General features: G+C 52.0%; 45 protein-coding genes and 1 tRNA gene. 33 read left to right on the forward strand and 13 right to left on the reverse strand.

Going from position 1 to position 47,624, the window contains the following annotated elements:
• The first annotated feature begins 160 nt into the window (after positions 1-160).
• A complete protein-coding gene (locus ACFR81_RS00005) occupies positions 161-1,285 on the forward strand; it encodes a CAP domain-containing protein (RefSeq protein ID WP_068172299.1) in 1,125 nt (374 codons plus the stop codon).
• Between the two features lie 176 nt (positions 1,286-1,461).
• Here the strand turns inward: ACFR81_RS00005 and dacB are convergent, their stop codons facing one another.
• A complete protein-coding gene (dacB, locus tag ACFR81_RS00010) occupies positions 1,462-2,880 on the reverse strand; it encodes a D-alanyl-D-alanine carboxypeptidase/D-alanyl-D-alanine endopeptidase (protein WP_343876487.1) in 1,419 nt (472 codons plus the stop codon).
• A gap of 137 nt (positions 2,881-3,017) precedes the next feature.
• Between dacB and ppa the strand changes: the two genes are divergently transcribed.
• From ppa to ACFR81_RS00110, 20 genes are all read left to right on the forward strand, one after another.
• Complete coding sequence (gene ppa, locus ACFR81_RS00015; protein ID WP_068172293.1) at positions 3,018-3,539, forward strand: inorganic diphosphatase; 522 nt, start codon at positions 3,018-3,020, stop codon at positions 3,537-3,539.
• A gap of 212 nt (positions 3,540-3,751) precedes the next feature.
• Complete coding sequence (locus tag ACFR81_RS00020) at positions 3,752-4,897, forward strand: zinc-dependent metalloprotease (RefSeq protein ID WP_343876488.1); 1,146 nt, start codon at positions 3,752-3,754, stop codon at positions 4,895-4,897.
• On the forward strand, positions 4,897-6,069 hold the full coding sequence (tilS, locus tag ACFR81_RS00025) for a tRNA lysidine(34) synthetase TilS (protein WP_343876489.1): 1,173 nt from the start codon (positions 4,897-4,899) through the stop codon (positions 6,067-6,069). Before ACFR81_RS00020 ends, tilS begins: the two co-directional genes overlap by 1 nt.
• Before the next feature lie 279 nt (positions 6,070-6,348).
• Complete coding sequence (gene hpt, locus ACFR81_RS00030; RefSeq protein WP_068172283.1) at positions 6,349-6,900, forward strand: hypoxanthine phosphoribosyltransferase; 552 nt, start codon at positions 6,349-6,351, stop codon at positions 6,898-6,900.
• Positions 6,901-7,228: 328 nt separating this feature from the next.
• Entirely contained in the window at positions 7,229-9,280 is a 2,052-nt protein-coding gene (gene ftsH, locus ACFR81_RS00035) for an ATP-dependent zinc metalloprotease FtsH (RefSeq protein WP_238398062.1), read from the forward strand.
• The gene (folE, locus tag ACFR81_RS00040; protein ID WP_343876490.1) at positions 9,280-9,849 is read left to right on the forward strand and encodes a GTP cyclohydrolase I FolE; all 570 of its coding nucleotides are present in this window, start codon (positions 9,280-9,282) and stop codon (positions 9,847-9,849) included. Before ftsH ends, folE begins: the two co-directional genes overlap by 1 nt.
• Before the next feature lie 104 nt (positions 9,850-9,953).
• On the forward strand, positions 9,954-10,841 hold the full coding sequence (folP, locus tag ACFR81_RS00045) for a dihydropteroate synthase (protein WP_343876491.1): 888 nt from the start codon (positions 9,954-9,956) through the stop codon (positions 10,839-10,841).
• A gap of 349 nt (positions 10,842-11,190) precedes the next feature.
• Entirely contained in the window at positions 11,191-11,556 is a 366-nt protein-coding gene (gene folB / locus ACFR81_RS00050; protein WP_068172502.1) for a dihydroneopterin aldolase, read from the forward strand.
• Positions 11,547-12,053 carry a 2-amino-4-hydroxy-6-hydroxymethyldihydropteridine diphosphokinase gene (folK, locus tag ACFR81_RS00055; RefSeq protein ID WP_343876492.1) on the forward strand — a complete coding sequence of 169 codons (507 nt, stop codon included), beginning with the start codon at positions 11,547-11,549 and terminating at the stop codon, positions 12,051-12,053. The genes folB and folK overlap by 10 nt, the downstream gene beginning before the upstream one ends.
• Entirely contained in the window at positions 12,050-12,580 is a 531-nt protein-coding gene (locus ACFR81_RS00060; protein ID WP_343876493.1) for a DUF3180 domain-containing protein, read from the forward strand. Before folK ends, ACFR81_RS00060 begins: the two co-directional genes overlap by 4 nt.
• A gap of 137 nt (positions 12,581-12,717) precedes the next feature.
• Entirely contained in the window at positions 12,718-13,272 is a 555-nt protein-coding gene (locus ACFR81_RS00065; protein ID WP_343876494.1) for a PH domain-containing protein, read from the forward strand.
• Positions 13,272-14,741, forward strand: coding sequence for a PH domain-containing protein (locus ACFR81_RS00070; protein ID WP_343876495.1), 1,470 nt, complete (start codon positions 13,272-13,274; stop codon positions 14,739-14,741). The genes ACFR81_RS00065 and ACFR81_RS00070 overlap by 1 nt, the downstream gene beginning before the upstream one ends.
• A gap of 51 nt (positions 14,742-14,792) precedes the next feature.
• Positions 14,793-15,713: a Rossmann-like and DUF2520 domain-containing protein gene (locus tag ACFR81_RS00075; RefSeq protein ID WP_343876496.1), complete on the forward strand. Its 921-nt coding sequence runs from the start codon at positions 14,793-14,795 to the stop codon at positions 15,711-15,713.
• 40 nt (positions 15,714-15,753) lie between these two features.
• Positions 15,754-16,674: a pantoate--beta-alanine ligase gene (gene panC, locus ACFR81_RS00080; RefSeq protein ID WP_233126048.1), complete on the forward strand. Its 921-nt coding sequence runs from the start codon at positions 15,754-15,756 to the stop codon at positions 16,672-16,674.
• 100 nt (positions 16,675-16,774) lie between these two features.
• Positions 16,775-18,232: a lysine--tRNA ligase gene (lysS, locus tag ACFR81_RS00085; RefSeq protein WP_145174246.1), complete on the forward strand. Its 1,458-nt coding sequence runs from the start codon at positions 16,775-16,777 to the stop codon at positions 18,230-18,232.
• 113 nt (positions 18,233-18,345) lie between these two features.
• Positions 18,346-18,576: a hypothetical protein gene (locus tag ACFR81_RS00090; RefSeq protein ID WP_068172236.1), complete on the forward strand. Its 231-nt coding sequence runs from the start codon at positions 18,346-18,348 to the stop codon at positions 18,574-18,576.
• A 175-nt stretch (positions 18,577-18,751) separates the two neighbouring features.
• Entirely contained in the window at positions 18,752-19,102 is a 351-nt protein-coding gene (locus tag ACFR81_RS00095; RefSeq protein WP_068172233.1) for a histone-like nucleoid-structuring protein Lsr2, read from the forward strand.
• Positions 19,103-19,520: 418 nt separating this feature from the next.
• Entirely contained in the window at positions 19,521-22,178 is a 2,658-nt protein-coding gene (locus ACFR81_RS00100; protein ID WP_343876497.1) for an ATP-dependent Clp protease ATP-binding subunit, read from the forward strand.
• A gap of 92 nt (positions 22,179-22,270) precedes the next feature.
• Positions 22,271-23,260 (forward strand): type IV toxin-antitoxin system AbiEi family antitoxin, encoded by a 990-nt coding sequence (locus ACFR81_RS00105; RefSeq protein ID WP_068172230.1) that lies wholly within the window; start codon positions 22,271-22,273, stop codon positions 23,258-23,260.
• Complete coding sequence (locus ACFR81_RS00110) at positions 23,247-24,209, forward strand: hypothetical protein (RefSeq protein ID WP_068172227.1); 963 nt, start codon at positions 23,247-23,249, stop codon at positions 24,207-24,209. The genes ACFR81_RS00105 and ACFR81_RS00110 overlap by 14 nt, the downstream gene beginning before the upstream one ends.
• A gap of 33 nt (positions 24,210-24,242) precedes the next feature.
• On the opposite strand, the gene ACFR81_RS00115 is transcribed toward ACFR81_RS00110, so the two are convergent.
• Positions 24,243-25,205, reverse strand: a complete 963-nt coding sequence (locus ACFR81_RS00115) for an HhH-GPD family protein (protein ID WP_145174011.1) — start codon at positions 25,203-25,205, stop codon at positions 24,243-24,245.
• A 78-nt stretch (positions 25,206-25,283) separates the two neighbouring features.
• Here ACFR81_RS00115 and ACFR81_RS00120 point away from each other — a divergent pair, with 78 nt between their 5' ends.
• Positions 25,284-26,096 (forward strand): hypothetical protein, encoded by an 813-nt coding sequence (locus ACFR81_RS00120; RefSeq protein WP_343876498.1) that lies wholly within the window; start codon positions 25,284-25,286, stop codon positions 26,094-26,096.
• Positions 26,097-26,185: 89 nt separating this feature from the next.
• Here ACFR81_RS00120 and disA read toward each other — a convergent pair whose 3' ends face one another.
• From disA to ACFR81_RS00135, 3 genes are all read right to left on the reverse strand, one after another.
• Positions 26,186-27,232 carry a DNA integrity scanning diadenylate cyclase DisA gene (gene disA / locus ACFR81_RS00125; RefSeq protein WP_343876499.1) on the reverse strand — a complete coding sequence of 349 codons (1,047 nt, stop codon included), beginning with the start codon at positions 27,230-27,232 and terminating at the stop codon, positions 26,186-26,188.
• Between the two features lie 91 nt (positions 27,233-27,323).
• Positions 27,324-28,724 (reverse strand): DNA repair protein RadA, encoded by a 1,401-nt coding sequence (gene radA, locus ACFR81_RS00130; RefSeq protein ID WP_343876500.1) that lies wholly within the window; start codon positions 28,722-28,724, stop codon positions 27,324-27,326.
• Positions 28,725-28,790: 66 nt separating this feature from the next.
• Positions 28,791-30,098 carry an FUSC family protein gene (locus ACFR81_RS00135; protein WP_343876501.1) on the reverse strand — a complete coding sequence of 436 codons (1,308 nt, stop codon included), beginning with the start codon at positions 30,096-30,098 and terminating at the stop codon, positions 28,791-28,793.
• A 221-nt stretch (positions 30,099-30,319) separates the two neighbouring features.
• Between ACFR81_RS00135 and pstS the strand changes: the two genes are divergently transcribed.
• From pstS to pstB, 4 genes are all read left to right on the forward strand, one after another.
• Positions 30,320-31,426, forward strand: a complete 1,107-nt coding sequence (gene pstS / locus ACFR81_RS00140) for a phosphate ABC transporter substrate-binding protein PstS (protein WP_369796775.1) — start codon at positions 30,320-30,322, stop codon at positions 31,424-31,426.
• A gap of 190 nt (positions 31,427-31,616) precedes the next feature.
• Positions 31,617-32,585, forward strand: a complete 969-nt coding sequence (pstC, locus tag ACFR81_RS00145) for a phosphate ABC transporter permease subunit PstC (protein ID WP_145173996.1) — start codon at positions 31,617-31,619, stop codon at positions 32,583-32,585.
• Between the two features lie 2 nt (positions 32,586-32,587).
• Positions 32,588-33,688 carry a phosphate ABC transporter permease PstA gene (gene pstA, locus ACFR81_RS00150; protein ID WP_343876502.1) on the forward strand — a complete coding sequence of 367 codons (1,101 nt, stop codon included), beginning with the start codon at positions 32,588-32,590 and terminating at the stop codon, positions 33,686-33,688.
• Between the two features lie 72 nt (positions 33,689-33,760).
• Complete coding sequence (gene pstB / locus ACFR81_RS00155) at positions 33,761-34,540, forward strand: phosphate ABC transporter ATP-binding protein PstB (RefSeq protein WP_343876503.1); 780 nt, start codon at positions 33,761-33,763, stop codon at positions 34,538-34,540.
• Positions 34,541-34,669: 129 nt separating this feature from the next.
• Here the strand turns inward: pstB and ACFR81_RS00160 are convergent, their stop codons facing one another.
• Positions 34,670-35,245, reverse strand: coding sequence for a YceI family protein (locus tag ACFR81_RS00160; RefSeq protein WP_233126047.1), 576 nt, complete (start codon positions 35,243-35,245; stop codon positions 34,670-34,672).
• 297 nt (positions 35,246-35,542) lie between these two features.
• Here ACFR81_RS00160 and ACFR81_RS00165 point away from each other — a divergent pair, with 297 nt between their 5' ends.
• Both ACFR81_RS00165 and ACFR81_RS00170 read left to right on the forward strand, forming a co-directional pair.
• A complete protein-coding gene (locus ACFR81_RS00165) occupies positions 35,543-35,803 on the forward strand; it encodes a hypothetical protein (protein WP_343876504.1) in 261 nt (86 codons plus the stop codon).
• Positions 35,779-36,267, forward strand: a complete 489-nt coding sequence (locus ACFR81_RS00170) for a response regulator transcription factor (protein WP_343876505.1) — start codon at positions 35,779-35,781, stop codon at positions 36,265-36,267. The genes ACFR81_RS00165 and ACFR81_RS00170 overlap by 25 nt, the downstream gene beginning before the upstream one ends.
• Positions 36,268-36,294: 27 nt before the next feature.
• Here the strand turns inward: ACFR81_RS00170 and ACFR81_RS00175 are convergent, their stop codons facing one another.
• The 3 genes from ACFR81_RS00175 to ACFR81_RS00185 all read right to left on the reverse strand — a co-directional run bounded on the left by ACFR81_RS00175 (position 36,295) and on the right by ACFR81_RS00185 (position 39,071).
• On the reverse strand, positions 36,295-37,311 hold the full coding sequence (locus tag ACFR81_RS00175; RefSeq protein ID WP_083147319.1) for an inorganic phosphate transporter: 1,017 nt from the start codon (positions 37,309-37,311) through the stop codon (positions 36,295-36,297).
• A gap of 3 nt (positions 37,312-37,314) precedes the next feature.
• A complete protein-coding gene (locus ACFR81_RS00180; RefSeq protein WP_343876506.1) occupies positions 37,315-37,935 on the reverse strand; it encodes a phosphate transport regulator in 621 nt (206 codons plus the stop codon).
• Positions 37,936-38,336: 401 nt separating this feature from the next.
• The gene (locus tag ACFR81_RS00185) at positions 38,337-39,071 is read right to left on the reverse strand and encodes a hypothetical protein (RefSeq protein WP_343876507.1); all 735 of its coding nucleotides are present in this window, start codon (positions 39,069-39,071) and stop codon (positions 38,337-38,339) included.
• A 162-nt stretch (positions 39,072-39,233) separates the two neighbouring features.
• Here ACFR81_RS00185 and ACFR81_RS00190 point away from each other — a divergent pair.
• Positions 39,234-39,306: transfer RNA gene (locus ACFR81_RS00190), tRNA-Lys, on the forward strand.
• Positions 39,307-39,393: 87 nt separating this feature from the next.
• On the opposite strand, the gene ACFR81_RS00195 is transcribed toward ACFR81_RS00190, so the two are convergent.
• Entirely contained in the window at positions 39,394-39,879 is a 486-nt protein-coding gene (locus tag ACFR81_RS00195) for a hypothetical protein (protein WP_343876508.1), read from the reverse strand.
• Between the two features lie 132 nt (positions 39,880-40,011).
• Here ACFR81_RS00195 and ACFR81_RS00200 point away from each other — a divergent pair, with 132 nt between their 5' ends.
• Positions 40,012-40,776 carry an MOSC domain-containing protein gene (locus ACFR81_RS00200; RefSeq protein ID WP_083147318.1) on the forward strand — a complete coding sequence of 255 codons (765 nt, stop codon included), beginning with the start codon at positions 40,012-40,014 and terminating at the stop codon, positions 40,774-40,776.
• A 3-nt stretch (positions 40,777-40,779) separates the two neighbouring features.
• Here ACFR81_RS00200 and ACFR81_RS00205 read toward each other — a convergent pair whose 3' ends face one another.
• Positions 40,780-40,932: a hypothetical protein gene (locus ACFR81_RS00205; protein ID WP_343876509.1), complete on the reverse strand. Its 153-nt coding sequence runs from the start codon at positions 40,930-40,932 to the stop codon at positions 40,780-40,782.
• 9 nt (positions 40,933-40,941) lie between these two features.
• Positions 40,942-41,592 (reverse strand): SDR family NAD(P)-dependent oxidoreductase, encoded by a 651-nt coding sequence (locus tag ACFR81_RS00210; RefSeq protein ID WP_343876510.1) that lies wholly within the window; start codon positions 41,590-41,592, stop codon positions 40,942-40,944.
• A 236-nt stretch (positions 41,593-41,828) separates the two neighbouring features.
• Here ACFR81_RS00210 and ACFR81_RS00215 point away from each other — a divergent pair, with 236 nt between their 5' ends.
• From ACFR81_RS00215 to ACFR81_RS00225, 3 genes are read left to right on the forward strand one after another with little or no spacing between them, the layout of a single operon-like run.
• Positions 41,829-42,569, forward strand: a complete 741-nt coding sequence (locus tag ACFR81_RS00215; protein WP_343876511.1) for a succinate dehydrogenase cytochrome b subunit — start codon at positions 41,829-41,831, stop codon at positions 42,567-42,569.
• Between the two features lie 21 nt (positions 42,570-42,590).
• Positions 42,591-44,531, forward strand: a complete 1,941-nt coding sequence (locus tag ACFR81_RS00220; protein WP_343876512.1) for a fumarate reductase/succinate dehydrogenase flavoprotein subunit — start codon at positions 42,591-42,593, stop codon at positions 44,529-44,531.
• Complete coding sequence (locus ACFR81_RS00225) at positions 44,528-45,280, forward strand: succinate dehydrogenase/fumarate reductase iron-sulfur subunit (RefSeq protein WP_343876513.1); 753 nt, start codon at positions 44,528-44,530, stop codon at positions 45,278-45,280. Before ACFR81_RS00220 ends, ACFR81_RS00225 begins: the two co-directional genes overlap by 4 nt.
• A 304-nt stretch (positions 45,281-45,584) precedes the next feature.
• On the opposite strand, the gene ACFR81_RS00230 is transcribed toward ACFR81_RS00225, so the two are convergent.
• A complete protein-coding gene (locus tag ACFR81_RS00230) occupies positions 45,585-47,252 on the reverse strand; it encodes an ABC-F family ATP-binding cassette domain-containing protein (RefSeq protein WP_343876514.1) in 1,668 nt (555 codons plus the stop codon).
• Between the last annotated feature and the right edge of the window lie 372 nt (positions 47,253-47,624).

Below are 47,624 nucleotides of genomic sequence, written 5' to 3' on the forward strand. Positions count from 1 at the left end.
ATTTGCGGGTGTTTGCGGTGGTTCGGGGGTTGGTGTTTTATGCGGCTGGGAGGACTTTTGAATAAGCCTCGTTGATTGGGATTTAGATAACGATTCTATAAAGTTGTGTCTGCACAGCTTCATTTCTCCCCCTACCAGAAAAGCTCGGAGACGCGATTTTATGTCAAAAAATACTATGAACCAGATAGGTTCCTTCTCTCTATCCCGCCGCCACGCAGGGCTTGCCGCCCTCGTCGGACTGGGAACCCTCGCCGTGAGCTCGGCAGCGCAGGCATCATCCAGCGATATTCGAACCGTCAGCGCGCAGTACCGTGCCTCCGACGCGCAACGACTACTCGACCTCGTTAATGAATACCGTGCCGAACATGGGCTGGGCGCTCTTCGCCACTCGGCTACTGTTGCCTCGGTGATGGATAATGAAGCGAAACGACAGTTTGACCAGGGCTTTTTCTCCCACGGCACTGAATTTCTCAACAACCCTCAGGTTCAGGGCTACTCTTTCGTACGCGAAGTCATCGCACTTTCCTATAACGACGACATCAGCCAGCTTCTAGCTTTCTGGAAGAGCTCACCGGCTCATAACGCCGCTATCCTCGCTCCGTCTGCTAACACCTGCGGCATCGGCCTGTGCTACGGCTACGGCAACAACCTGCCCTGGCGCGTCTTGGGCAACATGGGCATTTACCGCTACGACACCGACGGTCCCTCGGATATTCAGAACACCGTCTCTGGCGCCAGCACAGCGGTGCAACCTAGCGGCTTTAAGGTTCGCGATGGCATTGCTGCCGGTTACTACCGCGACGGTGGAGCGGCCCGATTCGGTGAGCCCACCATGAACGAACGTGGCGGACTGGTCGACGACGGCGCCTGGCAGAACTTTAACAAAGATGGCAACACTACCACCTTCATGTGGTCTAACTACACCGGTGCGCACCCAGTATTTCGCCAGGGCGCTATCGGTCGATTCTGGATTAACAATGGCTGCGAAAACACACTGGGTTATCCCACGATGGCAGAGCAGGGTGGACTGGTCGACGGCGGTTACTACCAGGTCTTCAACAAAAGTGGAGCACGTTCGAAGGTTCTGTGGAGCCCCGCAACCGGTGCGCATGCGGTCTTTGAAAACGGCGCAATTGGTGCTGAATTCGCGCGCCGCGGATTTGAAAACGGCGTAGGGTACCCCACCACTGAGGAATACTGGGACGGCATTTTCGTCCGCCAGAACTTCAGCGGCGGCCAGGTTATTTCTTGGAACTCATTCACCGGCGCAGTTTCTGTAGCCTAAGTTCTCATAAGGGTACTCATTGGTGAGAGCTCAGCCAGCACAGCAGTAAGGTGAACTGGCTGGGTCTGGCATGAATCGTTTCTGCGAGCTCTTGCGAGCCAGACGAGAAGGTTAGTTCACCGTTGCTGTGCTGGCTGAGCTAACTAGAACCAATTGATTACCTTTACTCCTGAGTCTTAATGGTTGGTGACTACCGCTACTGACCTGTCGATTGCGTTTTTTGCCTGGGCGGTATCTGTGACATTGTTCGTGATGAACGAGTAAATGAGAACTTGCCCGTTGTCTCGCTCGGTGTAACCGGTGAGGGCAATAACTTTGTTGAGCGTTCCCGTTTTGCCTCGGGCGTACCCTCGGGCGGCGGCTTCGGCGGAATCATCAAACCGTGATTCGAGGGTTCCGCTTCCGCCGGCAACGGGGAATCCGCTGAGCGCAGCACTCAGGCCGTTCTCACCGTTGACCATTGCGCGGACGATTTGAGTGAGGGTTTCATGGGTGACTTTATTGTCCATGGAAAGCCCGCACAAATCGGTTTGAGCAAGACCTGCGGTAGAAATCCCGTCGGCTTCTAAAGTAGATCGTACTAAATCTTTGGCGGCCTGTTCGGAGCCTTCTTTGCCGGCGGCTACCGCAGCATTTCTGCCCAAGGCCTCGGCGAGCATGTTGTCTGATTCTTGCATCATATAGGCAGCCTGCTCGCTGACGGTCGCAGACTCTACAGCGGCAACAGTGGCGGCGCCGTCGTCCGCCTTTTTCTCCTTGCCCAAGGTGAAAGTGATGCCTTGTTGAGCGCCTAGTTCGTTGAGGGTATCGAGCAGGTGCTGCTGTACTTCTTGGGCTGGCTGAATAGGGCGGTTGGTGGTAGAACGTCCGTCTGCGCCCGGTGAATAATGCGAGTAAAAAGCAACAGGAGCCAGGTTGTTCACAAACCCTGCGTCTATATCTTCCTGCGCCCACGCGCTATTGATAGCTGGGCCAGAATAAAGCGACGTATCCAGGTTGAGAACAAAGTTTTTCTGGTCTTGCTGTGCCAGGGCATCGATAGTTTTCTGCGCTAAGGTTTGCAACCCTGCATGTCCTACTACTAAATCTTCGTTGGACTTACCGGTCCCCAGCAGGGTGTCTCCACCGGCAACGAGGGTCAGGGTATTCTCCGCTTGCTTGACGGCGGTGGTGTAGCGAGCTGCAGGATCCGCGTGACGCATTAGCGTATAGTCGGTGAGAATTTTGAAGTTAGAGGCAGGAATCCTCGCCGCATCTGCACGGTGGGAGTAGAGCAATTCGCCGGTGGCGGCGTCGGTCACAGTGCCCGATATGTTGCCCGCATTAAAAGATTCTGCGATGGGTTTCAGCTGAGTATCTAGAGCACCTGCGGTTAAGGTTTGAGTTGCCGTAGGAGTCGCTGCGCCGCTGGGAGCAGGAGCGGAGAACGACGGGTCTGCGCCGTCTTGAATTTCTTGAGCCTGCTGAATGTGCGGAAAAGCCCACGCCCCGGTAGCTATGGCGCCAGCGGTAAGGAGAGCGGCAATTCCCCATCCCGATCTGGACGAACGCGCGGAGGAAGAACGAGAAGATGAAGCCGGGGTATCAGCTGACAAGGGGGATTTACCTCCGAAAGCGTCAATTCAGTTGAAAAACTGCGAGGAACAAAGGGTACTGAGATAGACTGTACACCGAATGGTCGGGAGCAATTCAAACAATTGCTCTCATTTCATACGCACCTGAAAGGACTCTTATGGAACTCGATGTCACTATTGAAATTAACCGTGGCTCACGCGTTAAGTACGAAATCGACCACGAAACCGGCCGCCTGCGCCTGGACCGTGTGCTCTTTACTTCTATGCAGTACCCCACCGCTTACGGCTACTTTGAAGATACCCTGGGCGAAGATGGCGATCCACTGGACGCCATGGTTCTGATTAACGATGAGCTCGTACCCGGCGTTCTCGTTGAGTCACGCCCCGTCGGCGTTTTCAACATGACCGATGAGGCTGGTGGCGACGCTAAGGTTCTGTGCGTTCCTTCTGACAAGCGCTACGACGAAATCAAGGAAATCGAAGATATCCAGGAGCACGTCAAGGCTGAAATCGCTCACTTCTTTGAGCGCTACAAGGATCTTGAGCCCGGCAAGTGGGTTAAGGCTGAAGGCTGGGAAGGCCGCGAAACCGCTGAGCGCCTCGTTCGTGAAGCTCAGGAGCGTTTCAAGGAATCTCACTATGAGACAGCTGCTGAAGCTGAAGCTGACGACAAAAACTAAGATGTAGCTGATATGTAAAGCCGGTGAAGCAGAGAAATTTGCCTCACCGGCTTTTCGTTTGTCTGAGAGCTGCATCTTCGAAACGGGGTAAAAAAGTACACAGTTTCAGCTTAAATACACTCTCTAGCTTGTATTTATGCCGAAACTTTGTACTTTTTGCGAAAATCCAGAGACGCTCATCTTTTGGAACAAGCACCAGTAGACTGGGATAGATGACTTCTGCGAATATAACTCCTCAGTCCCAGGGCACTTCTTCCATTATCCGATGGGAAACTGCCGCGAAAGTAGCTAAGAACTTGGCTCCGGCTGGCCCTAAGGTAAAACCGGCGGACATGCGTGCCGCCGTCGAGAGCATGCGCTACGCTACCGTGGCTTCAGTAGATTACGTCTACGAGATTACCGGGCTTGAAGCTGCTCATAACCTGCGAGATTCCGAAGTGCTTATCGTAGACCGCGCGACGTGGGCGAAGGCTAATACGCAGTCTTTCGCCGTTATGCTTGACCCGGTGGGGGATTCCCTCATGGGGCAAAAATTTGCAGAGATGACTGACTCGCAAAAGAACCTGGCATCTGTTGCTGGCTCAACTGAGCTCGGCGGGGTGCTCGCTTATCTTTCCACTCGCGTGCTGGGTCAATATGATCCCTACGCCGCTTTAGCAGGACACGGTGCCGAAGGCGGGCGACTCATGATTGTAGCTCCCAACCTCATCCAACTTGAGCAAGAGCTCAATGTTGATCCCGAAGATTTCCGCCTCTGGGTCTGCCTCCACGAACAGACGCACCGCGTTCAGTTTGCTGCCGCTCCTTGGATGCGCGAGCATATTCTGCACCTCATGCAGGCTATGGCCGAAGAACTGGGCGCCACCAGCGAGAATCTGATGGAGCGCGCGCTGTCTGCGGCGTCATCGCTCAAGAACTCCAAAGAGAGTGATTCATCGCAGAAAACTAGCGGCGTTGAAACCGTTATGTCCGCTGAAGCCCGTGAATTACTGAGCCAGATTACCGCGGTGATGAGTCTGTTAGAAGGTCATGCCAATGTAGTGATGGATGCCGTCGATTCTTCGATTGTGCCGACCGTTCGAACCATTCGCCGCCGCTTCAACCGCCGTAGCGAAACCCAGAAAATACTCACTAAATTTATGAGCAAGCTCTTGGGCATGGACCGCAAGCTCCGCCAGTATAAAGACGGCCAAAAATTTGTTCAGTTCATCGTGGACGCGCGGGGTATGCAGCAGTTCAACCGCATCTGGGACGGCGCGCAGAACCTTCCCACCGAAACCGAAATTCATAATCCTCAGGCATGGATTGACCGCGTCTTAGGTGCAGAGATCGAATCCGCTCGCGGTGGGCAGAAATAATGCAGGACGGGCGTAAGGGTCGCCTTCACCCGGCAGTAGGTTTTGCGCGAAACGAGGTGGCAGAAGCACTTAACTCTGTGCTGGGAGACAACACCGTTGCTGCCTCCGGTAAAAAAGCACCCCGACCTGATTCTGAGCAGGAGAAAAAGCTAGTTCTCGTGGGTTGCTCGGGCGGTCCTGATTCGCTGGCGCTGGCGGCAATTAGCGCGCACTTTGCCCGCCGCGGATCGATTGCCGTAGGAGCAGTGATAGTAGATCATCAAATGCAGGAAAACTCTGCAGAAGTTGCGCGCCAAGCAGCGCAACAGTGTGCAGATCTGGGGCTTTCCCCTATTCTGATAAAAACAGTAGAGGTAGAGCATGCTTCGGAGGGGCCTGAAATGGCGGCGCGTACAGCCCGCTACGGTGCTTTTCGAGAAGCCGTGGATCAGACCAGTGCTGCCGTACTTCTGCTAGCACACACCCTCGATGACCAGGCAGAAACAGTCTTGCTCGGTCTTGCGCGAGGGTCGGGAACCAAATCCCTCAGCGGCATGCCACGGGTTCGAAACATAGATAGTCTGACCCTGGTTCGCCCTCTTTTGAACGTGCGGCGCTCACAGATTCAGCAGATTTGTGAGGCTGAGGGGTTAGAACCGTGGAACGATCCCACGAACTTTGATCAGAGTCTGATGCGTGCGAAAGTCCGCCACTCGATACTTCCCTATCTTGAAGACAACTTAGGCGGCGACGTCGCGGTATCGCTGGCACGCACCGCAGCCATTATTGGCCCTGACGCTGATTATATCGACGAGCAGGCACACCAAAAATTGCAGGACATTTCCCTGAACCTGGAACAGGTAGGGGGAGTGGAAAATCTGCGCCTCCAACAGCCGTTGCAAGACCACCAAAGAGTGCGCGTTCTTAACCGCGCGGCGCTCTCCTCCTTGCATCCGGCGCTCTTGCAACGAGTACTTTCACTAGCCGTAAAAGCTGTAGGCGGGCAGAACCCCAGCTTTGAAAGGCTCACCGCCTTGACCGCTTTCGCCGCTGAACACAGTATTGGCGGCCCCGTGCAACTTGCCGGGCATGTGAGCGTGTATCGGCGTCGTCCAGGAATAAGGATTTCTACCCCCACCGGAGAATTCGACTTGAAACAAACCGGAATTCTTGTTTTTATCGAAAATAAATAGATTTCTTTTATCCATAAGGTAGATGCACCTGACGCCCGGCACAGCGTCGGCAAGCGATCCCTCTCGCCTGAGTTCGCTGGCGCTCGCTGAGGCGATTCACGCCAGACCCAGCCAGCTTGCCTCCCGCTGCGCCGGACTGTCGGTGCAATCTTAGGGATAAACCCCGGAAGTCTCAAATGTTTAGAAAAGTACTGGCTTCCTGCTACTTTCTAGGCACAGAGAATCAACAACCGGTACACTGATTTTAGGTTCACATCTCGAGAAAGAAGACCCCAACTCGTGCAGGAAAAAGACGTACAGAACGATATCAAGCACGTTCTCTTCACCAAAGAAGAAATCGATGCAAAGATTAAAGAACTTGCAGGGCAGGTTGACCGCGATTACGCAGGCAAAGACGTCCTGCTGGTCGGTGTGCTCAAGGGCGCCATCATGGTCATGGCAGATCTTTCCCGCGCTCTGACCGCTCACTACACTATGGACTGGATGGCTGTTTCTTCTTACGGCTCCGGCACTAAGTCTTCGGGCGTTGTCCGCATTCTCAAAGACCTTGATACTGACCTCACCGGTCGTGATGTTCTGATTGTTGAAGACATCGTTGACTCAGGTCTGACTTTGCAGTGGTTGCAGCAGAACCTGCAGCACCGCGGCGCTAACTCTGTTGAAATTTGCGCTTTGTTGCGTAAGCCTAAGTCGGTTAAGACTGATGTTCAGTGCAAGTATGTTGGCTGGGATATCGAGCCTGAGTTCGTGGTCGGTTACGGGTTGGATTTCGCTGAGCGTTACCGCAACCTTGATTGCATTGCCACTTTGGCACCTCACGTATATTCCTAATTTTTAGGGTGAAAATCCCGGTGCGATTCCCCCTTGCTGCGGTGGGGTCGCACCGTAATTTTTTAGCCCGAAGTGGAACAAACGCTAACTTATAGGAAGTTTTCAGCGTTGCCTTGTACATTGGGCAAGTACATTTCGATGTGCAACTTATTCTTTCTGCCCGCATATGCAGAATGGTTAGGGCGGCGCCCGCCGTCTTTATGGAGGACTATTAGCCTTGGCGCAAAAAACTAACGACAAGAATCCCGGTGAGAAGAAGGGGTTCTTCAATAAGCTCATTTCAGGACCTTGGTTCTGGGTTATTCTTGCGGTCATTATTTTTTTCTCTATGTCGCTGAGTAGCCTATTTGGCGGTGCTAGCCGCGTAGACACCAATGTTGGTCTTCAGTTGTTGAATGACGACAAAGCGGTCAGCGCCAAGATGTATGACGGCGATCAGCGCGTCGATCTGGAGCTTAAAGACGAGTACACCAACTCTGAGGGGCGTAATCTCGGTAAGAACGTGACGTTCTACTATGTAGAGCCCCGTGCAACCGACGTCGTTAAAGCAATTGATGATGGACACCTGGATAGCTATACCGATCAACCGGTAGAGAATAACTGGTTCCTTTCAATGCTGAACCTGATTATTCCTTTCTTGCTGATTGGCGTGGTTTTCTGGTTCCTCATGTCCCGTATGGGCGGTGGCGGTTCGCAAATTATGAACTTCTCCAAGTCCAAGGCGAAGAAGTTCAATAAGGACAACCCCACGGTTCGTTTTGCGGATGTTGCAGGTGTTGACGAGGCATTGGCTGAGCTTGAAGAAGTTCGTGAGTTCCTCGCAGAGCCTGAAAAGTTCACCCGTTTGGGCGCAAAGATTCCTAAGGGCGTACTGCTCTACGGCCCTCCCGGTACCGGTAAGACCTTGTTGGCTAAGGCTGTTGCGGGTGAGGCTGGCGTACCGTTCTACTCCATTTCGGGTTCGGACTTCGTAGAGATGTTCGTGGGTGTGGGCGCTTCGCGTGTGCGTGATTTGTTCAAGGAAGCAAAATCCAACCCCTCTGCCATTGTTTTCGTGGACGAAATCGACGCCGTCGGCCGCCAGCGCGGTGTTGGCATGGGCGGCGGTAACGACGAGCGCGAACAGACCTTGAACCAGCTGCTGGTTGAGATGGACGGCTTTGATGGAACCTCCAACGTCATCGTTATTGCCGCTACGAACCGACCAGATGTTTTGGACCCCGCGCTTCTTCGCCCCGGTCGTTTTGACCGCCAGGTGGGTGTGGATGCTCCTGATCTCAAGGGCCGTCAACGCATTCTTGAAGTTCACGCTGCAGGTAAGCCTATTGACCGCCGCGTTGAGTTGTCATCGGTGGCTAAGCGTACCCCCGGTTTCACCGGTGCGGATCTTGCGAACGTCATGAACGAAGCTGCTTTGCTGACTGCTCGTGACGGCGGAAACGTGATTGACGAGCGCGCGATTGATGAGGCTATCGATCGTGTGATGGCTGGTCCGCAGCGTTCCTCACGCATTATGAACGAACACGAACGTAAGATTACCGCCTACCATGAGGGCGGTCACGCTCTGGTTGCAGCCGCCCTGCGTAATTCTGCGCCCGTTACTAAGATTACGATTCTTCCTCGTGGCCGTGCTCTGGGTTACACCATGGTGATGCCGGAGGACGACAAGTATTCCACCACCCGCCACGAACTGCTTGACCAGATGGCGTATGCGATGGGTGGACGCGCGGCTGAAGAATTGATTTTCCATGATCCTTCAACCGGTGCTTCGAACGATATTCAGAAGGCAACCGATACTGCACGCAAGATGGTCACCGAGTACGGTATGAGCTCGAAGATTGGTTCTGTGCGTTTGACTGCGCAGGAATCCGACCCATTCCTCGGCGGCGGTGGCGGAAATTCCAACAACTACTCAGACGCTTTGGCGTTGACGGTTGATCAGGAAGTTGCTGCTTTGCTTTCGGATGCCCACGATGAGGCATACGAGATTTTGCGGGATAACCGCGACGTCCTCGATCGTCTTTCCTTCGCTCTTTTGGAGAAAGAAACCCTACTGGAGAACGAACTGCGTGAGATTTTCGCTGATGTTCGCAAGCGCCCAGAGCGTAGCTACTGGTACTCCAAGGAGAATCGCGAACCTTCTGATATCCCTCCGGTAAAGGCACCTTCTGAGCTGGAAGAGGAGAAGAAGGGTAGCGTCCCTCAGGATGAGACTGAAGAAGACAGCATCGTTCAGCAGCCGGTGATTGAACCGGAAACTGGAACGGTAGAAAAGCCTGCCACCGATGTAAATCCTTCACCTGGGTTGGGCGGTAACGGCCCTTCCAACGGGGGTATCAATGGTGGGGATATTCATAATCCCTGGGGAGGAAATCTCTAATGAGCATTGATCAGCCCCGTATCGAAGCCGCTGTTCGGGAAATCCTTGAGGCAATCGGGGAGGATCCGAACCGGGACGGCTTGCAGGACACCCCTGCACGTGTAGCTCGTGCTTATGCGGAAATGTTCAGTGGTCTGCATGAGGATCCGAAGGAGCTTCTGAGCAAGACCTTCGATATCGAACATTCTGAGATGGTGCTGGTAAAGGATATTCCGTTTTACTCCACCTGCGAGCATCATCTGGTTCCTTTCTACGGAACTGCTCATATTGGGTATATCCCGGGGGAGAACGGGAAAGTTACCGGGTTGTCTAAACTGGCTCGTGTGGTTGATCTGTTTGCTAAGCGCCCTCAGGTGCAGGAGCGTATGACTACTCAGATTGTGGAGGCTCTTGAAGACAGCCTCCAGCCTGCAGGCGCAATCGTGGTAGTGGAGGGGGAGCACATGTGCATGAGTATGCGCGGCGTGCGTAAACCCGGTGTTAAGACGGTGACGAGCGCGGTGCGTGGTCAATTACGTAATGAGGCAACTCGTGCCGAAGCAATGAGCCTTATCATGAGTAAGAATTAGAGTTTCAAGTAAGTTTTACTGAGAACCCCAAAAGAGGTGGGGGCGGGCGACGCCCCGCCCCCACCTCTTTTGGTTTTAGATTCGCTAACGTCAAAGGAGAAGTTATGGCTGAAGAAATTCAAGGTTGGGGATCGTACGAGAACCTCCCCGCTGATAGAACTTTGGTGATGGGAATTTTGAACGTCACCCCTGACTCTTTCTCAGACGGCGGTCAGCACTACGGCGTTGAAGATGCCGTAGCGCACGCCCGGCAGATGATTACAGACGGCGCAGATATCATCGACGTCGGAGGCGAATCGACCCGTCCTGGATCGGTGCGTATTACTCCTGAGGAGGAGCAGCGCCGTATTCTGCCGGTCATTCGAGAACTGGCAAAAATGGGTGCGGTGATGAGTGTGGATACCCTTAACCCCGAAACGGCTCGCGCAAGTATTGAAGCCGGGGCGCACATCATTAATGATGTTTCGGGAATGAGCCTTCGCGACGACATGATTGCCGTAGCTGCTGATTTGCAGGTTCCTTACATTTTGATGCATGCTCGGGGGGACTCCAACACCATGGATTCAAAGGCCGTGTATGAAGACACTGTTTCTGAAATTTGTGATGAACTAACGGCCCTTCGTCAGCGGTTGTTGGACGGCGGTGTGAAGCCAGAAAACATCATTATTGATCCGGGCCTGGGGTTCGCGAAGTCTGGAGACCAGGACTGGGAGCTGTTAGCAGGCATCGACCGCTTGAAAGAGTTGGGTCATCCTGTGCTGATTGCCGGGTCCCGCAAACGTTTTGTTGCCGCCTTGCTAGATGCGGAGGACGATCGTCGAGCGCAGTCGCCCGGGCATCATCGCTCGCCTGCTAATCGAGATGGGGCGACCACTACCATAAGCACTATTTCTGCTCAGCAGGGAGCTTGGGCAGTACGGGTGCATAATGTGCAGCCCACTGCCGATGCCATTGCGGTGGTGGAAACCCTACGGCGGGTAGCAGAAAAATAAGTTGGCGTCATATCGGCTCTCTTTTATTTCAGCTACTGAAGTGGCTGGCGTAATTTTTTGAAATAGGAGGGAAGAAGAGAGGGGAGTTCTTGTGATATTGACCTCGCCTTTCTTCGGTGGTTCTATCTGTCCGCAAAGAATCCCCCTGATTATTGCGGGTAGAATGTGCGATTAATGAATGAGACTGCATATATTCATTCTTCAGGAATATGCCCTTGGAGTGATTAATGAGGATAATAGCGTTTAAGGATGAGCCTTTTACCCTCAAGATGGAAACAGTATAAGGAAACCAGTGACTCTCACCGAAAAATCTGCAATGTCTAGCACTTCTGTTAATCAGTATGCGCGCATGGATCGTATCACTCTGACTGGAGTGGGGGTAGTGGGTTATCACGGTGTTTTAGATTCTGAGAAGCAGTCCGGCCAGCCTTTCTTTGTAGACATTACGATGTTTACTGATTTTCAACGCGCCTCTGAAAGTGATGATGTTGAAAACACCGTGAATTATGCCGAGGTTGCAGAGTTAATTCGGGATGTCATTACCGGAGATTCCTTGGATTTGATTGAGACTCTTGCGGAAAATATTGCGCAGGCTGTTTTGGCTCGTTTTCCCTTGGAAGCTGTGGAACTTACCGTCCATAAGCCAAAGGCACCCATCGAGGTTACCTTCTCTGATGTTTCTGTCACCGTATTCAGGGAGAGAAAATGTCTGTAAAAGCTATTCTCGCGTTGGGGTCTAACCTGGGCGAAAAAGAAGAAACATTAGTGCGTGCTATCGGTGATATCTGTAGCCATGACAAAATTATGTTGCGAAAAATCTCTCCCATGGCAATTACAGAAGCAGTAGGCGGTCCGCAGGATCAGCCTGATTTCTTGAATCTTGTGGTGGAAATTGAAACGACTTTACGCCCCTTTGAACTGCTGCGTTTTTGCCAGAGCGTAGAGCAAAAGCATCACCGTGTCCGCGAGGTACGATGGGGGCCGCGCACGCTGGATATTGACATCATTGAATACGGCAGTTTAGAGATGGACGAACCTGATCTCACCCTGCCTCACCCCCTAGCGGCAGAGCGGGCTTTTGTGCTGGAGCCCTGGGCACGTATGGATCCTGATGCCCAGCTTGAGGGGCAACTGGTCAGCAAGTTAGCTGAGCAGGCTGATGATTTTGACGGCATCATTGAGTTCCGAGACGCCCCGGTGGTCTGCGCATGAGCTCGCTAAAAATGCGAATTCTTCTTCTTGTGTTTGTTGTTGCTTTGGCTGCAGGGGCGTTGCTCAACGGACTGAGCGTGGGCACCGGTGGTCCTGAGCTTCAACTGCCTGCCACTGTTCTTGTGGTCAGCGTGATTTATTGCGGTATTTTGCTCTGGTTTGGCGTGCAGGTCTCTAAGTATCGGGATCGCGAAAGAAGGCAGGACGCTCGCGCTATGAATCCGCTCACCGCTGCTCGCACAGTGGTATGGGCTCAAACCGCAGCGTATGTAGGGGCGATGTTTTCTGGCTGGCATGTTGCTCTAATTTTCTATCACCTGGGGCTACTGTCCGTTCGTGCTACCTGGAACCCGGTATGGGGCGCAATCATCGGCGTTATCTCAGGTGTGCTCATGCTCGTGGTGGGAATTATCGTGGAGAACATGTGCAAAATTCCGCCGGGAGATTCTGACGACGACGGGTCGGGCTCCCTTGCCCCCAATACCGAACAAGCTAACCGAGGTCTGGCGCGGCGTCGTCCTGAATAAGCGATAGGCAAGGGCAAACGCTTCGGCTACGGCGGACAGGTTCGAGTTTTTCGTTCCTGGGGAGGATTCGCTACGCAGACGAGATTGAGACAATAGGGGCAGATAGCCTCATTCTGTCGGAACCACCGAGGAGAACAATGTCAGCATCTCTCGAAAACCCGCCTACCCGCCTGGAGAGTCCGCAACCCTCTTTGGATACGGATATCGATAGCGTTGCGTGGAAAAGGGTATCTCCTCGTTACTTGAAACTTCGTCTGGTTCAGCGCAGTATCTGGACTATCCTCTGCGTGGCTCTCAGCGCTATTCCGTTACTGGGGCACTATATTTTTCATTGGAACGTTCCCCTCTGGCTGGGGTGGGGTTTAGTTGCTCTGATGCTGCTTTGGCAAGGGGGTCTTTTTGTTCTTGTACCTCGTCAGGTGCGCTCCTGGGGATACTCTGAATATCCCGAGCACCTATTGCTGACCAAGGGTGTGCTCACTCGTTCTACTACCGCTGTACCCTACGGCCGTATGCAACTGGTGGATGTCAGTTCTGGACCTTTAGAAAACATGCTGGGGCTGGCTACGGTGGATTTAAAAACCGCTTCGGCAGGTACTAACGCGGTAATTCACGGCTTGGAACGGGATGAAGCGCACCGGCTGCGCCAGGTGTTAACCCTGCGCGGTGAAGAACGCATGGTGGCAATGTAATGAGCGAAGTCCCAGCGGAAGAAAAACAACCAAGCCTGAATTGGTGGCGCGCGCATCCGCTCTCGCCGCTGACTCAAATGTGGGTTATCTTTGCGGTTATCGTGTGGAATGTGGGAATCTCCGTGTACCAGGAATGGAATAACGCCGAGGGAGATTTTATTGTGCGAGTAGGGGAGTCTCTCTGGCAGATTATTGCAGAAAGCTCCTTTTTCTTTAAGCTCGCCATCCCGTTATTTCTGCTGGCTTTGGTTCTTATCTATTGGAGCTGGTTTGTTACTTTTTTCGCGGTGGGTTCAGACGCCGTGTATAGACGCTCGGGGCTTTTGACCAAGAAGTACCGCACGGTGAATCTTGAACGTATTCAATCTATTGATATTGTGCGGCCGTTTTTACCCCGCCTCTTGGGGCTTTCCCAAGTGACGGTGGACGTAGCTGACGGTACCGATTCAGCTTTCAAGATTGAGTACCTCAAGCACTCCGTTGCGAATGAGTTTCGCAGTAGTCTCTTGCGCAAGGTTCGAGAAGCAAAATCCGGCGGGGTGTTGGAGGTAGGTGCACAGACGGATACGGTGTCAGATCCTGCCACCACAAGAGCGGCGGATTCATCGGCTGAAGAAACGGAGTCAGCGACAACAACGGAGGAGCGCCAGCTTACCCGCCTACCGGTGGGGCGTCTGGTGCTGTCGATTCTACTGAACCTCAAGATTTGGTTCATTCTGTTGTTCACAGCGGTTTCCGTTGGCACACTCGTGTGGGCGAGCGATAATATCTGGGGCGCCATTGTCGGAAATCTAGCGATCGTCTTGATGGCGGTAACTACCGCATGGAATGAATTTAATCAGGGATTTAATTTCAGAATTTCCCACAGCTCTGAAGGGCTGAAAATTCGTAAGGGGCTCACCAACTCCACTACTCAGTCTGTCCCTACCGGCCGTATCCAAGCCTTAGAAATCAAACAGTCTCTGCTGTGGAAACGCCTGGGATGGTTCACGGTTACGATGAACGTGGCAGGATACGGGCTAGAGCTCAAAGAAGAAAGTGTTCACCGTTCAAACCTAATGCTGGTTGCCACCGAAGAGGAAATAAAAAAGGTACTGCCCCTGGTAGTTGCTCAGCGCTGGAACGCGCAGAGTGAGGTGGAGACATTCCCGCGTGTATTTTCTGGCACTATAGCTGACGACGGATTCACGCCCGCTCCGGCGTCCTCCCGCTGGTTTGACCCGCTAACTTATCGCCGCAACGGTTATCTGCTCACCCCAACTTTCTTACTCATCCGCAGAGGTCTACTGACTCGACGTCTGACTGTGGTTCCCCACGACTGCATTCAATCGGTTGAGCTCTCTTGCGGGCCACTGCAGCGCAAGACAGGGCTGGCAACGCTGAAGTTTCATTCGGTCGAAGGACAGATTACTCCGCAGGCAAAGAATATCGATCGAGACAATGCCAAGAAGCTCCTAGCTCGTTACTAAGCCACTAACACGAGTGAAGAAAATTAACCCAGAGCACGTACAATTTGCAGGATGAAGGAGGCGAGTAAAGTAGAGACCGTGAATTCTTCAAAACCAGCACGCCTGGGAATCGGAATTATTTCCGCGGGCAAAGTAGGTGCGGTACTCGGTGCTGCACTCCGAGAAGCCGGGCACGCCATCGTGGGTGTTCACGCGGTTTCAGAAGCATCACAAACACGGGCAGAAGCCCTTCTTCCAGGCGTACCCGTGTTGAGTATCCCTGAAATCGTTGAGCGCTCAGAAGTTGTCCTCCTAGCAGTTCCAGACGATGCCCTACCTGCACTCGTTAACGGATTGGCAGAAACTAACGCCTGGCAGGCTGGGCAGATTATTATTCACACCAGCGGACGCCACGGCACGAACGTCCTGGATCCAGCGCGCGAAAAAGGTGCGGTTGGGCTGGCAATTCACCCGGCAATGACATTAACCGGTCTCTCCCTCGACCTCACCCGCCTGAAGAACTGCAGCTTTGCCGTCACCGGTCCCGCAGCTTTCCTTCCCATTGCCCAAGCTCTCACCGTAGAAATGGGAGCGGAGCCAGTTATCGTTGCCGAAGGCGATAGACCGCTCTATCATGCGGCTCTAGCCCATGCCTCAAACCACCTGGTCACTATCACCGGTCAATCCCTTCAAATTCTTGAATCCATCGGCATACCCAACCCAGCCCACTACATCGAGCCCCTCTTACGAGCAGCCCTCGATAACGCCCTGGCATCAGGAGAAAATGCTCTCACAGGACCCGTCGCCCGCGGCGATTTCAACACCGTCAGAACCCACCGCGAAGAACTTCAGGGATACTCCCAAGAAGAAAAAGCAGACGACATCACCACCGCCTACCTTGCCCTAGCAAAAGCCACCGCAATCCGAGCATACGAGCGCAAAGTTCTCTCGAACGAACAATTCGAGCAAATTATCAACGCGCTCAACGGCTAAAATACTTTCTGGTACACACAACGAAAGGACCGCTCACACCGTGACTGATAGTCCCTACATCGTCCGAACAATTGACGAGCTCCAAAAACGAGTGCGTAAAGCACTGAAAAAAACCCAGCAGGAACTCAACGCTCAAGCAACCGAGGAATCACCTGCCGGGCAATCCTCTTTAGGGTTTGTACCCACCATGGGCGCTTTGCACGACGGGCACGCAACTCTTATTCGGCGCGCACGCGAGCAGAACGAGGTCGTTTTAGTCTCCGTATTTGTGAACCCCTTGCAGTTTGGTCCCAACGAAGATTTTGACCGCTACCCCCGTCAGTTGGAAAACGACGTCGCGCTCGCTACCGAAGCTGGCGCAGATATAGTTTTTGCACCTGCTGTTGAAGAGATGTATCCCGCGGGCGCTCCCCTGATTACTGTTTCCTCAGGCAAGCTTGGCACCATGTTCGAGGGCAAAACCCGCCCCGGACATTTTGACGGCGCGCTCACTGTGGTCAATAAGTTCTTCAACATTCTTACCGCAGTTCGGGGAAAGCATTCTATCTATGCGTACTTTGGACAGAAAGATGCTCAGCAGCTTTCTCTGGTTCAGCGTATGGTTCATGATTTCAACCATTCGGTGATTATTAAACCTGTTTCGATTGTGCGTGAGGATAATGGTTTGGCGCTGTCTTCTCGCAACCAATATTTGAGTTCCGAGGAGCGAGAAAACGCGCTCGTGCTATCCCGCACCCTTGCACTGCTACGTGAAAAAGAAATTACCGGTCGAATCAGCGAGAGCGATTTGGATATGGCTCGCGAAAAAATTAATTCGACTCCGGGGATCCGCCTGGACTACCTCGAAGTAGTTGACCCCATGACGTTTGAGACGCCTACGGAGAACTCGCAGCAGGTTCTTGCACTCGTTGCCGCCTATGTGGGTGAAACTCGCCTCATTGACAACATGGAACTGCACTAAAATTATTCTCTTAATCAACTTTCGATAGGCTTTATACGTGACTAAGAACGACAAGGGCGCTACGCCCGAAACCCCGACCATTTCAGACCTGTCCGAGCAGATGCAGATTCGCTTGGAAAAGCGTGCGAAACTGCTCGAATCAGGTCGTGAAGCATACCCCGTAGGTGTGCCCGTAACCCGCACGATCGCGTCAATCCGTGAGCAATATGACGGCAAGCTGGAAGCTGATGACACCACCGGTGACATCGTGGGCATTTCAGGTCGCGTGGTTTTCGTTCGTAATACCGGTAAGCTCTGCTTTGCCTCGCTCCAGCAGGGCGATGGAACCCGAATTCAGGCGATGATTTCCCTCGCTGGTGTGGGTGAAGAAGCTCTGACCGACTGGAAATCTCTCGTTGACCTGGGCGATCACGTTTTCGTACACGGTGAAGTAATTTCATCGCGCCGTGGCGAACTTTCTGTGATGGCAGATAGCTGGCAGATGGCGTCTAAGGCGTTACGTCCTATGCCTAATCTCCACAGCGATCTGAGCGATGAAACTCGGATTCGCCAGCGTTACCTCGATTTGATGGTGCGCCAGGAAGCCCGCGACATCGTCGTCAAGCGTGCAAAGATTACTCAAATGGTTCGCGACGTTCTCAACAACCACGGTTATATCGAGTTGGAGACACCCATTCTTCAGCTGGTGCACGGTGGCGCCTCGGCACGTCCGTTTGAGACCCATCTGAATGCTTTTGATCAGAACATGACCTTGCGCATTGCAACCGAGCTGTTCCTCAAGCGTGCAGCTGTGGGCGGGCTGGAACGTGTATACGAAATCGGTCGTGTGTTCCGTAACGAAGGCATTGATTCGACCCATAGCCCCGAGTTCACCACCTTGGAATGCTACGAAGCGTATGCAGACCAGTTTGTGATGGCAGAGCGTATGCAGGAAATTATTATGACCTGCGCAGATGCTTTGGGTATCTATGAAATTGAGACCGATAAGGGAACCATCGATTTGCGAGGCGAATGGAAATGGCTCTCGGTTTACCCCGGTCTTTCAGAGGCGGTAGGTCAGGAAATTACTCCTGAGACTCCCGCTGACACTCTGCGAGAAATCGCGCAGAAGCATGAGATTCAGATTGACCCGAAGTGGGACGCCGAGAAGCTGGTAGTTGAGTTGTTTGGTGAGATTGTGGAGCCTACTCTGCTGAACCCCACCTTCGTCTACGATTACCCACCGTCGGCACAGCCGTTGGCTCGCCCTCACCGCGATAAGCCGGGCGTTATCGAGGCCTGGGACCTCATTATCGGCGGTATGGAGCGCGGTACTGCATTCTCCGAGCTCATTGACCCCGTGGTGCAACGCGAGCGTTTGACCGAGCAGTCCCGCCTGGCAGCAGCTGGCGATGACGAAGCAATGCAACTTGATGAAGATTTCTTGCGTGCGTTAGAGCATGGTGCTCCTCCGATGGGCGGTATCGGTTTGGGCATTGACCGCCTGATTATGCTGTTCACCGGCGTAGGCATCCGTGAGACTATTCTCTTCCCGCTCATGAAGCCTGAGGCTGAGTAGCTAAAAGTCTGAGAGAGAAAACCTCAAAAACGTTGCAGTTCATTTCTGAAGCCGCGTTTTTGAGGTTTTCGCATTATGGTTGAACAGTACCCGTCTAAGGTAAGTGAGTTGGTATGGACTACATCATCGCAATTATTCCCTCGGTGTGCGCCGGCATCCTGTTGTATTTGATTTTGCGTTGGATTACGCGTGCCGATCGTACTGAACGCACGGTTCAGCGAGAAATGCAGGACGACGCTGCGCAGTGGTATGAAAATGTGAAGCGCTCAGAAGGAACTAAGAATCCATTTGGCAAAGAGAGCGGAGAAAAATCTTCTAAGGATTCAAATATGAATAAGTTTTAAAGTTATATCCTGATTTCTCCGAATAATAGATTATTGATATATTATAGAAATCAAGAAGCTAATTTAGCTTAAATTTGTCGATGTTACTCATGCTAGTGACCAAGAGTCGTATTTTGAAAAATATCCTCTCTCAATTCGGCAGTTATAGCTTTGTCTTAAACTCAGGAGAAATAAAATGGCTCAGAAGGTAAAGATTATCCTTGAAGATGATCTTGATGGTGGCCCCGCAGAAGAGACGGTTCGGTTTGGTCTAGACGGCGGCCAGTACGAGATCGATCTCTCTAGCGCAAACGCTGCACGTCTGCGTGATGCTATTCGCCCCTTTGCGACGAAAGCTCGTCGTGTTCAGGGCGCACGCACCCCTGGTCGTCCTGCCGGTTCACGTAACACTGGCGCGACTAAGCGTAACCCTGAAACTGCATTGATTCGTCAGTGGGCTAAGGATAATGGTTACGACGTTTCCGAGCGCGGTCGTATTCACCAGGATATTCAGGATAAGTACTATGCAGCTCAGAAGCAGAACTAATCTTTAAATCTGAAAAGGAGGGGGCGAGCAAAAGCTTGCCCCCTCCTTTTGCGTAGGAAAGATGGGGGGCGGTTTAGTCGAGTGGACCGGTAGGTTTATATGCGGAATTTACTTAAATTTATTGGCTCATTTTTTCAACTCTGACTATTGCTAAATTAAATTTTCTCAAATTCGTCCCCATTTATGGCGGCAAATTGAATTGTCATTATTCTATACATTTACTTGGAGTCTCCACCTCAATAGCTGTGTTAATTTAACAAATACTCTGCGGTGTTATCTCAGCGGCATTTCTGAACCATGCTGAAAGCTGAGGGCAGAATACGCCAGCAGAGAGCTTTCACCCCGTGCGAACAGTAGAGTTTTCCCCCTCAAACCCAAGTAATCTTTTTCCTAACGTTAGATTTGTTAGGAGTGTTCAATGTTTGAACGATTTACCGACCGTGCGCGGCGCGTGGTGGTTCTTGCGCAGGAAGAAGCGCGCATGCTCAATCACAACTATATCGGCACGGAACACCTCCTGCTGGGCTTAATCCATGAGGGCGAAGGCATCGCCGCTCGTGCGCTTGAATCCATGGGAATTACCTTGACCGCCGTGCGAGAGCAGGTTCAGGACATTATTGGTTCTGGTCCTCAGGCTCCCAGCGGTCATATTCCTTTTACTCCGCGCGCAAAGAAGGTTCTCGAACTTTCAATGCGGGAAGCTATTCAGCTGAACCACGGATACATCGGAACTGAACACATCCTTCTCGGTATGGTTCGCGCCAATGAAGGTGTAGCTAATCAAGTTCTTTCCAAACTGGGTGCAGAACCAGCAAAGGTTCGCCAGACTGTCACTGATATGATTTCTGGTTACCCCGGTAACGGTGAAGGCAAAGAGACTGCAGGCGTCGGCGCTGGCCAGTCTAAAGAAGGAACCCCTGCTGGCTCCGCCATCCTCGATCAGTTCGGCACCAACCTCACCGCAGCAGCGCGTGAAGGCAAGCTAGATCCGGTTATTGGTCGCGGCAATGAACAAGAGCGCGTTATGCAGGTGCTCTCCCGCCGTACCAAGAACAATCCTGTACTCATCGGTGAGCCTGGTGTAGGTAAGACCGCTGTAGTTGAAGGTTTGGCACAGTCCATCGTTCATGGTGACGTTCCAGAGACCCTCAAAGACAAGCACCTTTACACCTTGGACTTGGGCTCATTGGTGGCAGGTTCCCGCTACCGCGGTGATTTCGAAGAGCGCTTGAAGAAGGTTCTTAAAGAAATCCGCACTCGCGGTGACATCATTCTTTTCATCGACGAAATCCACACCCTGGTGGGCGCAGGTGCCGCTGAAGGCGCCATCGACGCCGCATCAATCCTCAAGCCTATGCTGGCTCGTGGTGAGCTTCAGACCATTGGTGCAACCACTTTGGACGAGTACCGTAAGCACATTGAGAAGGACGCCGCACTTGAGCGTCGTTTCCAGCCCATTCAGGTTGATGAGCCTTCGCAGGCTCTCGCCGTCGAGATTCTCAAGGGTGTCCGCGATAAGTACGAGGCACACCACCGTGTTTCCATCTCTGACGAAGCGTTGGAATCTGCAGTCAACCTTTCGGCTCGCTACATCTCCGATCGTTTCTTGCCCGATAAGGCAGTAGACCTCATTGATGAGGCAGGCGCACGTCTGCGTATTCAGCGCATGACCGCTCCTCCTGAAATCAAGGTTCTCGAAGAACGCATTTCTAAGCTGAAGTCCCAGAAGGAAGCTGCAATCGCGGCTAACGAATTCGAGAAGGCCGCTGACCTTCGCGATAAGGAACAGAAGCTTATCCAGGAAAAGGATGAACAAGAAAAGGCATGGCGCGCTAACGGCGATGCTTTCGGTGAGGTAACTCCCGAGGTCATTTCTGAAGTTCTTGCTGCTTCTACCGGTGTCCCTGTTTACAAGATCACCGAAGAAGAATCCGGTCGCCTGCTCAAGATGGAAGACGAGCTGCACAAGCGCGTCATCGGTCAGGAAAACGCTATCAAGGCGCTTTCACGTGCCATCCGCCGTACCCGTGCAGGTCTGAAAGATCCGAACCGCCCCGGCGGCTCATTCATCTTCGCTGGTCCCACCGGTGTAGGTAAGACTGAGCTTGCGAAGTCGCTGGCAGAGTTCCTCTTTGGCGACGAATCAGCGCTCATTACCTTGGATATGTCCGAGTACCAGGAAAAGCACACCGTTTCACGTCTGTTCGGTGCGCCTCCCGGATACGTCGGCTTCGAAGAAGGAGGCCAGCTGACCGAAAAGGTTCGTCGCAAGCCCTTCTCCGTCGTCCTGTTCGATGAGGTTGAAAAGGCACACGCTGATCTCTTCAACTCCCTTCTCCAGATTCTCGAAGACGGTCGTTTGACCGACTCCCAGGGGCGCGTAGTGGACTTCAAGAACACCGTTATCATCATGACCACCAACCTGGGTTCACGCGACATGGCTCGCAAGGTTCCCGTTGGTTTCCAGGGTGGCGGCGATCCCAGCGGTGACTATGAGCGTATGCAGGCTCGTGTGATGGAGGACCTCAAGGAGCACTTCCGCCCCGAGTTCCTCAACCGCGTTGACGACATCATTGTGTTCCCGCAGCTTTCCGAAAAGGAAATCTTGCAGATTGTCGATCTCTTCGTAGGACGCTTGGCTAAGCGTCTTGCAGAGCAGGACATGAGCATCGAGCTCACCGACTCTGCCAAGATTCTGATGGCCACCAAGGGCTATGATCCCTCGATGGGCGCCCGTCCGCTTCGCCGCGAAATGCAGCGCAATATCGAAGATGTTCTCTCTGAAAAGATTCTGTTCGGTGAAATCAAGGCGGGAGACAAGATCACCGTTGACGCCGAAGGTGAGGGTGATTCGGCGAAGTTCACTTTCTCATCCCAGCCGATGAGTGAGATGGATGAATCTGCAATGGATTTCTCGGCTTATGAAAATAAGGACGACGAAATTATCCCCGCAGAACCTCAAGCTCAGGTAGCTAACGAAGCTGCCGAGCACAAGGCGGAAGAAGAGCAGGCAGATTCTTCTGAAGAGAAGAGCGCTCATATTGATCTTCCCAAGACTGGCGAAGATACTGAATAGGTAGTTCTCTGCGTGTAGAGGGGGGCTCCGCAATAATGCGGGGTTCCCCCTTTTTTGTTCACAAAAATAATTTGTTCACATATTATGAACATATGAAAAATGTGAACGAACCTGGATGGGCAGAGCAGATCGAGGAGCGTCTTAAAGATTTGGGATTGAGCACCTTAGAATCTGAACAAGGTGATGGAACACTTCTTCCTTTGCTTAGGGAGTATCGAGACAGCACAAAAAACAGCGTAAACGCGTTCCTGTTTTTATTAGAGGTTGGAGGGCTCTCTCATAAAGATAATTCCATTGAAGAAAGTGATTACCTTCTGTGTTTACCTTATGTCTCTCGTTCGATGCATGAATGGTTACGGGATCAAAAGCTAAATTTTATCGATGCTTCGGGCAATGCTTGGATTGATGTACCAGGAACGAGAATTTGGGTGGAAGGCCGCCCCAAGTCCGTTCCTTCCTATGGCACAATTGGTAAGTCTCGAGCCTTTAAAGCTACAGGTTTGAAGATTATCTTTGTCTTGCTTGTCTGGGAGGAACTTCTCAACTCAACGGTGAGAGAAATAGCGGACGCTGCAGGTGTCTCCATTGGAGCTGTCTCGAATACACTCAAAGATTTGGTGCAAGAAGGTTACCTAAGTGTCGAAGGACGACACCGGCGATTTAGAAACATGCGTCAGTTGCAGCAGCGCTGGATTGAACATTATATAACTGAGCTCATTCCCAAACTTAAGACGCGTCGAGTCCAAGGGCCTACTCCAAAAGAGTGGCGCGAAGTAATCGAAGACGAAAATTTGAGCCGCTATTCGATGAGTGGTGAAAATGCTCTGGCTTTACACGGACTCGGAATCGCACCTGAAAATACATTGCTGTATGGGCACTACCCCTGGCGCGAAGTCATAATGAAATTCCGTCTAATTCCAGACGCACATGGAAACACTCTGTTGCGAGAACAATTCTGGAACAATCCACTGGGCGACAATAAAACGCCGAAACTTTTGATATATGCAGATGTTTTAGCCACTCAGGATAGTCGACAAATCGAAATTGCAGAAAAACTAAGAGTGGAATTTGAAGAGTTTTAAAGAGTCACCTATACAAGATGTATTTGCCTACCTTTCTCTCCTGGTTCGGGAACTAGATGCAGTTTTTGGAACCCATCAATATATGATGATTGGTTCTTACGTCAGGGATATTTATATTTGTGTGAAAGCCGGTTTTGAAGCGCCAAGGAGTACCCAGGATGTAGACTTCAGCGCACTTGTGGTAGCTGAAGAAACTTTTCTCGAACATTTAGAAGCGGTAGGTAGAAAATCTGGACCAAAAGAAGGAAACCGAATTACTTGCCGTGTTCTCAATGGTACTGATGTGGATATCTTGCCCTTCGGCACATCTTCTGTTGGAACTCTCTTCAGACACAGGGAAGCAGAATGGGACGTTACAGGGCATGAAGAAGCATATCGATTCTCAGAAATAGTAGAGCTTTCTGCTGACCCTCAAATTTCAGTTCGCATACCTACGATAGATTGCATGTTGGGTTTGAAAATTATTGCTTGGGATATGCGCCAGCAGGAAGGCAATTATAAAGATGCTCAAGACTTTTTCTATCTTCTTAATGCGGGCGTTGTTATTGAGGTAAAGGGCAATGAGCTTTGGGAACAATACCAAAATTTGTTGGAACAGGCAGAATATGATGCTGAAAAGGCAGCGGCTTTACTTATAGGCATAAAGTTGAGAGAGCATTTTACAGGAATGGCGCTTGACCGTGTTTTGAATATTCTGAAAGATACTGAGCAGAGGAGATACTTCTTTACTGTGGCAGATGGGCGGGGTGTGTCAAAGCCCCTCGTCGAGAATGCTTTTTCCCAGTTCGAGTTTTTTATGAGGGTCTTATCTATGACAGGAAGGAATAAGCCAACTAAGGTTTACCCCCGCCCTTGTTTACGATGTTCCTTCGACTGGCCAATCAGCTCGTTACCCTCTTGCAGAGTCAGGCGTGCTACTTGCCACAGAGGGAGTGACTTATTGCCCTAATACGTTGGGCAATACCCGCATGATTTTAGAGCTCTAGAGCGAAACCTTGCCATCGCGTTCTTGAGCTAGCCCATCTGAAATTAGTCCGTTGTAGCAGCGGATAACCTGGTCAGTTGGAGAATTTAGCTTTTTGAGGTTTTCTAGTGCTGGAACATTTTCGTCAGGGTATTTCAAATCTGCGGTAGCGGGGGAGAGTAAGAAGTCCCGAGGTAGAGGACCTGTGGCTTCGCGCAGTACCGCCATCATGGCTCCGCGGAGTTGGCGATCGGTGCCCGCCCATGCTTGTCCGCGAGGTACATAGTCGGGTTCAGGCTTGCCGGCCAGTATCCAGGCGCATTCTGCCTGAACAGGGCAGGCTTCGCATTGAGGAGACTTCGCGGTGCAGATAAGGGCTCCTAGCTCCATGGTGGCGGCGTTCCAGAGCACTGATTCCTCTAGACCATCTGGCATGAGTGCTTCAGCTAAACGTGTTTCAGCGGCAGTGAGCGATTTTGAGGGGAGCGCTTTACCCAATACTGCGCGTGCATGGACGCGGCGAATATTAGTATCAATTACTGTGGCTCGACCCCCGAAAGCGAAAACGGTAATGGCGGCAGCGGTGTAGGAGCCTACTCCGGGTAAAGCCAGTAAATCTTCGTAGGAAGCAGGCACCTGTCCGTCGTGTTTCTCAACAATGGCCTGGGCGGCGGCGTGAAGCCGCAGAGCGCGTCTGGGGTATCCCAGTCGCCCCCATGCTCGGACGACTTCCGACGAGTCGGCTGCAGCTAAATCGGCAGGGGTGGGCCAGCGTTCCATCCATGTCTTCCAGATGGGCAAAACACGGACTACTGGAGTCTGTTGCAACATGAATTCGCTGACCATCACAGCCCATGCTGTGCGGTCTTCTGCGCGCCATGGAAGGTCACGGGCAAAGCGTTCAAACCACTCAATTATATTCTGATGAAGGTATATAACTTTTTGCTGGTTGAGTTGGGATTTTGTCGAAGAAGAAGCCACTTCAATACCTTAGATGATTTCAAGTAAAGATAGCGAATAGTTGTCTCGAACGCCTGAAAAAACAGGTACTCTATACACATGTCTGAAAACGATTATGAAGAAGTCTCTAGCGTCGCTACCGAACCTTCCCCTGATGTGTATCGCCGTCGTCGCCTCCTCGCACTTGCTGCGCTTTTGCTCGTTTTGCTCCTCCTTATTTGGGGCATCGTCGCCATGGTGAGAGCCATGAGTGGAAATAATAACGAAAACGACGCGGCAACCGTAGCTACCGCGTCAAGCTCGGCTGAGCCCTTTAGCGACTTTAGTGAACGCCCCTCAGAATCGGCTTCTTCTTCTGCTAGCGCTTCAGCATCTGCTTCAGAAAACTCTTCCGCATCTGCAAGTGAGTCTTCTGATCCTTCAGCCTCGGCAACAGACATCGCGGCAGCGAGTGAATCAGCGACCCCTTCTGCTGAGCCTTCCGAAACTGCTACCCCTGCCCCCGAGGAAACTACCCCCGCAGTAGCTACTGCTTGCACCGCGCAGAACTTGAATGTAACTCTGAGTGCTGACCAGAAAACTTACGCGGCAGGTCAGAACCCTGCACTGGCAGTTACTTACACCAACACTGCTGGCGATCCCTGCTTGGTAGGCGGTGAAGCGCCCCAGGTAGACATCAACATCACCTCCGGTCCCGCCCAGGTCTTCAACCTAGCCCAGTGCCAGAAAGAATCCACTCCTGAAGCAGAGCTCGCTGCTGGAGCGACCGAGACCAAGGTAATCACTTGGGATCGTAAACTCAACGCTTTGGGTTGCGGTACTAATCAGACTATTAAGCCGGGATATTACTGGGCAACTGCCACCGTCAACGGTGTTGCATCGGAGCCTACTCGCATCGTAGTCACCGGTTAGAGCTGACTACCTTTCTTCTTGGGAGGAAAGAATGAAAAGGGGGAGGTGCTCATCTGAGCACCTCCCCCTTTTCTATAACCTCTTCAGAATTACATAAAGCGTTCGAATAGAGAAGACTCCGCCATCCGTGAGAGAGATTCCCGGATGGTTCGGGCACGATGTTCACCGATGCCGTCTACAGCCTTGAGTTCATCCAAATTAGCGGCCATCAGACCTTGCAGTCCGTCGAACTGCTCTACCAGGCGCTCGACGACGGCACCCGGCATTGTTTTTACGTCAGCAAGGAGACGGAAGCCGCGGGGAGAGAGGGCCGAATCAAGGTCGGTCCCAGCAAGTCCAACGGTTTGAGCGATGATGGAAAGATCTACGATGTCTTTATCGTCAAGTTTTTGAAGTTTCTCTACTGCGCTCTGTACGGCGCCTTCGTCGAGTTCTTCGCAGGTGAGGTAATCGCGCAAGATGATTTCTGTGTCGGGCATTTCAGGGCGGGTAAGTTCTTCATGCTGAAGAGCAATGAGGCGTCCGCTGGTACCCAGTTCCAGAATGTAGAACCCCACTTCGATTGAGATTCGGCGTACCATCTCCATGCGTTGCAGGGTGGTGGCGACATCTTTCATCGTTACGTTAGCTTCGATTTCTAAAGATGAGAGCGACTGCAAAACCTGTTCTAACCGATTGGTATAAGACTCAAGAGTCTGAATAGCCTGGTTAGCGCGGCTCATTAACGATTGGGTGTCTTCAACCGTGTATCGGAGACCATTGACGTAGACAGAAATCAGGGACATCGAGGAACTAACGGAAATAACGGGGAACCCGGTTTGTCGTGCCACTCGCTCTGCAGTTCGATGTCGGGTGCCCGACTCATGGGTTTCGATACTGGGATCGGGCAGAAGCTGCACACCAGCGTTCAATAACATGGTGGCTTCTTTATCACAGATAATCGCGCCGTCCATTTTGGCGAGTTCCCTCACACGGGTTGCTGAGAACTCGGTATTAATGGCAAAACCACCAGAAGAAATGGACTGAACTGTTTTGTCATTGCCCAGAACAATGAGCGCACCGGTATGACCACGCAGGATCCTTTCTAGACCTTCACGCAGTTCAGTACCCGGAGCGATTCGGGCAATAGTTTTCATCAGAGAATCACTATAAACAGTCAGCACCTTCTTAGTTTAAGGCAGGGAATGCAATGTTCAGACAAAAATTCTTGTGATGCTGAGCTGGCGGTTAGTTTTTACCTTGCGGAAAGAGAAGCGCTAGAGCTTCGGGGAGAGACGCTACTTCTCTGACCGATACATTAGCGGGGACTTCTCCCACACCGTTAGGAGACGCTGGAACGATAACGTGAGTGAATCCCAACCTGCCGACCTCTGCAATGCGTTGGCGGATGCCTGGAACCGCACGTACCTCTCCTGCTAGTCCAACCTCACCAAAGACTGCAAGCTTGCGGGGGAGCGGCTTGTCCTGTGCCGCCGAGGCAAGCGCCATGACAGCGGCAAGGTCGGCTGCTGGCTCGGAAATTTTGGCGCCACCCACGGTAGAAATGTAGCAATCGAGTTTGCCCACATTGAACCCCGCGCGTTTTTGCAGAACCGCTAGGAGCATGGAGATGCGTGCGTTATCAAGACCAGAGGTGGCTCGGCGAGGTTGCGGAGTTGCCGATTGGTCAAGAAGAGCTTGAATCTCGGCAAGGAGAGGGCGCCGTCCTTCCATCGTGACCGTCACGCACGTCCCAGCTACCGGGTGCGGAGTGCGGGAGACGAACAGCCCGGACGGGTCGGTGACGGGCGCGATGCCGTCTTCGTGCATATCGAAGCAGCCGACTTCATCGGTAGGGCCAAAACGGTTCTTGATAGCTCGCAACATACGAATTGCGGAGTGCTTATCGCCCTCAAACTGGCAGACGACGTCCACCAGATGCTCCAAGAGACGGGGGCCAGCAATGGTTCCTTCTTTGGTGACGTGTCCGACCAAAAGAGTGCACATGTTGCGTGCTTTTGCCACGAAGATAATAGAAGCTGCGACTTCCCGCACCTGAGTTACACCGCCAGCTGAACCTTCAACTTCACCGGACGCAAGGGTCTGGACAGAGTCCACGATGAGGAGCGCGGGATTGACCTGCTCAATATGCGCCAGCGCCGTAGCCAAATCAGTTTCTGAGGTTAAGTAAAGAGTCTCTGCTACTGCTCCAATGCGATCGGCACGCAATTTCACTTGCGCTGCAGATTCTTCACCGGTGATGTACAGGACGTCTCGGGATTTTTGTTGCCCCGGATTGCGCGCAAAAGTAGCTGCGACGTCGAGCAACAGAGTTGATTTACCAACGCCGGGCTCACCTGCCATCAAGATAACCGCACCGGGGACTAAGCCTCCACCGAGCACACGGTCAAATTCTGAGTTTCCCGTGCCCATGTATTGGGCGATGGTGGAATCCACCTGAGCAATGGGTTGAGCAGGGGATTGCACAGATGACGCCGCAGTTGTTTTAGCGACTATTGAGCCGCCTTTTTCTTCAACGGTTCCCCACTGCTGGCATTGACCACACCTACCTACCCATTTGGCGGTGGTCCAGCCACATTCGGTGCACCGGTAGGTGTTGGCGGTTTTAGAAGTTTTGCGAGGACTCATAGGTTTATCGTAGGTGAGAAAAATATCTAGATAAGGCTCTTTTTCGGAAGGCAGAAAAGAAGTCTCTTATTCATCATCAAGAGGTTTCTCTTGCTGTTTTCTAAGAACGATGTTGAGCGCTCGTGTGTCATCTGGCTTGAGATTTTCAGTGTTGTCTTCTTCGTTAAAAGTATTTACAACGCGTGATGTTTGCTCAACGCGCTTTATCTTGTTGGTGCGAGGAGCATGTTCGGTCATGGATTCGCCCAGCGGAATCAGCAACTTAGAGGCATCCTTGTGGTTCAAGCCCGTGGCTTCCAAAAGATCAGTAACTAGTGGTCGTAGCATCAGCACCAGCGATTCAGCTTCTAACGTTTTCACACCCATGAGACTAGGCTCTAGGGTGCTACTAACGCCACTTAATGTTCGTCTCACCCGAAGGCGAAGTGCTGCTCTATCTTTCTGATCTGAGAGGTAGAAAACTTCCCCTAAATCTGCGACAGCTACTGAAATCTGTCGTAAGACATCGGAAATAGATTCAATAGCATCTTGAGATATCCGTACATGATTAATCGTCGATGCCATCCGCCTGTTCAACACGCGTGTGTTGCGAATTGCCAAATCTAATCCAGTGAGAATGTTTGAGTATTCATCTAGCTCTTCGCGGTATCTTCTACCTAGCATCGAAAGCTTAGCCATACCTTTAGCGGTAATGACATCGCCCTTGGCCGCTTCATAAAGTGGTTCCAAGCTACGCGCTTGCTCTAGCGCCGACTGAGCTTTATCCCAGTCGTAGCGATCAATAGATTCTGCAGAGTTTCGTAATACATCTGCAAATGATTCGGAGAGCTTTTGTAGGTTCGTGCGTGGTTCTGCCCTGGGATCTTTGGGGAAGAAAAACATTAGCAAGAAAGCGAAGAGACCACCCACAATAGCATCGACACTTCGGGCAAAGACACCATCTGATGTGGGAACCATTAGCACCACAAGACAGGATTGAAGCCCCATCTGAATCGTAAAGATGATGCCGTTATCTAAAAAGCGGGCTATTTGAATGGAAAGAAATAGAACCACAGCCGCTTGCCAGATCCCTCGACCGAGTAACAGCATCAGCAAATCGCCGATAAAAATTCCGAGTGTCACTCCGATTGTTACTTCAAGCATTCGTCGAGAATGAGTGGCGCCTCGCACGTAGCCCAGAGAAACGATTGCTGCTGTTGCCGCGAAGATTGGTTCATGATGTCCCAGCACGGAATGGGCGAAAGCATATGCACCAATTCCTGAAACAACAATTTGCAAGGACTGAAAAAACCCCTGCCGAACGCGCGTCATGCCTTCATGAAAACGAGTGGCGATTTGTTGTCCAAAGTCAGATTTGGTTTCATCGAGGCTCATAGCTTTAAGTCTAGGCAGAGGTTCCTGAATAAGGACTATTGAACGTTGTTAAACGTCTCTCAGAGTTAACTTTCTATTTACCTCTCCCTCTAAAACAGGCTACCTTTCACTCATAGAGTCAAACGTTGTAGGGTCCGAAAGAATTCATTATTCGGGCATTTCACACATGAGGGGAGCCGACGGCGTGCTTCCTCACTCGGCTCGTTGTAAAGGAAATTTTCTTGAAGACTAAGGCATTCGCAGGCGCTGGTTCTCTTGCACTCATTGGCATGCTCGCTCTTTCAGCATGCGGTTCAGATAACGCAACCGGCACTTCTACCGGTGATAAAGCATCTGACTCAAACATCTCCGGTTCTTTGAAGGGCATCGGTGCTTCTTCTCAGAAGGCTGCAATTGATGCGTGGGAAGCTGGCTTCACCTCCTCCAACTCCAAGGCAACCGTAAACTACTCACCCGATGGATCGGGTGCAGGTCGTAAGGCTCTTCTTGCTGGCGGTGCTCAGTTCGCTGGTTCGGATGCTCACCTTTCCTCTGATGAATACGAGCAGTCCAAAGAGAAGTGCGGCCCTGAAGGCGCAATCGATATTCCTGTTTACATTTCGCCTATCGCTATCGCTTACAACCTTCCCGGTGTTGATTCCTTGAACCTGGATGGCGAGACCATCGCAAAGATTTTCAAGGGTGACATTAAGAAGTGGAACGACGATGCTATCAAGAAGCAGAACGACGGCGTTGACCTTCCTGATACCAACATCACCGTAGTCCACCGCTCTGACGATTCTGGTACCACCGAGAACTTCACCGAGTACTTGGCTAAGGCATCCAACGGTGCTTGGGATAAGGAAGCAGACGGCAACTGGCCTTCAGATTACGCAGGTGAATCCAACAAGGGTACCTCCGGCGTCGTTTCTACCACCACATCTACCGAGGGTGCAATCACCTACGCTGATGCTTCAGCAGTGGGCGACTTGGGTAAGGTCAAGGTGAAGTCAGGTGAGGAATACGTGGAGCTTTCACCTGAAGCTGCAGCAAAGACTGTTGAGGTTTCAGAAAAGGTTGGCGGCATGCACGCTAACGATATGTCCCTGGACATCAACCGCACCCCTGAAGAAGCTGGCGCTTACCCTGTAGTGCTCGTTTCCTACCACATCGTTTGCTCACAGTACGACAACCAGGAAACTGTTGACCTCGTCAAGGCATACGAAAACTACGTCATCTCCGAAGATGGTCAGAAGACTGCAGCTGATTCAGCTCACTCAGCTCCTCTAACTGACACCTTGCGTGAAGATGCGAAGAAGGCAATTGACGCAGTAAAGGTTGCTGGCTAGTAATCTCCAAACAGTACGGTGTGGCCGAGTTCTTAGAACCAGGCTGCACCGTACACGGCGTTGAGGGGACACCGCGGATTACGCCGCGAAGCATACAGAGAGAAACCACATCAACGAATAAACTCATGGGCTCACTAGCTGAAGTCAGGATTGAGACATTCGTTCTAAGGACAAAAGGCATCAACCAGATATGTCAATTACTTCTGATTCACCGAACGGGCCGAGCACCCGTCGTAATAGCTCTAAAGAACTTCCCGACGTAGGCAACCCGGCAGCAGATAAAATTTTCTCGGGTATCTCCCTGAGCGCAGGCATTCTCATCCTCGTTGTTCTCGCTGCAGTTGCAATCTTCCTTGTAGCGCAGGCGCTACCGGTATTTTCTGCAAATGCCGAAGAACTTACTGCAGGTAGCTTCCTGAAATATATTTGGCCTCTGACCATTGGTACTCTCATTGCATCGGCCATTGCTTTGTTGATTGCTACTCCGGTGGGCATTGGCGTGGCGCTCTACATTTCCCACTATGCACCCCGCCGATTCGCTAAGACCATCGGTTACATTATTGACCTTTTGGCAGCGATTCCTTCGGTTATCTTCGGTGCATGGGGCGCGGCAGTGCTGGCACCCAAGATTGTGCCTTTCTACGACTGGCTCGCTGCTTACTTCGGCTGGCTACCCATTTTTGCCGGCCCTGCTTCGCAAACCGGTAAAACTATCTTGACCGCCGGCATCGTTCTGGGCATCATGATTCTGCCCATCATCACTTCAATGTGCCGTGAAATTTTTATTCAGACTCCCAAACTTCAGGAAGAAGCGGCGTTGGGTCTGGGCGCTACTCGCTGGGAAATGGTGAAGATGACTGTTTTCCCCTTCGCCCGTACCGGTATCGTTTCATCCGTCATGTTGGCTCTTGGTCGTGCTTTGGGCGAGACGATGGCAGTTACCCTGGTGCTTGCATCCGGCCCGCTCAACGCTTCCCTTATCCAATCCGGCAACCAGACTTTCGCTTCGGAAATCGCCTTGAACTTCCCTGAAGCATACGGATTGCGCATGTCCGAGCTTATCGCCGCCGGTCTGGTGCTGTTTGTCATCACCTTGATCGTCAACGTGATTGCTCGTATGATCACCAGCCGCTACAAAGAATTCTCAGGAGCTAACTAAACATGAGCTCAGCAGCAGTAACTTCTTCCCGCTTTACCAGCGGACAGGCTCCCAAATGGTTGACCCCCGTGGTGGGGTTGGCAGCTATTATCTTGGGCGCGGCTCTTTCCGCACTCATCGGATTCTCGGTGGCAACCTGGGCGCTTTTCGCCGGACTCATCTTTGTGATCGCCGGGCCAATTCTCATTGGCATAATTGAAGGACGCCGAAAGGGCAGCGATGCTTTCGCCCGCTTCCTGGTGTACGGTACCTTCCTCATCGCTCTGATTCCTTTGGTTTCAGTTCTCTGGACTGTTCTCTCCAAGGGAATCCCCGGTCTTTCTGGCAATCTGCTGACTACCTCCATGAACGGTGTTACCGGCGTCGTCGATAACAAGACCGCTGCCGGCGATCAGCCCATACTCGGTGGTATCTACCACGCGATTATCGGCACCTTGGAAATCACTGCGCTAGCCACCATCATTTCGGTTCCCATCGGATTGCTCACCGCTATCTACTTGGTGGAATATGCAACCGGTGGACCGCTCAGTCGGGCTATCACCTTCTTCGTTGACGTGATGACGGGTATCCCTTCAATCGTGGCTGGTTTGTTCGCGGCGTCGTTCTTTGCCTTCGCAACCGGCAGCCCTTCAACTCGTACCGGTTTTGTAGCTGCAGTAGCGCTATCGGTTCTGATGGTTCCTACCGTGGTACGCAACGCTGAAGAAATGCTACGTATTGTGCCGAACGAATTGCGCGAAGCATCCTACGCGCTGGGCGTACGTAAATGGCGCACCATTATGAAGGTAGTTATCCCCACCGCAATCTCAGGTATCGCATCTGGCGTTACTCTGGCAATCGCACGTGTGATTGGTGAAACTGCTCCCATTCTGGTGACTGCTGGATTCGTCAACTCCATCAACTTCAACGCTTTCAGCGGATGGATGGCAACCCTGCCCACCTACATCTACTATCAGATCATGACTCCGACCAGCCCCACCTCGCCTCAGGTTTCTGAAACCCGAGCATGGGCAGCTGCGTTGATTCTAATTTTGATTGTGATGCTTCTGAACCTGACTGCACGAGCCATCGCTAAGGCATTCGCACCTAAAACCGGCCGCTAGAATCACCGGTAAAACCCCAATAGATTTCGATAGCTCAGCTATTCCACAAATTCTTGAGTAAAGGATAAAACATTGTCTAAGCGCATTGATGTTGAGGATCTCAACGTATATTACGGCGACTTCCTGGCGGTTGAAGATGTCAACATGACTATTGAGCCCCGCTCCGTCACCGCGTTCATTGGTCCCTCTGGTTGCGGTAAGTCAACTTTCCTCCGCACCCTCAACCGTATGCACGAGGTTATTGCCGGTGCACGCGTTGAAGGCAAGGTCATGCTCGATGGCGATGACCTCTACGCTAAAGGTGTAGACCCCGTTTTGGTGCGTTCACAGGTGGGCATGGTTTTCCAGCGCCCTAACCCATTCCCTACTATGTCTATTCGTGAAAACGTGTTGGCTGGTGTTCGGTTGAACAACTGCAAGATTGCCCGCTCCGATGCTGATGATCTGGTAGAGAGCTCTTTGCGCGGTGCTAACTTGTGGAACGAAGTGAAAGACCGTCTTGATAAGCCGGGTTCTGGTCTCTCCGGCGGTCAGCAGCAGCGTTTGTGCATTGCCCGTTCAATTGCTGTTCGACCCAACGTGATTTTGATGGATGAGCCCTGCTCGGCTCTTGACCCTATCTCAACCCTGGCTGTTGAAGACCTCATCAACGAGCTGAAAGAAGAGTACACGGTGGTTATTGTGACTCACAATATGCAGCAGGCTGCTCGTGTTTCGGATAAGACCGCGTTCTTCAACATTGCAGGTACTGGCAAACCCGGCAAGCTGGTTGAATACGCTCCTACCCAGGAAATCTTCAACAACCCCAAGCAGAAGGCAACCGAAGACTACGTTTCCGGTCGCTTCGGTTAAGCCCAGTCTTTGCGGTTGAATAGGTTATTTATCAGGTTTTGATTTTCTCAACCTAGTACAGCACAGCGGAGCCCTTCCAGGAGGAAGGGCTCCGCTGTGTGTTTGAAAAGTTAGATGGTCGCATGCAACCTAGGCTGCAGTGTCGGCAGAAGAATCCTCGGTTTCTTTCACCAGGGAAAGCTCAAACTCTAGACTAATCTTTTCTGAAACCATGACTCCGCCAGCATCGAGGGCAGCGTTCCACGTAATTCCCCAGTCTTTGCGATCGATGCGACGTCCACCTTCGAGCCCAGCGCGAATGTTGCCGAAAGAATCTTGGTTGATTCCGGTCAAATCTAGAGGAATAGAAACAGGTTTAGTGACACCGTGCATGGATAGCTCACCCATGGCGATGAACTGGTTCTCGTCCACCTCATCAATAGAGGTTGAGACAAATTCAATAGTGGGGTAGTGGGCGACATCAAAGAAGTCATTATTGCGGAGATGCTCATCGCGTTGCGCATTACGGGTATCGATGCTGTCTACGCGGATGGACACGTTCGCGTAAGACTTTTTCCAGTTTTCTGGGTCAATGAAAGCGGTCCCTTGAACATCGTTAAAAGCCCCTCGGACTTTAGTTACCATTGCATGGCGCGCCGAAAAACCGATGCGAGAGTGGTCAGGATCGATGGTCCATTTACCTGCAAACTGAGAATCAAGTGCCAAAATATACCTCATTAAAAGATGAGCAAAACGTGGTTTTTAGAAAATCCAGCAACGCATTTTATGTAAAAAATAAAATGGTATGAAGATAGATTTGTGGTAAATCCAGTATATTTGATTTTGTTTTTTATTGTTAGGGTCAGTTGTACACTATATCGCCCATAAAATCTGGGGTATGACTAGAGTGGATGTTCGAGGCGGTCGGATCAGGCTCTTGGGCTCTATAGTTTCCTCTATGCAGGGTATAGGTAGATATACCCTCATAAAGTACATTCTGCTCCACTGTAAAAAATGAGGCAGTTGGGAAAAATAATAGATATGAAAAATACATCAACTGCTTTAGGCATAGCACCAAGAAAAAATCTTTGGCGCTCTCTCGCTTCTCCCGCTTATCTTTTCTCAAAAGCGCCCTTTATTGCGCTTTTCAATTTACTTCTTCTGGCAGCTCTCGCCAGCGTCGTTGGGTCGCTCTCTGCCACCCTTATTTTTCTTTTGCTGCTCCCGCTGGCGGGCATGGCATTTGGTTACTTTGAACGATGGCGTCTGAATACGATGGGCTAGAAGCTGCCGCGCTTTTACGCGAACAGTTCCCCGGTTTGCCGATTCTGGTACTGAGCCAGTACATCGCAGCCGCCTATGCTCGGGAACTCTTGAGCGCAGGAGCTAACGGGCTAGGTTATCTTCTCAAAGATAGAGTGGGAAATATTGAAGAATTTGCCCGTGCAGTGAGCACGGTAGCCGCCGGCGGTACCGTGTTGGATCCCGACGTCGTCACGCATCTGATGAATACTGCGGTGACGACGCCACAGGGATCGCTAGCTACTTTGTCCCCGCAGGAGCGAGAAATCTTGGAACTGATGGCGCAGGGGCTCTCTAATAAAGAAATCGAGGATAAACTGGTGGTATCGGCTCCTACAGTTTCAAAACACATCGGTAATATTTTTGACAAGCTGAAACTTCAGCCGGACGAGGGGAATCGCCGCGTGCGCGCCGTTCTGGCTTTCCTTGAACAGGGCGCGGTATAGACCGCCTCCGAACATTGCCGAACTACTCTACTGGGTTAGTAGAGGAGAAAGAGCCAGCATAAAAATCGCTGAAATGCAGAAAGCAGCGGGAATAGTTGCAAACCAGGTGAGCAAAAGCTTCATGGCAATTCCTGGGCGGACAGAACTGAATCGTTGGTTTAAACCGGCACCTAGAACCGAACTAGCGGCAAGATGCGATGAAGAAACTGGGGTGTTGAGAATCAGTTGACACAACAACATAAAAGTTGCTGTGGTGCCTTGAGCTACAGCACCGCGGAACGGATCTAAGCGCACCATTTTGTAGGCGAAGGTATGACCAATGCGCCAGCCGCCCATCAAGGTTCCTGCTGTTAAAATTGCCGCACTGATGATGCCCGCTAACGCAAGTGGCCAGCCATGGGCAGGTAGAGAACCAGCAACGCAAATCATCAGGAAAATCATGACGGCACGTTGACCAATTTGTATACCGTGGACCAGCGAAATAATTGAGTTGGCAATGGATAACGCGTTTCGGGCAACTTTGTTTACTCGTCGGGGGTAAGATCGCGCAACCAGCATAGATAGCGGTGAAACCAAAAGCCAGGCAGTGCCGAAAATCAGGACCGGTACTAAAACCAGAGATATTCCAAAAATGGAGAGGGTTGACTCTGAAAAGGGTAATCCTAGTGAGTAGCCTACCGAGCGAGCTGCCCACAACGACCCCAATAACCCCCCCAACAGCGCGTGGGTGGACGAAGAAGGCATACGCAACCAAAAAGTAATGAGACCCCAACTAATCTGGGCAATCAGCGCAGTGAGGAGCATCGCCAGCCCCACGTCGTTAGAGGGCAATAGCAACCAGCGATTTGCCAGTTGCGTCAACAGGACAGCGGCAACTATGAAACCTAGAAAATTCAGGACGGCGCTAATCGTCAAAGCGTATTTAGGGGTGAGCGCGCGGGTGCGCACCGCAACCGCTACAGCGTTTGGAGCGTCGTGGAATCCCGAGACTAGAAGAAATCCTGCTAGCCCCAGAAAACACAGAAGTACCAGTGCGAGAGTCACGGGTTAGGATTCCTGCACAATAATTCGACCAATATGGGTTGAGACGGAGCGCATAGCTTGGGATGCTCCGGTGAGTTCTTCAACAAACTGAACTGTTTTGAGATAGCGATCTGTCTTGTATAAATCCAAAATCTCTGCCTTATAGACTTCACCGGTTCGGGTTGCCTGGCGGGAGAGTCGAATCATATCCATCCAGTACTCGTCGGTACCTTTGAGCTCACCCAAACGAGGAATGATGGCAGAAGTGAGCACTGCCTCCCGCTGAATCAAATCCAACAAGGTGGTGGCGTTGGAGGTAAACCTGTCAATTTTAAGAAGGGTAAGCACATGTCCGGCGCTCGTCAAACGTTCGACGGCGCTCATCAAGTGGTTCGCCAAAGTGTATAGATCTTCACGCGGCAGCGGCGGTGCAAAAGAACTACGCACCTGAGTCATTGCGGTAAAAAAAGTATTCTGACTTTCGGATTCATGCTCCAGCATGTTGGCAAACACCTCAGGATAGTTCTCTTTCCCATGGGAACCCACCATCTCCGAAAGAAGCGCGGCTGCATCAGCTACCTGGTTCGAGAGCGACGCCAGGGCTTCTAAAGATGCGCTTTCCTGGGGGAACAGCTGCTCGAACACGAGTTCTCCTTGAAGTGTCGATTTATGAACATCAGGTTATATATGCTCCCCTCAAAGATAACTGCTTAGGGTTAACAAACTCGCAATTTTCTCATTTCCACCCATAATTTTTGATTCAATTTTTGGGTGCAAAGAGTAAAACGCGACGGTTGAGCGTAAAACGCTGGTTAAAGAAAGGAGGCTCCCCTCCACTTGTGAAAAGGGGAGAGGAGCCTCATGCTCTTCTTATAAAGTTAGCGGTGCCAGACTGGGAGCGCCTCTCGGCGGAAGGCCGCTCGAAGCGGCTAAATATTGGAGCCCGGGGCTACCTATTAACAGCCTGACACCTGCTAACTAGTCTTCTCGTTTTCAGCCAGAGTGTCAATTTCAAGGCGCAGTTTGTGAACGTTCTTACGTTGCTGTTAGCTATCGAGGGTTCCTGCCCGCCATTTGGCGGCGGCAGTTTCCAGCTCCACAGCAGTTCCTATGAGCTTGCGGCTATGCTCCCGGAGTGACGACGCGCGGGTGGACGCCTCAGCCTGCACCTCGGCGCTTGGCGTCGAACGGCGAGAATCGGCGTCATTATTGAGTTCACGCTGAGGTTCAGAAGAGTAAGTTCCGGGCTCGATGAGGTAAGCCGTCGATTCTTCCCCTGCCGCAACTACTCGGCAAAATGCAGCGAACCGTTCTAAGGATATATCGAACTCGCCGGTGTATGCGCCGGTGAGGATTTCGTCGGTGGTAGTAATAATTTCCAGTTCGGTGGGAGGGTCAGCGACGCCGGACACTACGCGCGCCGCCCAGTCAGTGGTCATGCCTCGTTCGTAATACACGGAGATTTGCTGAGCATTTTTCTGCACGGTATCTCGGAGGGCATAGATACGCCACAGAGCGCCAGGTAAGGAAATCGCGGGGGAGTGGGACCACATTTCGGCTACGGTGTCGATGCCAAAAACGTCTGTAAATTCTACGAGCCGTTCGGTAACGAGAGGGTCGTCGGCTGCGCGCCCTCTGTGTAAAATCGCGTGCGCCGATCGATAAGCTGCCTCGTGGAGAGCCGCGGGGTCATCGCCACCGATGTAGTGCGTGAACTTATCCGGGGTGAATTTCACGGGCCGGTGCGACCGGGGAGTGTTGGGGCGGGGCGAATGAGGCATAGCGACTATTTTAGAAGCATGAAGAGTGTTTGAGAAGGGATAAGAACTGCTGAAAAACTGGTCTGGTTATACTAATGTGCCCCATTGCACACGCAGGATTTTTAGGTTTCCGCCTCTGTGCTGTATAGTTGTTTTCGCTGACTTTCTTAGAAAGACAGTGGAGCGCCTTTAGCTCAGTTGGTAGAGCATCGGACTTTTAATCCGTGGGTCGTGGGTTCGAGCCCCACAGGGCGCACAACTAAATATAGAAAAACCCGGTCTGATTTGTGAAGACAAGCCAGAGCGGGTTTTTCTATGAGAAGCCACCGAAGTGGGGCAACCTTTATTTCTTGATTTCATCGGGGAGTTTGCACGAAGCCTCTTCACCATTCGTAGCTTCCGCCTGTGATTGGACGACGCCGTCTACGGAGATCTCACAAGAAACTGTGGCTGAAGAATCTTCACTCTTTGCGCGTAAACCGTAGCTATCCTGGGGGCGGATGTCTTCTACCGTCTTATCCCATTCTCCAGCAAAGTCGTCGGCAACAATAGAATCATCGGGACCGTAGTATACGGTTCCGCTCGTGCTGGAGGTGGTTTTTAATTCGACCCGTACGCTCTCATTGTTACTGACGTTACCCACAAGTGCGCACCCGCCCCAGATGAGGAGGCTCAAAAGGAGTAAACCTATAACCCATGGCCAAGCGGGTTTCTTGGAGGGGGTAGTTTGGGCAGGAGGTTCTTCAGGGAGAACACGATTGGGCTCACGCTTAAAGGGTCTGGTATCGTTATGCTTTTCACCGTGATTGGGGTTTTGAGGTGTAGACATGATGTCCTTTCCGACTCGTAGGGTTGTAATATCAGCTTACTTATAATCTGGTATATTACATACTCATTTAGGGAGAAACCGGTTGTCAGAGAAAGAATCTCGGGTTTTCCGGGGTATAGGTAAGCTGAAACTATGAAAACCCTCACAGTAAGTAGCTTCGGTTATTCTCCGATGAAGGGCACCCAGCATATGCACCGACGTAGCGGCCACTTATTAAATAGTTTCTTGCAGGAGGATCGTCGGTTGTGCCTGGTAGACATCACGAGCAGAAAAGTCATCCGCACTGTTCAGCACCCTGAGCTGATGGCGATTGAAGTCTTTCTCGATATAGAAAAGGCATCTGCGTGCATCGTTTTTCCCGGTAAAAAAGGGCGAGAGGTTAAACTTGTTCCACAAGAAACCGCCATCGGCGATTTCTGGGGCAGGTCTGTAACGCTTGGCATTCTGGATACGCCAGTCAATCAATTATTCTCTGATTTGCTACGTCAAGAGGTGAGCTTAGCTCTCGTAGAACCGGGTGCCATCCTATTCGGCGCACCTTTTTCTCTTATAGGATCAGCAACCATCGAAGAGCTTGCATCGCAACTAAATTATCCGTCGTTGGTTCACGAGGCGGCTCGATTCCGATCTACTTTTCTTATCAAAACAGAACGTCCGTTCGAAGAAGAAAAGTGGGAAGGAGAATCGTTCATTCTTCGCAACGAACGCGGGTTTTTACCGGCTAATCTCCAGAATCAAATAATTACTGTGGGGCAACCCATTGGCCGTTGCGCCGTCGTCGATTCAAACCCGGCAACCGGAACTCGGGATCTCAAACTCCTCAAGCACCTTGCGAAAACTCGCCTCTTAACGAGTGCAGGGGAACCACGCTTGGGCATGTACGCAAAAGCGGGTTAGACCCTATTTGCTAGGACGGCTCGTGCGCGCGAACTCCTCAGCTTTCTCGATATCGCTCATAGTCCTCTTGCGCTGGGCGTCCTTCTGAGTTGCTTCGGAACCGCCAATAACGTGGTCTTTACCCGCAAAGAGCGCATCAACACCGAGTTTAGCCACCAGAGCTGGCTAATTCTTCCAGGAATTATCTCCAAATTTGGTGTTATCCATCTTGGCTGTGTGGTGGAAATCAGTTGCGGTAGCACCGGGGAGGAGCGCAGTAACTGAAACGTTATAGTCCTTCATCTCTTCGCGTAACCCCTGAGCAAAGCTATACATGAACGCACGGGTGGACCCATAGATTGACTCAAACGGGGTGGGAGTGAGCGCAGACATCGAGGTGGTAATCAAGATGCGCCCATCCCGCTGCTGAGCAAGCTGACGCACCACACGCTTTGCTAGCTTAACCTGCGAGATCACATTGAGATTGAGCATGTACAGCTCTTCATCAAGATCAGTATCGTGGAAAGATCCCCCCCCTAGGCTCTTGCCGGCGTTGAGCACAGCCACGTCAAGGTTGCGCCCCTGCGATTCGAAGGTAGACCAAATTTTCTCGATTCCCTCATCAGCGGTGAGGTCAGCTTGTACCGGGTAAATCTGAACACCGGTTATTTTTTCACTGACTGAACTCACACGTTCAGAAGACCCTACGGCGATGATGTCGTGACCGCGCTCAGCCAACTCCTGGGCAATCTTCAAACCAATACCTGCAGAGGCCCCGGTAACTAGTGCTAGAGGGTTTATCGAGATCTCCTTTAACGAGTAGCTTTTGAATTTCAATGTATCATTTTTTAGTTTTTTAGTTTTTTAGTTTTTTAGTTTTTTGTTTTTAAAGCGCTTGCTTTTTGCCCAATAATCCCTGATAAGAACAGGGTTTTCTTCTCAAATACTTTAGGTCAGAGCAGACAAAACGTAATGCTTGAACATATTCTTCGAAACCCTACCCTCCTGCTGAAATAAACCAGTTTTAGGAGAAGACTAGAAGTATCACCCCAGCGGAAAGAAGCAGGCAGAAAATGAGTACCACCTCAGTGAGAGCTGGCACAAGAACCCCACAAAAACAGATCGGTCCGCGCTGGCTCAGCAACGTTCTTGCCAAATACATTATGGCTTTCACCGGCATCGTGTTTGGCGTTTTTGTGCTGGTGCACATGTTCGGAAACCTCAAAGTCTATCTAGGTCCCGAGCACTTCAATGATTACGCGCTATGGTTACGCACCCTCCTGGAACCCCTATTGCCCTATGAGGGATTCCTCTGGCTTTTTCGGCTTTTCCTTCTGGCTTGTTTAACAGGGCACGTCTACTGTGCGTGGGTCATCAGCGCGCGTGCAAAAGCTCGCCGCGGCAAATTTGCCCGTAAAGGACTGCACGGCTTCAGCTCGTTCACTGCACGAACCATGCCAGTTACCGGCATCGTACTCCTGCTCTTCATCATCTTTCACCTGCTTGACCTCACCGCCGGGATAGGTGTCGCCACTGAAAATTTTCAACACGGGTCAGAGGCGGGCAGCTTTGCTTACCAGAACCTCATCGCCAGTTTTTCCCGCCCCGCAGTAGCAATCTTCTACCTGCTCGCCATGGTCATTCTCTTTCTCCATCTGGCACACGGTCTCTACGCCACGGTCAACGACTTCGGCATCACCCTCGGGCAAAAAGCCCGCTCCACCGTCATGCTCCTCAGCGGACTTTTCGCGCTCGTCGTCATGCTCGGCAACATCACTATTCCCATCGCGGTACTCACCGGACTCGTGAGCTAACGCGAATAGAGAGGAAAACCAATGGCAGACATCAATATTTCATACGGGGAAGACATCAGCGGGCACGTACCTGAAGGTGACCCCGCTACCGCCTGGGAGAGACGCCGCGACGACTACAAACTCGTCTCACCACTGAACCGCCGCAAATTCAAGGTCATCGTAGTGGGCACCGGTCTAGCTGGCGCAGGATGTGCCGCAGCCCTGGGCGAACTCGGCTACAACGTCTCCTCATACACCTTCCACGATTCGTCCCGCCGCGCTCACTCGGTGGCAGCGCAGGGCGGCATCAACTCCGCACGCGCTCGCAAGGTAGACAACGACTCGATTCACCGGTTCGTCAAAGACACCGTCAAAGGTGGGGACTTCCGCGGTCGCGAAGCCGACGCTTTCCGTCTCGCTGAAGAATCCGTGCGCGTCATCGACCATATGAACGGGATAGGCGCTCCCTTCGCCCGCGAATACGGCGGCGAGCTCACCACCCGATCCTTCGGCGGCGTCCAGGTCTCACGCACCTATTACACACGCGGACAAACAGGGCAACAACTCCAGGTTTCAGCCCACCGCGCCTTACAGCGCCAGGTAGCGGCGGGCACAGTAAACCTGCACACGCACGAGGAGATGCTGGACCTTATCGTGAAGGACGGACGCGCGGTCGGCATCGTGACACGCAACCTCCGCACGGGAAAAATCAGCGCGGAAACCGCTTACGCCGTCGTACTAGCAACCGGCGGTTACGGCAACGTATTTCACAAATCGACCCTGGCAAAGAACTCCAACTGTACGGCTGCTTGGCGAGCGCACCGGCGCGGGGCGTATTTTGCATCGCCCGCTTATATTCAGTTCCATCCCACGGCATTGCCCATTAGCTCCAAATTCCAGTCGAAGACCACGCTGATGTCTGAATCTTTGCGTAACGACGGGCGTATTTGGGTTCCGCTCACAGCGGGGGATGCGCGTGCGGCAAACGATATTCCTGAGAACGAACGCGACTACTATCTGGAGCGGAAATATCCGGCGTTTGCCAATCTGACTCCCCGTGATATTGCCTCTCGTGCTGCTCGTGAGCAGATTGAAGCGGGTCACGGCGTTGGTCCCCTGAAGAATTCGGTGTATCTGGATTTCCGGGACGCGAAAGAGCGCTTAGGCGTGAAGGTTTTGGATGAACGCTACGGCAATCTGTTTGAAATGTACCGTGACGCTACAGGCGAGGATCCCCACGAGGTACCTATGCGTATTGCTCCCGGCGCCCACTTTGCTATGGGTGGTTTGTGGACTGACTATGACCAGATGAGCAATATCCCTGGCTTGTTTGTGGGTGGCGAAGCTGGCTGGGCGTATCACGGCGCTAACCGCCTGGGCGCGAATTCGTTGCTTTCAGCGTGCGTTGATGGCTGGTTCACCCTGCCCTATTCAGTACCTAACTACCTTGCCGAGCACCTGGGCGAGGCGCCGGTGGACGTGGCGGACGACGTCGTCGTGCAGACTCTTGCAGACGTGCAGGAGCGCGTTAACCGGCTCATGAACATCCGAGGTACTGTGCCCACCGATCATTTTCACGCCCGACTAGGTGAAATCCTGTACGAAGGGTGCGGGGTGAGTCGAAATGACTCCAAGCTACGCCGTGCCATCGAACAGATTCGGGAGCTACGCGAAGAGTTCTACCGCGAGCTTTTCGTGCCGGGAAGTGGCGAGCAGTTCAACCAGGAACTCGAACGGGCTGGGCGCGTAGAAGATTATCTGGAACTTGCCGAACTCATGTGCGTGGATGCCCTTGACCGTAAAGAATCTGCTGGCGCACATTTCCGCGAAGAATTCCAGACGGACGACGGCGAAGCACAACGAAATGATGAGGAATGGTGTTTTGTGAGCGCCTGGGAAATGGGCCCTGACTATTCCCACATTCGCCATGCTGAACCCCTGACCTTTGAGGCAATCGAACTACAGACGAGGAATTACAAATGAGACTCACCATTGAGGTATGGCGCCAAGAAAACCCTGATGTTCCAGGGTTCTTCGAAGAGCACGCCATTGAGGGCGCACAGGAAGAAATGTCGCTTCTTGAGCTCATTGACTACCTCAACGACCACCTGGTTTCCGAGGGGCGAGATCCTATAGCTTACGATTCTGACTGCCGCGAGGGTATCTGCGGTACTTGCGGAATTACCGTAAACGATCAGCCTCATGGGCCGGTGCCCAATACGCCGTCGTGCCGCCAGCACCTGCGTTCCTTTAAAGACGGGCAGAAACTGCGGCTGGAGCCCCTGCGCTCGTCAGCGTTTCCAGTTATCCGCGATTTAGTGGTGGACCGATCGGCAATGGACCGCGTGATTCAGGCGGGCGGTTTTGTGGCGGTGGATGCCGGCACCGCTGCCGACGCCGACTCCATGCAGATTGGGCACGGCCGGGCTGAAAAAGCCCTTGATTTTGCTGCCTGTATTGGGTGCGGAGCGTGCATCGCGGCATGCCCTAATGGTGCTGCGAATCTGTTTGCAGGTTCGGTGCTCAACCACCTCTCCACCTTGCCGCAGGGCAAACCAGAACGCTCTAAGCGAGCTCGTTCGATTATCCAAGAAATCGACGAATCCTTTGGACCCTGTTCGGTCTACGGCGAATGCGCAGTGACCTGCCCCGCTGGCATCCCGCTTTCGGCGATTGCCGCCGTCAACCGCGAGCGAGCCCGTGCAGCCCTTCGTAGAGGAAAGGACGACTAGAAGGGGGCCTCACAGCCGGTGGGTCACTAAATCAGTGGAAGTGCACTCAAATAAGTGCACTTCCACTGATTTAGTGACCCAGACGGGACCAGCCATCTTCTCGGCACGCAAAACGCAGCTCTATACTTCAAGTATGTTTCTCTTCCGCATCGTCGTAGCGCTCGTCGTTATAGGCGTCATGGTCGCAATAGCATTTCTGCTCCAATACCTTAACAGGTCGAAAGAATTCCCCGATGACTGAGGCAACGTCCTTACCTTGCCCCAAGAGACAACGGCGCAGCGGATTGCCTCCTGGGTTGTTGCTCTAGCTGCTGTTGGCGGAATTTATTGGTATCTCACGAGGGGTTAAGTCCACCAGCGTTTGCACCCCGAGTTGCTCACAGAAGTACTCGTCATGGCTCACGAGCAACAGAGCACCTTCATAATTTTTAAGGGCACTCCCCAGCCAATCCACCGATGTCATATCCAAGTTATTCGTGGGCTCATCGAGAATGAGGAGCTGCGGCGCCGGTTGCGCCAATAAAATCTGCGCAAGCGCCACCCTGAAACGCTCCCCGCCGGACAGGGCTTCAGACGGTAAAAGCACCCGGTCGCGGCGAAAGAGCAGACGAGCCAAAGCATCACGAATCTGCTGTTCGTTCATCATAGGGTTGGCGCGCCCGACCATTTCCAGCATGTTCAAACCGGTCTCTAGCTCAATTCGCTGAGGCAAATACCCCACGTTCTCAATGCAGTACTCTGCCCGATAAACCGGCACCGGAGCAGAAGACGCGCGCACGCCAAGGATTTCCTGAATAAGCGTGCTTTTTCCCGAACCGTTTTCCCCGGCAATACGCCAGCGTTCGGGGCCAGCCACAATAATCTGCTCAGGTAAATCGTCGCTTTTCTTCAGCTCAGAAGACTTTTGTAATTCCAAAACTTTCTTTCCCACGGGCAAGGAAGTAGCGGGTAAGTCCAAATAGATACTTTCATACTCGCGAACCTTGCTCTCAGCTTCGCGCCTAGCCGCATCCGCAGAATCGAAGCGATTCTGATGCACCTGCCGGGTTTTCGCGTAGCTACGCTGGGCAGACATCTTATCGAGCCCTAAAGCTAGGGGCGCTTTTTTCTTGTTAGCTACCGCTTTCTTACCTGCTTGTTCAGCACGCGCTATTTTGGTTTCTGCTTCGATGCGCTCCCGTTTTTGGCGTCTTTCGTCTGCCTTTGCCTCGCGCACATGGCGTTCGGCGGCGTCCTGCTCGGTATCAAGAGCAGCCCGATACACCTCGAAATTTCCCGCGAAGAAGCGCAAGTTCCCCTCATAGAGTTCAGCAATCTGGTCAACATGCATCAGAAGATCACGGTCGTGGCTCACCACAATTGCCGGGCACGATAGTTCTTCTAGCAAGTGAATGAGCCGTGCTTTGGCGGTTGAATCCAGATTGTTCGTGGGTTCATCGAGGAGCACAACATCAGGGGCGGACTGTAACAGCGCGACGACGGCGGCAGTTACCGCCTCGCCACCAGAAAACTCGGTCAGGGGTCGAGTTAGTAAAGTCTGGGATTGTTCCTGCTTTGCTGGTTCAAACCCTGCCGAGGCCAGGGTACTCAGCGTTTTTTCGGCGATGTCCCATTGCTCGCCAATGATGTCATAAAGTTCAGGGTCGTACTCGCCGGCTTCTATCGCATCGAGGGCAGAGAGAACCTCTGCAATGCCGAACAGCTCTGCAATCGTAGAGTGCTGCGAAAGACCAAGATCTTGCGGCAAGTAGGCGACGGCATCAGGCACGCTGATTTCTCCTGAGCTAGGTTCGATGAGCCCTGCGAGTACTTTCAATAAAGAAGACTTGCCCGAACCGTTATTGCCGATTAGCCCTGTTATTCCCGGTGGGAAAGTACCGGAAAGATGATTAAAACAGGGGGTACCGTCTGCCCACAATAGGGATAAATCAGTAAAAGAAAGAGAGGGCACGGAGGTATTAAAAATATGCATGGATAAGCGTCTTTCGCTAGAGATTAAGCTGAAGACGGGTGCTTCAGCGGTTATCGAATAAACGCTGCAGAATCCAATGCAGAACCTTCCGTAGGCAATAGAACGATTCATAGTTTAGCACCGTGCTAGCTGAACCTAAAGAAATATCGAAAATCAATCCCTAAAGAATTCAGAAAATGTAGACACTTAAGGGGGTAAATTGCCTAAAAAGTGTGTCTGACTAGGAGAAACAGTGGTGAACTACTAATAATCGATAGTACAAAGCTCAAATTATATTGCTTTCTTACTTCGTTTCCCCTCAGTGAGGCTTATTCAAAAGTAGGAACACACCCACACCCCACCAACTAGACAACGGCCCCACCAGCGGCAAAA

It is taken from the genome of Rothia amarae, assembly GCF_042677725.1.
In the GTDB taxonomy this organism is placed as follows: domain Bacteria; phylum Actinomycetota; class Actinomycetes; order Actinomycetales; family Micrococcaceae; genus Rothia; species Rothia amarae.

Coding starts and splice junctions, on each gene's coding strand:
- ACFR81_RS00005 (WP_068172299.1), top strand. CDS start 161: ATGTCAAAAAATACTATGAACCAGATAGGTTCCTTCTCTCTATCCCGC.
- ppa (WP_068172293.1), top strand. CDS start 3,018: ATGGAACTCGATGTCACTATTGAAATTAACCGTGGCTCACGCGTTAAG.
- ACFR81_RS00020 (WP_343876488.1), top strand. CDS start 3,752: ATGACTTCTGCGAATATAACTCCTCAGTCCCAGGGCACTTCTTCCATT.
- tilS (WP_343876489.1), top strand. CDS start 4,897: ATGCAGGACGGGCGTAAGGGTCGCCTTCACCCGGCAGTAGGTTTTGCG.
- ftsH (WP_238398062.1), top strand. CDS start 7,229: ATGTCGCTGAGTAGCCTATTTGGCGGTGCTAGCCGCGTAGACACCAAT.
- folE (WP_343876490.1), top strand. CDS start 9,280: ATGAGCATTGATCAGCCCCGTATCGAAGCCGCTGTTCGGGAAATCCTT.
- folP (WP_343876491.1), top strand. CDS start 9,954: ATGGCTGAAGAAATTCAAGGTTGGGGATCGTACGAGAACCTCCCCGCT.
- folB (WP_068172502.1), top strand. CDS start 11,191: ATGGATCGTATCACTCTGACTGGAGTGGGGGTAGTGGGTTATCACGGT.
- folK (WP_343876492.1), top strand. CDS start 11,547: ATGTCTGTAAAAGCTATTCTCGCGTTGGGGTCTAACCTGGGCGAAAAA.
- ACFR81_RS00060 (WP_343876493.1), top strand. CDS start 12,050: ATGAGCTCGCTAAAAATGCGAATTCTTCTTCTTGTGTTTGTTGTTGCT.
- ACFR81_RS00065 (WP_343876494.1), top strand. CDS start 12,718: ATGTCAGCATCTCTCGAAAACCCGCCTACCCGCCTGGAGAGTCCGCAA.
- ACFR81_RS00070 (WP_343876495.1), top strand. CDS start 13,272: ATGAGCGAAGTCCCAGCGGAAGAAAAACAACCAAGCCTGAATTGGTGG.
- ACFR81_RS00075 (WP_343876496.1), top strand. CDS start 14,793: ATGAAGGAGGCGAGTAAAGTAGAGACCGTGAATTCTTCAAAACCAGCA.
- lysS (WP_145174246.1), top strand. CDS start 16,775: ATGCAGATTCGCTTGGAAAAGCGTGCGAAACTGCTCGAATCAGGTCGT.
- ACFR81_RS00090 (WP_068172236.1), top strand. CDS start 18,346: ATGGACTACATCATCGCAATTATTCCCTCGGTGTGCGCCGGCATCCTG.
- ACFR81_RS00095 (WP_068172233.1), top strand. CDS start 18,752: ATGGCTCAGAAGGTAAAGATTATCCTTGAAGATGATCTTGATGGTGGC.
- ACFR81_RS00100 (WP_343876497.1), top strand. CDS start 19,521: ATGTTTGAACGATTTACCGACCGTGCGCGGCGCGTGGTGGTTCTTGCG.
- ACFR81_RS00105 (WP_068172230.1), top strand. CDS start 22,271: ATGAAAAATGTGAACGAACCTGGATGGGCAGAGCAGATCGAGGAGCGT.
- ACFR81_RS00120 (WP_343876498.1), top strand. CDS start 25,284: ATGTCTGAAAACGATTATGAAGAAGTCTCTAGCGTCGCTACCGAACCT.
- disA (WP_343876499.1), bottom strand. CDS start 27,232: ATGAAAACTATTGCCCGAATCGCTCCGGGTACTGAACTGCGTGAAGGT.
- radA (WP_343876500.1), bottom strand. CDS start 28,724: ATGAGTCCTCGCAAAACTTCTAAAACCGCCAACACCTACCGGTGCACC.
- ACFR81_RS00135 (WP_343876501.1), bottom strand. CDS start 30,098: ATGAGCCTCGATGAAACCAAATCTGACTTTGGACAACAAATCGCCACT.
- pstC (WP_145173996.1), top strand. CDS start 31,617: ATGTCAATTACTTCTGATTCACCGAACGGGCCGAGCACCCGTCGTAAT.
- pstA (WP_343876502.1), top strand. CDS start 32,588: ATGAGCTCAGCAGCAGTAACTTCTTCCCGCTTTACCAGCGGACAGGCT.
- ACFR81_RS00170 (WP_343876505.1), top strand. CDS start 35,779: ATGGCGTCTGAATACGATGGGCTAGAAGCTGCCGCGCTTTTACGCGAA.
- ACFR81_RS00185 (WP_343876507.1), bottom strand. CDS start 39,071: ATGCCTCATTCGCCCCGCCCCAACACTCCCCGGTCGCACCGGCCCGTG.
- ACFR81_RS00195 (WP_343876508.1), bottom strand. CDS start 39,879: ATGTCTACACCTCAAAACCCCAATCACGGTGAAAAGCATAACGATACC.
- ACFR81_RS00200 (WP_083147318.1), top strand. CDS start 40,012: ATGAAAACCCTCACAGTAAGTAGCTTCGGTTATTCTCCGATGAAGGGC.
- ACFR81_RS00215 (WP_343876511.1), top strand. CDS start 41,829: ATGAGTACCACCTCAGTGAGAGCTGGCACAAGAACCCCACAAAAACAG.
- ACFR81_RS00220 (WP_343876512.1), top strand. CDS start 42,591: ATGGCAGACATCAATATTTCATACGGGGAAGACATCAGCGGGCACGTA.
- ACFR81_RS00225 (WP_343876513.1), top strand. CDS start 44,528: ATGAGACTCACCATTGAGGTATGGCGCCAAGAAAACCCTGATGTTCCA.
- ACFR81_RS00230 (WP_343876514.1), bottom strand. CDS start 47,252: ATGCATATTTTTAATACCTCCGTGCCCTCTCTTTCTTTTACTGATTTA.